The organism is Dyadobacter sp., assembly GCF_017744695.1.
Classification (GTDB): domain Bacteria; phylum Bacteroidota; class Bacteroidia; order Cytophagales; family Spirosomataceae; genus Dyadobacter.
The window spans coordinates 57,672-109,175 of the sequence record NZ_JAGIAS010000013.1 but is presented as its reverse complement, the minus strand read 5'-3'; the positions used below and the strand labels follow the sequence as shown (position 1 = coordinate 109,175).

Genomic DNA, 51,504 nt, shown 5'->3' with positions numbered 1-51,504 from the left:
TCGGAACATTGAGTTTTTCCTTTACCGGCTTACTCAACTATATGCTTAATCCAAGGTGCTCCACAACATTTGGTCTTGATCCTCTTCCCAGTGGTATGCCACCCGGTCGAGCGCAACCCCGGCCCGAACAGAGAAATAAAGCGGGGCTGCCTAAGTCGGGGGCGCCTAGTCGGGAGCGCCTAGCCCGGATCCGCCGATGATACCGCGCCACCTCGGCTTGGACTGGCGTCCCCGATCAAACCTGGTAAAGTGGGCCGAGCCATGTAGGCGGGGTGCCCAGCCTACGCCGCCACAATTATTCAAATCAACAAAAGCATCCTCAGAAGGGATGTTTTTTGTATTTACGGGGTGTACTATCTTTATACTGTGTTGCCAACCAAAATCATCAGCTCATTTAGGAAAACAATGAAAAAGTCAACCTGAATGATGGGCTTTTGACGTTTATAACGCCTGTCAAGATTGTTTATGTTAAGCTATTTTAACTGACCGGTGGGTAGGTGTCAGGAAAACCGACCAAATTTTATCTATATTAAACTTTGACATAACACAACAATCCCGTTTCATCCATGTCCCAGCTCAGAAAAGAAGATATCAAACAGGAGGTATTCGATCTTTATGACGATTATGCGCATAACCGTATCGATCGCCGCAATTTTGTGCAGAGTTTGTCGGCCTATGCCGTAGGCGGTGTCACGGTTGCTTCGCTGATGAGTTTCCTGATGCCCGATTACAAGGGACAAATTCAAGTTCAGGTAGGCGATCCGCGCTTGCAATCGGATTATGTGAATTATGATTCACCTAAGGGCGGAAAGACGATCAAGGCTTTGTTGTCCAAACCTGCGGATGCCAGGGGAAAACTGGGAGGGATTGTGGTGGTACATGAAAACCGGGGATTGAACCCGCACATTGAAGACGTCGCGCGCAGGGCTGCGTTGGCTGGGTTTATTTCGATTGCGCCGGATGCACTCTCGCCTTTGGGAGGGTATCCCGGGAACGACGATGCTGGTCGTGAATTGCAAAGCAAACGCGACCGGAATGAAATGCAGGAAGATTTTATTGCAGCTTATGAGTATCTGAAAAATCACAAGGACTGTAATGGAAAAGTAGGTGTGGTGGGATTCTGTTTCGGAGGTGGCATTGCCAACATGATGGCTGTGCGAATTCCCGACCTCGCGGCCTCGGTGCCTTTTTACGGTGGCCAACCGGCTATTGAGGATGTTCCCAAAATCAAAGCGCCGCTGTTGTTGCATTATGCAGCATTGGATACGCGTGTGAACGAAGGCTGGCCTGCGTATGAGAAGGCATTGAAGGAAAACCATAAGGAATATACGGCATTCATTTATCCTGGAGTAAATCACGGTTTTCATAACGACACGACTCCCCGTTTCGACAAGGCAGCAGCTGAACTTGCCTGGAAGCGCACGATCGACTTTTTTAAGGAGAAGTTAGCATGATACAGGCAGCGGTTTGGTAGGCACTTCGGTCTGTGATGATAGAGGAAACTATTTATCATTAGCAAAAAGATGTCATGAAAGGCCATTTACGAACATTTTTAGCGCTTTGCTTTCTGGTAGGTCTGAATGCATGTTCCTTACAGGATCATGTCGTCCCTAAGAAAATAAAGCTTAGTACACCCGCATTCGAGTACACCGACGACTTTAAAATGCGGTTCAAAGTACAGGTCGATTCGCTGGGCGATCTGCCGGTCACAGAATATGGTATTTTGCATCTGAGTTTTTTCCGGGCGGAAAATGATACGGACTACACGCCGCGGATCGAGCATGGTGCCAGGATGCAGTTTGATCAGCCGATTACTTTGGGTATTAATAATTTCGTCTACACCGGAAATGCTTTCCAAGGCAAGTATTTCTTTTTTTATCGTGCATATGCATTACTTTCTGACGGATCGGTTGCATATGGAGATATTAAGAGCTTCACGTTCGAACGATAGCATCTTCAAAAGTAAATTGCCCTGTGAAACTGTTTTATGGTTTCACTGGGCAATTGCATTATGGTCTTTGTCTGTTGAGATAATCGGTGTGGTATTGCCGTAACTTCTGATCGAGCTGGTAACCTGTGCGGTAGCGCTCGCCAATCCTGAACCCGCGGGTGTAGCTGTATTCCCAGCGGAACTCATCGGTGGTCCGGAACCTGATTCTCTTACCCTGAGCGATCTTACCAGGTGGAATAGGGACCGCAAAATTGAAACCAGCGGTTGTTCCGTTTTGGGTTTTCATGAGATACAAACCAATTTCGGCATTTGTAAACTGGCGTATAAGATCAAACCGGGCTCCTTCATCGCCGGCAAGATATCTTCCTCCTGACAATTTCAATGTCACATCCGGTCTGGAAAGCCGGTAAGCGGCATCGGCAATGAGTAGCAGGTTGCTCATCTTTTCGTAGTAGATCCCGCTTCTGGTATAGTAGTAAAGTCCGGTAAGACCACCTTCCAGTCCGAATGACCATGGGCCAGAGAGATCGTGATGGCGGTATTGGATATTTGCGCCGTATTGATCATTGTAAAAATAACCTGCCGACGCGCTGACAAAATGCTTACCGAATGCCAGGAATTGATTTAGGAAAATGGGGGCCGGACGGATGATCTTCGGGCGGTTGTCCATGTCGTTGGTAATCGGGAACAGTACACCGGCATTCAAGGCTAATCCTTTCCAAAGGTAAAACTGGGTTTGGAGTAAAAGGCTGGTGTTACTTTGCAGTGTTTTTTCCCGATAGCCGAAATTGGCTGCAAATACCGGTTGAAGCCAGAAATCCAGCTTGTATTTAGGAAGCAAAAAGCCTGGGCGGGGCATTTCGTCTTTGGCAAGTTGGCGGTAACTGATCCGCTTATCCATTTTATAAGCCCCAATGGGCATGCCCTGGAACATCGGTACAAATTCCCTGCTGCCCGAGTCTGGTAATGCGTGTTCTATTTCGAGCATCCCAATGTACGGATTACGATAAAGACGCTGCTCGTAGGTTACTTTTCCTGACGTCGAATCGACGGCCAGATTTTCAAAATTGTTGAGTAATCTTTCTTTTTCAGAAAGCGGTGTCGGTTTGGCCGGCTTGGCGTGAGCCGCCGCCTGATATGCGCGTAACCTCCTGGGGAGCGGAAGCATGTTCACCGCATAGGAAGTCCCAAAAGTGATTTGGTCGAAGTTCAGTACACCGGCCTGAACAGTCCAGCGTTTGAAAAGGGTGGCGTAAAGACCCGCATTGAAGTGCTGGCTATCCCACTCGGCCATGAAACCTGCTTTGTTGTCGAACCGCAGGTTGAAACCTCCGAACGGTCCCGACAGGTAACGGTAGGCGAGATCTTTTTTCTTGATGATCTCGAGACTTTCGAAAATGTTGTAGTTGCTTTTTTCCGATTCGTCGCGCTGAACGGAAATAGGGCTGCCGAATCCTGCCGTAACGTCTGCATAAAACCCGTTACCGAGGCGGAGCGTTTTACTCGCTACGAGCGCATTGGTGGATAAGGAGTTGTCGATCCCGAACGGAGCGGAAACGATCACTGCAACGGCGGGGCGTTTAGCTGTTTCTTTAAAAAGGACGTACTTGATGTCGAGCTGGCGGTCGCCAATGCCTTTCTGTCCCCGTTTTATCTCGTGATTGATCCGCAGCAGGTTTACGTTGATCTCCAACCTGGGCAGCAATGTCACATTGGCGAAATAGATTCCCTCCGAATTTTTGCGGTTGAACCTGAACCCGTAGCGGATCGGATTGAAATGATAGCCAAACTGAAAAGTCGCGTCGTCGGTTTGCCGGGCTGATGGAATGTAGATCAGTCCTGGCTTACCCGAAATATTCGTTTGTGCGTGTACCTGAAAGCCCATACATAGAGCAAGCAGAAAGGGAAACAATACATTCCCCCTTCTGCCTCTAACAAATTGAATCATCCGCCGTATCGTTATTTACCGCCGCCCTGGTTGTGGCAGTTTTCGATCATTTTATTTCTCAACTCGATCGCCTTGGCAAGAGCATCGTTGTAGTTAGCTTCTACGCGGGCAGTGTTTGAGTTTTTGGTTTCCTCTGCACGTGCTTTCGCTTTTTCCGCGATTTCAGTACAAGTAGCAGTTTTTGCTGCTTCCAGCTGGTTCACTTTGTCCAGATAATCGAGTAACTGGACATTGATGAGTGCTTTGAGGTATTCGTACTGGCCAGGGCGCAGGAATGGTTTTACTTTTTCCAATGCTGCCAGTGCGTCGTTTGCAACCTTAATGCCAGCCTGGCGAAGTGCTTCGAAATACGCAGCGTTGTTTTCGCCTGTGCATTTTTCAAGGTTCTTCTGGATGCGTTCCAGGTCTTTGGCATAGTTGTCATTGATCTTTCCCAGATCTTTCGCTTTGCTGTCATCCAGGCGCTCCTTGGTTTTTTCGAACTTCTCGTTCGCACGGGCGATACAGTCGTCAGTGTTACCTGCCTCGATTGCCGGGCTGGTAGTAGAACCTTCGGTTACTGAGCCGGTTCTTTTACCGTCAAGAAGCCCTTCTACCTTGGCCGCTGTGATCAACGACAGGTAGCTTTGGAGTTTCGCGTCGGTGGATGCCTTGCTCAGGATAGCACGAACCTGCTCAGAATTGAGTACTGATTTGGAGGCCTGTGCCGGTGAAACTTCATTCAGTGCCTTGATATCAGCCTGCGAAAGTGAAGCGGATACTTCTTCGGCTGCTTTTGAAACGCTTGCAGGAATGTTGCTGGCCGTAACTGTTCCAAGCGACTTGTTTAATTCCTGTGTTTTAGCCGAGGCTTCCACTTTTCCGGGCACAAGTTTGATGTCCGGTGTTTCTTCAAGTGTGGTAGGGGCCATTTCCAGCTTGTCCAATTGGCTGGAAAGCTCGGTATTGGCTGGTTCGAGTGAATCCGCTTCTTTGTCCTTACATTCAAAAAGGAAGAATGTGAGGAACATCAGAACGGTGAGTAATCTCAGAGTACGTGTTTTCATACGAGTTAGATTTAGTGAAAAAGGATATTCGGCGGATTATTAAATTGGTTCAATAAGTACAATACCTTCCCGGGTCAGCGGGCCTGTCGAGGCCTGACCAAACGTCGGCTGATTACCGGGTGTAAACAGTCTGGTATCCCAATCGCACAATAATGCCGGGCATTGCCTTACAAGGCAAGCTGCATGAGCGAACGGATACTCCTATATGTTCCCTGTCAGGCCATTTTACAACCCATTTGGTTATAAAGCATGATCAGGACTACACGTGCCTTTGCCACATTCCCAAAGGAATTTTCGCAATTATCAGTAAGAGGAAGTTGGCGGGACTTTCCCGAAACGGAAGTCCGTGAAATTGAATACTTAAAATACAGGGTAGGATTGTGAAATTGCCCCGGATAGAGGCACCCCGGATGGGGTGGTACATTGCCTCGTGGCGAATGCCGTTGGTAAGGATTTTCCATCATGTCTTTTAACGTTGAGTGAGTTACTATCCAGACAGAGCTTCCATTCAAATTGGAATTCCACTAGCAATATGTAGACGTTATTTTACTTGGTGTTTCTCACATGTAAAATAAAATCTACAACAAGTTTAAAGGATAAGATTTCAATTTCAAAATAAAAATATCTCTACAACTTTGTAAGTGATTGATATTGAGATGAATAAATTTTATCAAAAATGAATATTCAAAATTGTTCTTTTAAAAGTAACATGCCTCTCGGAGGGAAATATGTCGTTTTTTCTGGAATAGCCGACTGGCATGGAGCTAGTCTTCGGCTAGGTAGTCACGAATGTGAAGATTCGTTGGTAATAGTTGATGTGTACGATATTATAGTTGGTTGTTTTCAGTTTTTTCGAAATGAGTGACTATATTATTGCGGCTGAATGCTTTTTTATGAGTGTCTAACTATCCTGAACCTCTCATGAAACTTTTCAAATCGCTCCGGCTACGTAAAGTGCGTATCCGGTTTCCCGCCGCGTGGCTGCTCATTCCCCTTTTGTCCGGGATATCTTATTGTCAATCTGTCGACCTGCTGATCAAAGGTGGTCATGTAATCGATCCTAAAAATCGCGTTGACGGCGTAATGGATGTAGCTATTACCGGAGGTAAGGTTGTCCAGGTAGCGACTGCCATCCCTTCTTCCAATGCTAAAAAGGTGATAGAAGCCGGAGGGATGTACGTGGCGCCGGGCTTTATCGACATGCATGTGCACGTTTTCAATGGTGTAACGCCGGAGGCTTACATCGCCAACGCCGCCACAAGCGTCGCACCCGATGGTTTTACATTTCGTACGGGTGTCAACGGTGGTAGACGCAGGATCGTCCGGGTGGCGCAATTTCAAGTTGTTCAAGGCACAAACCATCGATCGTGCACAAACCCGTGTTTTGGCTTTTCTGAACATCGTCGGCACAGGTATGGCGAGTCGGTATGAAGAGCAGGACCTAAGTGACATGAACCCGCAAATGGTGGCCAATATGATCAAGAGGCTGTATCCGGGTATCATTGTAGGTATCAAATCTGCACATTACTGGGGCGATTACAGCCAGGTACAACGCGCCGTTGAGGCCGGGAAACTCGCCGAAGTACCGGTAATGGTCGATTTCGGGGAGCATCGGCCACCATTGTCGATCGAAAAACTTTTCCGGGAGTACCTGAGGCCCGGCGATATTTTCACGCATACGTACGCGCACGGGCCCAACGACCGCGAAACGGTTGTGGATGAGCAAGGAAAAGTGAAGCCTTTCGTACTTGAAATGCAGAAAAAAGGCCTGGTGTTCGATGTAGGCCATGGCGGAGGTGCATTTGCATGGCGACAGGCGATCCCCTCCATTAAGCAGGGGTTTCTGGCTAATGTGATCAGCACCGACTTGCATACCGACAGTATGAATGGTGGCATGAAAGGCCTTGACAATGTCATTTCGAAGTTTCTCAATATGGGCGTGCCATTATCCGAAGCGATATTGCGGGTTACCTGGAACCCCGCACAGGTGATCAAACGCCCGGAATTGGGGAGTTTGAGCGTCGGTTCGGAAGCCGACGTCACAGTTTTTAGCGTACGTAGGGGAGACTTTGGGTTCATCGATGCCCGCAGACTGAAAATGAAAGGGGATAAGAAGCTCGAAGCCGAACTGACGCTTCGTGCGGGCAAGGTTGTGTGGGATTTAAATGGCATTGCCTCCGCCCCTTGGGAGTCTGAAATACAAGGCAAGTAAGCGGTATGAAAAGGATAATCTCCAAAGTCCGTAATGCGAGCGGGATTGGATTCTGCCTCGCGTGGATGCTATCGCAAGGGGTTTTTGCGCAAACTTATGAGCTCGTAATCAAGGGTGCGCAGGTAATCGATCCCGCCAATTCGAGAAATGGCAAAATGGACGTAGCGATCAATCAGGGTAAAATCGCGAAGGTTGCTCCTGCTATTACTGAAACAGCTGCACAGGTGATTCATGCAGAAGGGTTCTACCTCAGTCCGGGTTTTATCGACCCGCACACGCACGTCTTTGTGGGCACGGCGGCCGGACAATTTGCCGACGGCATCAACAGCGTCTCGCCTGATGACTTCACGTTCCGCTCGGGGGTAACCACGGTCGTGGATGCGGGTACTTCGGGCTGGCGTAGCTTTCCGACATTCAAGAAACAGGTGATCGATCAATCTAAAACGCGTATTCTCGCATTTCTGAATATTTCAGGCCGCGGAATGACCGGTGCGGCGCATGAGCAGGATTTGTCGGACATGGATGCCGATTCTGCCGTCGCGCTCATAAGGCGGCATCCCGACATTATCGCGGGCGTGAAAATCGGGCATTACAATGGCAAAGAATGGACGCCATTTGATAACGCCCTGAATGCGGCCAGGCAGGCCGGTAAGCCGCTTTTTGTAGAATGTCATTTGCCTGAATATTCCCTGGAAGATCAGCTGGCCAGGATGAGGCCGGGCGACATCATTACCCATACCTTCGAGCATATCAAGGAGCGTATGCCGGTAGTCGGTGAAAATGGACAAGTGCGTCCGTTCGTTCTAGAAGCACGGAAAAAGGGAATACTGTTTGATCTCGGTCACGGAGGTGCCGGTTTTTGGTTCGATCAGGCAGTACCGGCGGTGAAGCAAGGTTTTTATCCGAACTCCTTCGGTACCGATTTGCACCGTTTCAGCATGAACTCGGCTATGAAGGATATGGCCAATGTCATGTCGAAATTCATAGCAATGGGCTTTTCTTTGGAACAGGTGGTAGAAATAGCAACCTGGGGCACCGCAAAAGCTATTCGGCACCCCGAACTGGGGAATCTTAGGCAAGAAAATCCCGCCGATATTGTATTGTTCCGGTTACGGGAAGGCGATTTCGGATTTATGGATTCCGCCGGTAACAGCATCCGGGGCAACCGCAAGCTGGAAGTCGAGCTGACGATCCGTCAGGGCAAGGTCGTTTGGGACCTGAATGGCCTGGCTGCAAAGAAACAAGGATTTTAACTGAACCCATCATGCATTTTAGTCTCATCAAATTCAAAAGGCCGGGTACGTACCTCAGTCTTATATTCATTACACTTGCTTTGACAGGCGCTACTTATTTGCAAGAGGATAAGCTTCCTCCCGGCGATCCCGACAATGGCGGGCTCACAACGCCCGACGGTTTCGAGACGCTCGTCGTTGCGGACAGTACTGGCCTGGCCCGGCATATTGCGGTGAACGGCAATGGCGATATTTATATTAAACTCCGCTATTTTGGTAAAGGCCAGGGCGGCGGAACGGTAGCGCTCAGGGATACGAATGGCGATGGGAAGGCCGATATTATACGCAACTTTGGCAATTATCAGGACCATAGCAGCCTGGCCAATGGTATCACCATACGAAATGGCTACCTCTATTACAGTTCCTCCCTCGCGGTTTATCGGAGCAAACTCATTCCGGGGCAACTTCTGCCCGATGAAAAAACCGAGCTGATCCTTCAGGACGATCACGAGCATGGAGCTCATTGGCATATCACTAAACCGATGGCTTTTGACGATCGGGGTAATATGTACGTACCGTTCGGTGCACCTTCGGATGCCTGCCAGGATATGGTGAATTCGCCCGGCGGGAAACCGGGGAGTCCCGGTATAAACCCGTGTCCGGATCTTGAAAAGCATGGTGGAATATGGAAGTTCAGTGCCGACAAGCTGAACCAGACCCAGGCCGACGGTTCGCTGTATGCCACCGGCTTACGAAGCATTGTAGGCATGCGCTGGAACCCATCCGATAAAAGCCTTTACGCAGTCGTTCATGGCCGCGACAACCTTCACCGCCTGTTCCCCGAGTTGTTCACTGCCTGGCAGAGTGCGGTGCTTCCTGCCGAAGAGTTTGTAAAAGTAACCCAGGGAACCAACGTGGGCTGGCCGTACTATTATTACGACCAGATGAAAGGCAAAAAAATGCTCAATCCGGAATATGGCGGTGATGGTAAAAAGGAGGGAGAGGGGGCAAAATATCAAAAACCGCTTATTGGGTTTCCGGGGCATTGGGCACCCAACGATGTACTCTTCTACCAGGGGAGCCAGTTTCCTGAGCGGTATAAAAACGGGGCATTTATTGCCTTTCACGGGTCCACCAATCGGGCTCCTTATCCTCAGGCGGGTTATTTTGTGTGTTTCGTGCCATTTCGCAATGGTAAGCCTTCGGGCGATTGGGAGGTGTTCGCGGACGGCTTCGCGGGAGTTGACCCTATTATCAATGTGAGCGATGCGAAATTCAGGCCTATGGGACTCGCCGAGGGGCCGGAAGGGTCGCTTTATATCACTGATTCGCGCAAGGGTAAGGTGTGGCGTATCATGTTTAAATGGGATAAAAAGAGCTTTGGCACGAACCAGCTTGCATCGATGGCGCAACATAAGCAACTCGCGCACATCCGCACACCCGACGAAATAGCCGACAACCTCGATATCAAAACCAAGGAGCTTGGTCAGCGCATTTACAACACCTATTGTACGCCATGCCACCAGCGCAACGGGCTGGGCGACGGCAGCCGGTTTCCGCCACTCGCCGGGTCGGAATGGGTGACGGGTAATAAGAAGCGACTGATAGAAGTGGTTGCCAAAGGGCTGGAAGGCCCTATTCAGGTGGCAGGAAAACCTTATAATGATCTCATGCCAAAGCATGATTTCCTTAAAGCCGAGGAAATGGCCCAGGTGTTGACCTATATCCGGAAGAACTTCGGAAATGATGCTGACGCGATTTCTGTGAGCGATGTGCAGCGGGTAATGGGGCATTAGTGAATGCAAAACGCCCGCCGAAATACTCCGGCGGGCGTTTTGCAAAGGCTTCAACAGACTATGGCAGCAGCACTTTCTTGGTGATAGCGCTGGCGTTGCTGCGTTGCAGGGACAGAATGTACAGCCCCGAAGAAATGCCACCCTTAGGCTTCAAGGTAAACTCGTTGCCGTTTTGACTGAGTGAGAACCGTATGGCTTTGCCCGACAAATCGAAAAGGCCCACATTCGATGCGCTTTCATTTTTAAGCAGAAATTTGATTTCCCGCCCCGGAGCGGGATTGCCCAGCAGTTCGAATGCAATACTATTGGCACCGTTATCGATGGAAATCATCCGTGAAAACTCAAACTTGCCGTTTGCATCGACCATTTTGAGGCGGTAGTAGTTATTTCCTGCCAAAGGTTTGCTGTCCAGGAATTTGTATTGCTGGGTTGCCGACGAATTACCCTTGGCCGCTACACGGCCAAGTTGAACGAATTCTTTCGCGTCTGCACTTCTCTCAATGTTGAAATGGCTGCTACCGCTTTCCTCGGTGGTTGTCCAGGAAAGGCTGACGGCATTGTCCAGCAGCGTTCCGTTGAAGCGTGCCAATGTAACGGGTAGTGTGATGGTACAGCCATTTTGCAGCTCGGCTACGATCGCATTCGGTAGGCTCGGGCCGGTGAGTACCACCCATATTGTGCGCTTATCTTCCAGAAATGCATAGGGATAAGCTTCGTCCTTGCTTTGAATAGGTTGTGAGGATGAAAGGTTAGTCGGGCCGCTTGTATAGAAAGCCTGATCGCCGGCGCCAAAAGTGGTCAATCCGTTTGTCAGTACACCGTCGTCGAGGTATAGCGTATACGAAACCTGGAATGCGGTCGGGTTGGTGGAAATGATATTCAAATCATAGGTGCGTGGGCCTTCGGGCTCATTGCAGTTGATTTTGCCAGTGATGACAGGGTCATTGATTTGCAAATTGAAGCCTTCTACAAAACAGTGGACCGGAGGGTTTGCACTGGATGCCTGGCTCGACCATACATCTCCTTTCAAAATGGGAAGGTCCTCGCATGCACCTGGGACCGGGAACTGGATATTATCGATTGTAATGCGTGATAATCCTCCTCCCAGATCTTCTTCCATAATGGTCAGTCCGGTATATAAAGGTATAACTGAGCCGTCGGCGCTGTAAGTTGATAATAATGATACTGCGCCGTCCGTATCGATGGCCAGCGTTGCAAGCACACTGCCCAGGTCAGCGGCTTTCGGTGCTTTTTTATAATCGATATCAGGGTAGTCGGCGGGTTTCCATAAATGCACGTAGGTGAACTTATTACCATTGTTTTTGTCGATCGTAAACGAAAGGTTGACGTTCACATTGCAATTCCCGCTGCTGGGAGAAACACTGTTTAATTCAATTGCCGGCTCGACCAACGCGCACTGCGCGAGGGACTTGGCGGGGATGGAAATTGCCACGAGGACAATACACATCCACAGGTAAAGAGTTTTCATGATAGAGGACGTTTAGTGACTAAATAATCATAGATCAATATACCTCCAATATCTTGAAATAGTTACAATATTGTAGATTTGATAAAGCATTTTTTACTAAACGATCAGTAGGTATACGTTTTTGTAAAAGTAATACTTATTGTAGTAAATATAGTTGTTTTCTGTGCTAGAATAAATGGCCATATGTGCGTCTATTTATTTTTATTTAATTGATTAATAGTTATTTATAAATTAATCAAACTATTTTGCTGCATGAATTGATCTCAATGAGACTGCTTTCGGATATATGGCTGATATAGATGGATTAAATATTTTTGAGGTATGAGGTTTGTTGTAAAAGTGCAATTTTGTTAAGTAGATATATCTTGGCAGGGTTCAACTTTGAGCATGCGTTTCACGCCCAGCCTAATGAAATAATACTTTCTATTTTCCCCTATTAACAAGCAATTATTTTGCCGGCGACATATCCGTTTCTGCCATTTGCTCATTCTTTTTGCGATCCCTGCTTTCATCGTCCCTTTTTAGCGGCGTGTTCGGCCATCCGACCAGAACTCCTCTCCATCTACTTTAAAACAGCACACGATGAAAGTACTTTTGATTTGCACAATCCTTGTAGTCCAGGTCATGCTCGTCTTCGCGCAGGCTCCTGAGCAGTTCAGTTTTCAAGGGGTAGCGCGAAAGGCGGATGGGAAGGTCGACAGACATCTTTTTCCAAATAGGAAACGGGGCTTCGAGTATCGACAGGAGTAGCGGACTCACACTGCTGCGCAGTGGAAATTTTGGAATAGGAAACAATGTGCTGAGTCCTGAATATCTGCTGGACGTTGGAGGTCGCATTCGCATCAAGCATAACGGCTCGACATCCGGCATACATTTCAACAACTCCCAAAATGTCGCTGATGGCTTTATGGGCATGAAAACGGATGCGCAAATTGGCTTTTACATTAACAATGCATGGCGTTTCTGGATTGATAATGTCGGGAACGGCACATTGGGAGGAACGTTGACACAGTCCTCCGACCGCCGCCTCAAACGCGACTTCTCGCCACTTGCACCCAGTCTCAAAAAGTTGACGCGCTTGAGTGGCTATCGTTACTACTGGAAAGACAAAAACCGCGATCAATCACTGCAAACGGGGTTGATTGCCCAGGATGTGGAGGCGCTGTTTCCGGAGCTGGTCAAAACGGATGAAAAGGGTTTTAAATCGCTTAATTATACGGGGTTGATACCGCACCTGATTGAGTCGGTAAAGGAGTTGGCGAAGCAAAATGCGAAGCTGGAAGCGGAGAATGCAGCATTCAGGACGGATAACCAGGCTATTCATCAAAAGCTGGCAATGCTCGCAGCGAGACTTGACGAGTTAGCATCACCACGCGCAGAAACAATTGCAAAATAGAGGTCTAAAGATAGGTTTATAGCGGCATTTATTTTAGATGCCGCTATTTTGTTTTACAAAGACCTGAAAACGACCGAAATCGCCTCTTCCGTAAGCCCCATCGTCATTCGTGCCTGGTCCTTGAAGTTAAACACATGCCCATCCCGGCGTACCTCATCAATGAGCGAAAAATCGATCGTTTGGATCAGCCAGCCTTCTTCCTGCGGGGTTTTGGTGGCGATAATACCTTCTTCGGGCATATCCTTGTCGGGTGTGGTGTAGCATGCCACAAAGCCGTAGTTGAGATCCACAGCCGGCGACCATAATGCTTCTCCCACGGTTTGGGACACCACCGTGAACGCCTGGTTTTCGAGCGCGCGGGCGCGGGCACCTACATGTACGCGCGTGGCGCCTCGGATAGTTTCCGTGCAGCTTGGTGCGAGGATCAGGTTGGCGCCCGCTTCGCAGAGTTTCCGCGCGCCAATCGGGAATTCGACGTCGTAACAGATCTGAATGCCGAATTTGCCCCACGGTGCCTCAAAGACAGTGAGCTGCTTCGGAGCGCTGTCGATGCCCCACTGTTCGTTTTCGAAACGGGTCATGAAAAATTTGTCCTGGTAACCTGCCAGCCCATTAGCGGAGAACACGAAGGCCCGGTTGAGTTTCTTGTCCCTCTCGATCACAGGAATGCTGGGAGCGACAATGATCACGCGGTACTTACGGGCCAGTGCCTCGAAAGTCGCGCAGAAATCGGCTCGCAAGTCATTCAAATCATGTATCTGACGTCGGATATCGTTCCGTACTTCATCCCCGAAAATGCTCACCAGCTCCATTGCTCCGTATTCCGGGAAAAGCAATAGCTCCGCTCCCCGAATGGCGGCTTCGGACACCCATTTTTCAGTGTGCCGCTGCCATGAGGCGAAATCCGAATGTTCGGTAATAGGATATTGCGCCGAAGCGATGGTTACCTCTTGCATTATCGTCTAACTGTTGAGTGGTTTGGTCCAGAAAATCATCGTTTTCGGCGTGGAGGTAGTTTCTCCCAAATCGGGCCATTCCATGGTACTTTGTAATGCGGGTTCTTTGTGGTAACCGCGTTTGAGCCAGAATGCGTCGTTGGGACGATAGTTTGACGGTTTAAGCGGATGGTTGTCGCCCCTGTCGACGGAGCAGAAACAGCAGGTGTCGAAATCGCCCAGTTTGCCTGCGTGCGCCTCGCGCTCGTCGAAAAAGCGGTGGCCCAAACCGTTCCCGCGGTAGGCGGGCAGAAGGATACTTTCACCCAAATAGCAAATAGTACCCACGTCAAAACCGGCATCTTCGAAAGGCTTGCGGACTTCGGCTGTTTCATCTTCCAGTGGAATGCAAGTTGTTGCACCCACCATTTTATCGCCGTCATAGACGGCAAAAAGAAACGAACGCTCCGATTGCAGGTAAGTCTGCAAATAGCCCATTTCATATTCCACACTTCCCTCGTACAAATAGGGATAATCCCTGAAAACAGCGATCCGGAGTTTGGCCAGGTCATCGAAAACTTCTGCAATACCCTGACCGGTTTTCCGCACGAATCTCAATGCGGCGGTCATGGTTTGGAAACAAGCTCGATCCAGAGCGGCAGATTGTAATAAGTAGTTACCCGGCTGATCTTGCCGTCGGTCACTTCCAGGAATGCACCGGCAGGTAATACGTACGATTGTCCGTGTGCTTCGGGCAGCCCTTCTTCTGCCTGCTTGTAAATGCCATTTACGACGAACTCCACTGCCACACGTTTATTTTGCGGCTCGCTGAAAAACACCATGTCGGTCAGTGTTTCTTCGTAGGCTTCGTCCATTTTTTGAAGAAACGCGGTGAACTTTTCCAATCCGATACGCACATCGCCCTGGTTGGCTTCATGTCTTACCTCGGGGTGGAGTAATGCGAGCATGCCTTTCCAGTTTTTCGCATTGAAGGCTTCATAATATTGTTGTACGATTTCCAGTGCAGTCATTTGTATCATATTTGTTCAAAAACTATTCAAGGTAAAGGGCCGAGTGAAACCTGCCCATTGGCATCTTTCCGGTACACGGCGATGCAGCCGGCAGCGAATTCGGGTTCGAAATGCGGTTCCGTTGCCGTCAGATTATTCGGTACTGGTTTGCCGGCGTCGAAAAAGTAAACCGTTGTGGTGCCATACTTGGTATATGGCATCAGGTCGCCGTATTGGCGGATATCCTTCGAATGCGTGTCCTCCACACTCACGGCATATATTCGGACGATCGGCCCGGTGTTGTTCTCGTTCCGGTACATGGCTACTTCCCGAAACCCGCCTTGCAGGTCGGCCACGGTGGGCTGCGATGTAGAGTCATAGACGATGTAGCCGATGATGAGGGCTAATGCGAGCAGCAGGAGGTTCTTTTTATTCTTAAAAAACTTCATAGCAATTAAACAGGATCATTTTGACGGAACATAAAGGCACTTGCTATCACTTTCCAGCGCGAGCCGATAGGTTTTTTCATGATAATCAAATCCCGGTCCTTCGTTCTTCTCGGCGATAATTACGTCGGGCTGAAATGCCGGATCTTCCAGCACCTGCGAGGGATTGCTCACACGCACGTGTGCAAAAGTGCGTCCGGGTTTTCTCAGCAGAAACTGGTAGGCATAGTCGAAGCTGGCTTCGGTAAAAACAAAACCGATTTTTTGCGGATTGAGTGCATTCACCTGTCCCAAAAGTGCTTCGGTTCCGGGCCAGTGGTCACCCCAGAACAGCCGCCCCGGGCTGGCGTAGAGCACGCTTTCCTGTTTGAGGTTCAGGTTGGCAGCATCGATGCGTATGTTCAGGTGCAATGCTGAATTGATAGGCGGAAAAATTTTTTCAAAAAACCATTTCGTGGAAAGAAACGGGTGGGCCGAGCTAAGTAATGCGAAAGGCAACGCGGCCAGCCAAAGCAGAAGAGGCAGCAACCGCGCGGGCCATGTGGACAGAACCGAACCATAGGTGAGTCCCACAACGGGTGCTGCCAGGAGGAAGAATGGAATATGCAGCCGCGAGCCGTAAGTCTGGTAGCTGATAAAAAAGCAAAAGACCAGGACGCTGAGGAATGTCAGCCCGCCATACCACTTGGCGGCTTTGGGTAAGCGGGTAAAAATCAGGAGCGGAATGCTGAAAAGGATCAGCCAGATGCCGAAGAAATTATGTGCAAAGTCCTCATTGAAATTCAGCTTGTTCATTTTGAAAGGCATACCAAGGCGCGGAACATCGAGGGGAATGCCCATAGCAGAGTGGAGGTTTCGAAGCTGATTCAGAAGAAAATCGTTGTACCGGTTCCCGGGAGAGACGAAGCCGAGATGGAGGAAAGTGTGCTTGCTGACCGAAGAAATATAATCCGCCGGACCGACAAAGGTGTTTTGATTCCCCGAACTGATAGTGCCTACGGGTGACGCGAAAATTTCGTAGGTCCGGTACCAATAAGGGACATTGATTGCAAGCGTAAGGAATATCGAAGCGGCCAGGAACGCGGTAATATGTTTCCGGAAAACCTGTTTCCTGAGCATTGAAATGGCTAGATAGGTACCAAACGGAAGCACATAAAAGAGGAATGTCCCTTTTGTCATCATACCGACTGCACAGCACAGTGGAATCAGGTATAGGCTCGCCAAATGATTATTCTGAATATAATCAAAAACGAAAAATGCGGTGGCAACGATAAAAAAAGCCACGACCAGGTCATTCTGGGTCGTCATTGATTCCAGGACGACGATCGGCAGGGTGGCGGCAAAGCACAAACCGATGCGAAGCGTTGCGGGAGAATTTGAAAAAAGCCGGATAATCATCGAAACCAACGCCAGTACACCAGCCAAGCAGCTCCATTGCAAAAGCTGGAAATAACGTTCCGAGCCAGAAAGCAGGAAGGTATGCAGGTGAACATACTCGGAGAATGGACTGAACGAGATCGAACGCTCAATGTGCGAGGCATAATGCGCCACATTCCCTTGCTGTATCCAATAGCCCAGCCTGCTCAGGTGGTAGCTGAGAGAATCCTGGTTGTTTGGAATGGCGACGATGGCAACTACGAGTGTAACCGAGGCAAGGACAGCCAGCATCGCGACCGTGGGAGCGCCGAGTTCTCTGCAAAAGTTTCGGGTACCATTCAGCCAATGCTTCCCGACAGTCGGAAAAGTCATGCCGTGAATGTTTTTCAGTCGGAGCCACGTTACTGCAAGGGCGATATTGAAAACGACCCAGCTGCCGGTAATCGCAATGCGGTTGATCAGGTTGAACACTCCAAGTGCCTCCGTACTGATGGCAATGAAAAGAAATATAAGAATGGCGGCGGAAATCAGCGAGCGTCGAAACGACTGTCCGGCGTTCCGGTACAATGCCAGATAGCAATTCGCTGTGGCCAGCGCCATCGCCGTCGGGATCAAAAAGATCATAGTTAAGGAAGTCCTGTTCGGCAAATATGAGCTGCAAACTAACTATTTCGTTGCAAAGAACCGCATTAACTCGCCATGCCCGAACGGGTGTGGGATGGAAAAAGCAAATGCATTTGTTCAATAAGTGCCTGAACTGAGGATACTTTGACGCGACGGTCCTGGTAGATTATTTCGCTTTCAAACCCATTTTCCACTTCGAATACCCTGATAAGGCAGGGTGCATCGCGGTACGTACTGACCCCCAGCCCTTCCCTTTGCAGCGCCCGTTTCGCCCAGAATAGCGGTTTTTCTGCACCTTCAATATAAACCTGCGCATTTTCTACGGGCTGGTGGATGATAAATGTGCCGGTAGTACGGTCGAATGAAAAGCCGTTGCGGGCAAATGTGGCTTCGAATGCACCACTTAATACAAGGTCTTCGGGTAGGCCTGCCAGGATTTTGCCGTCAGGGTGCATCAGCCAGAGTTCGTCGGCCGTTTGCAATGCGAGGTCCAACTCGTGCGTGCTGAGCAGGATTGCCTTGTATGTGTCGCGCGCAAGCGTATGCAGGAGACGCATCATTTCCACGCGATTAGGGAGGTCGAGATGGGCCGTGGGTTCATCGAGCAGAATGAGCGGCGTGTCTTGTGAGAGCGCGCGGGCGAGCATCACCTTTTGCCTTTCGCCATCGCTGAGCTGGTGCATGTGGCGGTCAAGCAGCGTAGTAATGCCGGTTTGTTCAATGCTTTGGGCTATCTGGAAATGGTCAGCCTTGGTCAGCGTACCCAGCCAGCCGGTGTAGGGCGTGCGGCCCAATGCAACTACCTCGCGGGCTGTGAGGTTACCTGCGTCGACACGGTCGGTTAATACCAGGCTAAGTTTTTGGGCCAGTTCTGCTGGTTTCAACGTGTGGAGCGGGCTGCCGTCGATCGTAATATCGCCGGTCAGCGCTGGTTGAAGGCCGCTCAGTGTACGCATCAATGTGGATTTGCCCGCGCCGTTGGAACCCAGCAAACACACGAGGCTGCCCGGCCGCAGCTGCAAGTCGAGATTGGCCGCTACCGTTCGTTCTATACCGGACGATCGGTAACCGATCGCCAGCGAGCGGGTTTCGACAATGGCTTTCTGATTTTTCATGAAAATGACGAACGTAGGTTATTGCGCCGGACTATGATCCAGATCACCACCGGAGCACCAAGCAGGGACGTCACGACGTTGATCGGGATGACGGTTTGCGAGCCGGGAAGCTGGGCGATGATATCGCAAAGCAGCAGCAGCACGGTCCCGGTGAGGCAGGTCGCCGGAATAAGTACGCGGTGGTTGGACGTCCCCAGCAGCGAACGGGTAATATGCGGAATGGCGATACCCACAAAGCCGATAGGCCCGCAAAAGGCCGTTACGCTGCCGGTAAGGAGGCTCGTGCTGAGCATGATCAGCAGGCGTGTCCGCCCTACCGTAAGCCCCATACTTCTCGCGTAATTTTCACCCAATAACAATGCATTGAGCGATTTGGATGAAGCAAATGCAAGTAACAAGCCTCCCGCGACCACTCCGGAGAGTACATATAAATGATAGCCGGTGACGCCACCCAGTGACCCGAACGTCCACATGATGTATTCCTGTAACTGCTCGGGCTGGCTGAAATATTGCCAGATACTGATAATCGAAAGCGTGATGGTGCCGATCATGACACCAACGATGAGCAGGATCACGTTGTCGCGGATACGCCCGGCGATCAGGAGAATCAATGCTAAAACACCCGCCGAGCCCAGCGAAGCCATACCGATGATGAGCCAGCTGCCGGAGATGCCCAATTGGCTGATCGCGTACATGCTGGCGCTGCCCCCGCCTGCAAGCATGACAGCAGCCACGCCCAGGCCTGCACCTGCGGTAATGCCCAGTTCCGAGGGCCCGGCCAGCGGATTACGGAAGAGCGTCTGCATTTGCAGCCCGCTGACCGACAATCCACAGCCGGCAAGAATAGCAGTGATGGATTTGGGTAAACGTATTTTTTCAATGATAAATAGCCAGGCCCTGTTTTCGGATTCGCCGGTGGTCACGATCCGGAATACTTCCTTGAATGGGATTGCCACCGAACCGAGCATGATGTCAAGGCAGAACAGGGCGATTGCGAGAATCCCTAAAAAAAGTAATGTCCAGCTTCTGTTTGGCGTGTGCTGCGTCATTCGGGAAGCTGTTTGTAGTAGACAAGCTGATGATCCGGAAGCAGTTCGGGGTGAAAAATGCGGATCATATCAGCCAGAACGGTATGCGGATTCAGGCTACCCGATTCGAAAAAATCGTTTGAGCCTCGTGCGTTTACGAGGCGGTTATAACTGTACAGCCTGCCTGTTCGAACTGCTTTGAAGTCAGCATAGCGAGCATCCTGGGCTATGATGCTTTTCCGGGTGTCGCGACTGTCGAACCCGACGTTTAACCAGTAATCCGCTACCAGGGCAAATGGATATACGGCTTCGAAGCTGAGGGGAAGACTCCCCGTCGCAGGCGAAGCACCCCAGTGATAATCGGCACCGGCATCTTTGAAGAAGCGCGCCATGTAACTATTGCCACTGGGTAGAAACCAGGCGTCTTTAGTATTCAGGCCTGAAAGTACTGTGGGCTTCTTGGTCGCTTTTTGGGCAAGGGCCGAGAGCCGCTGATATTCGGTCTCAATTTGTGCGAATTTTTTATTGACCAGTTCCTCCTTATCCAGCAAAGCGGCCATGAGTTTCACCCATTCTGCGCGGGCGAGCGGCGTCTGCTCCACCCACTCCGAGTTAATCAGTACCGGTATTCCCGCTTCCTTTAGCGTACGGTAGTGATCCATTTTTCCGCCGGGGTTACCAATGGTCATGACCAGGCCAGGCTGCATTTCGATGATCTTTTCATCATTCAGCCCCTGGTCGCGGCCTACTTCTGCTATTTTTCCGGCCTTGATCATGCCGATAACTTTCGGAGAATACACGTATTGCAAACTGCCGAGGGCGGTTAGGACATTCTCCGCATCCAGAAAACCCAGTAACCCTACATGCATCGAAGACATGCCGGCCAGGCTTTTTACCGGTATTTCAATCCGCTGGGCACGTGGGTAACCCGCAGGCATGGCGGCGTTCTTTTTTTGAAGAATGTATTGTAATGTATCGCTCTGCCCGCCGAAAGGATTGATGATGCTGACCAATTTAAAGTCTTTGAAATAATAGATTTTAAATCCGCGGGCATGATGAATCTCAGTTTTGACAAACGGGGTGATTGAATCGGAAGGGGCCTGCTGTTCTCTTCGTTTATCGCCAGATGAGGTACAGCCATGAATAACTAAGGCTAGTAGAATGAGCAGTTGGAGAATTTTGGACATTCTTTGCATTGAGTGGATGAGTCGTTCAAAATTACTCATACCCGTGGGTATTCGGAAGATTGATTGGTTCAAATATAGTTTAGCATTCGCCTGACACCGCTCATTCCTTTTTGCATTGTATTTACTGAGAGGGTCCCGTGGTACCAGCCTGCCAAACGAGCACATTCAGGAAAGGTAACATCCAAGTTCTGAATAAATTTTATAAGCTTTTAGGGTGCGGCGGGAAAAGTTAGCGTTCAATTGCATTTGCAGCTGTTCAGATGGCGCGTTTGGCATACTTTTGATAAATTCCGGAATATGCCGAAACAGCCTCTGCTACAATTTACCGGAAAAAGTATCTACTGCGCCATTGCCGACGTCCATATCGATCCGTGGATGCCAGTGGGCAGGGCGATCATCACGCACGCGCATAGCGATCACGCGCGATGGGGCAGCAGGCATTATCTCGCTCACAAGGACAGTGAGCCTATTTTGCGACTGCGGCTAGGGCAGGATATCAATCTCCAAACCGTGCAATACGGAGAGAAATTCATGATCAACGGGGTGAAGTTTTCCCTGCATCCGGCCGGTCATATCATTGGTTCGGCTCAGGTGAGGGTCGAATACCAGGGCGAAGTGTGGGTGGCCAGCGGTGACTACAAGCTGGAAGACGACCATTTCGCAACGCCGTTCGAGCCTGTCAAATGCCACATATTCATTACCGAATCGACATTTGGGTTACCTATTTATAAATGGCAGCCGCAGCAAGAAGTAATGTCGGAAATCGACGATTGGTGGGCGCAGAACCGTGCGGAGGATAAGGCCAGCGTGTTGATGGGCTATTCGCTGGGGAAAATGCAGCGTATTTTGAAAAATATCCGGTTGCAAGACACCGTGATTTACGCGCACGGGGCCATTCACACCGTGAATGAACGGTTGCGCGAGGCGGGTTTTGATCTGCCGGAACTCACATTGGTTACCAAAGAGACAGACAGGAAACTGTTCAAGGGTTCGCTGGTGCTGGCTCCGCCTTCTGCGGACGGAACTACGTGGATCAGGAAGTTTGCCCCTTATTCAGTGGGATATTGTTCGGGCTGGATGGCTTTGAGAGGTGCCAAAAACCGCCGTGCGGTGGACCAGGGTTTTGTATTGAGCGACCATGTCGATTGGCCCGATCTGAACCGGGCTGTAAAGGAAACCGGTGCCGAAAAAGTATATGTTACGCATGGTTATACCAGCATTTACGCACGTTGGCTCAATGAAAACGGCATTGAAGCGGCCGAGGTGAATACGATGTACGGCAATGAGGACGAAAATGAAGAAGAGGAGGTCGTGCAGGATGTTTCGGCCGGCCAGAATGTATATGAGGAGCACAAACAGGAGCTCGATGGAGAGATGAGTGCCGATAAAAAAAGTACCGGGTTATGAAACAGTTTGCCGACCTTTTCATGAACCTCGACCGTACGAATAAAACGAATGCGAAGGTCGATTTGCTGAAAAACTACTTTCTGACTGCTCCGGAAGACGACAAGTTGTGGGCATTGACATTGTTCACGGGACGCAGGCCGTCATTCAAGGTCAATCGAACGCAGGTAAAAGAATGGGCGGCAGAACAAGCCGGTATTCCGATGTGGCTTTTTCAGGAGAGTTACCATTCTGTGGGGGATTTGGGGGAGACGATTTCGCTGCTTCTGCCCAGGACAAGCCCTGGCGGCTCTGAGAAGTCGCTCTCGGAGTGGTTCCATTATCTGGGAATGCTGCCCGGCATGGCCGACGAACAAAAGCGATACCATATTACCCACGCCTGGACGCAGCTTTCACAGCATGAGACGTTCGTATTCAATAAGCTGCTCATGGGCAGTTTCCGAATCGGCGTTTCGCAGACTTTGGTGGTCCGGGCATTGGCAGAAGCGACCGAAACCGATTCCAATGTGATCGCTCATCGGGTAATGGGTCAATGGAACCCACTGGATACTACTTTCGAGCAGTTAATCCTTGACAAAGGAGAAAACGACAATGCGTCCCGTCCGTACCCGTTTTTCCTAGCTTACCCGATTGAAGGCGACGTAGCGGATCTCGGCGAGGCCGATGACTGGTTTGCCGAGTGGAAATGGGATGGTATACGTTCCCAGATCATTTATCGGAATAAAGAACTGTTCATCTGGACAAGAGGCGAGGAGCTATCCACTGAAAAGTTTCCCGAACTCCATTTCTTAAGTGAGGCTCTTCCCAACGGTACCGTGCTCGACGGCGAAATTGTAACTTATGCCGATGGCCGGCCCATGCCATTCAATGTATTACAGACCCGCATTGGCCGTAAAAATTTATCCAAAAAGGTGCTTGAAGAAGCACCGGTGGCATTTTTAGCCTATGATATGCTCGAAGCGAACGGCGTGGATATTCGTGGGCTCACACAGGAGCAGCGCCGGGCGCAATTAGAGTTGTTGCATGCGAATATGCCGGAGCAAAGCTATTTCAACCTGTCGCCGTTGATTGATTTCGAAGATTGGCAGGCCCTGCGCGATCTTCACCCACAGTCTCGTGAGCACATTGCGGAGGGCTTCATGGTCAAGCGGAAAGCGAGCACATATCAGGTTGGTCGGAAAAAAGGCGACTGGTGGAAATGGAAAGTCGATCCGCTCAGTGTCGATGCCGTACTTATTTACGCTCAGAAAGGCTCCGGCCGTCGCGCCGAACTTTTTACTGACTATACCTTCGCTGTCTGGGGGGATGATGGTAAGCTGGTGCCGTTCGCCAAAGCTTATTCCGGCCTGACAGATGCGGAAATCGGGCAGGTGGATTACTTTATCAAACGTAATGTCCTGGAAAAATTTGGCCCCGTCCGAACCGTTAAACCCGAGCTGGTTTTTGAAATCGGGTTTGAAGGGATTAACGAATCCACACGCCATAAATCGGGGATTGCCGTGCGATTTCCCCGGATTTTGCGATGGCGGAAGGATAAGAAGGCTGAGGAAGCGGATAGTTTGGCGGGCTTGCGGGAGATATTAAGTAATTACAGATGACCGGCTGATCATAAAGTAATTATCAAACGGCCCGAGGTGTTTAACGGCAATTTGTTTCAGCATTTTGTTGTTATTTTGGTAAAGATTTAACTCGCAGCTATGAATACCAATCTGGAGAGAATCACGATAGACGAGGCAATATGCAATGGTAAGCCGGTAATCCGCGGTTTGCGAATCACCGTGAAAACGATATTGGAATATCTCGCGGCAGGCGAAAGCGTAGAAAATATACTTGCTGCTTATCCATTTTTGGAGGAAGCCGATATTAAAGCCTGTATCGAATTTGCTGCCAAGACGGCTGACGGCGAACACTTTTCTCTAACTGCTGCCTGATGGGGGCCGGCCGGTATTTGATCGACGTTAATCTTCCTAAATATTTCAGTTTTTTTCATTCTCCCGAATTTGAATTTGTCATCGACATTAATGCGAAATGGCCTGATCGGGATATATGGGATTATGCACGAGAGCACGGGCTTGTCATTGTCACTAAAGATTCTGATTTCTACCATCGTTGCCTGCTCGATAAGCAGCCGGTAAAGGTGATCCATTTGAAATTGGGGAATTTGCTACTTAAAGACCTACACACTTTTTTCCACAATAACTGGGAGCAGATCACAGCACATCTTCGAGGAGCAAGGATGGTCATTGCTACTGCCGACGGTCTCGAAGTTTTTCCCTATTGACCTCGTTCGTAAATTGGTACAGAAATTGTTGAATTAGTTTTTTATCAATCCCAGATAAACACCCTTGGCCAAATCCCGTGGACATACCATTGTTGAGCAGTGGTTTAAAGATAAAAAATGGAAATGGGCGGCTTTCCAGAAAGAGGCCGCTGCGGCTTATCTGGCAGGGAAAAGTGGCCTGGTGAATGCGCCGACGGGCAGTGGGAAGACCTACTCGCTCTGGCTGCCGATCCTGATCAGGCATATTAATTCGCTTCCGAAAAAGCCCCTCAAAACTAAAAAAGGGCTGCAAGTGCTTTGGATTACGCCGCTTCGGGCGCTTTCGAAAGACCTCTTCCGGAATATGGAAATGGCGGCACTCGAAATGAACCTCACGTGGCGTGTGGGCATACGTACGGGCGACACGGGTACGCGCGAGCGCAATGAGCAGAAGCGGCAAATGCCCGATGCGCTCATTATCACGCCAGAGAGTTTGCATATGCTTTTCACGCAAAAAAATGCATCCGAATTCTTCCAAAACCTGCATACGGTAGTCGTGGACGAGTGGCACGAGCTCATGGGCAGCAAGCGCGGCACACAGACAGAGCTCGCATTGGCGCGGCTCCGGACCATCAACCCGGATTTGCAAACCTGGGGAATCTCAGCGACGATCGGCAACCTGGATGAGGCGAAGCAGGTGCTTCTGGGGATGCGTTTCCCGGAGGAAAACTCGGTGATTGTCCGGGTGAATACCGAAAAGAAGATCCTGGTGGAAAGTATCATACCCGAAAGGGTGGAGACATTGCCGTGGTCGGGGTATATGGGGATCAGGCTGGTAGATAAGGTGGTGGAAGTGGTGAATCAGAGCCGTACGACGCTGCTTTTTACCAATACGCGATCGGGAACCGAGATCTGGTACCGTACGATCATCGAGAAATATCCTGAATTCGCAGGCATTATGGCGCTGCACCACGCATCTCTCGACCGCGAGATCCGTGATTGGGTGGAGGAAGCGCTGCACGAAGAGCGGTTGAAACTCGTCATATGCACGGCCAGCCTTGATTTGGGTGTCGATTTCCGGCCTGTGGATACGGTTATCCAGGTCGGAAGCCCGAAAAGTATTGCACGGTTCGTTCAGCGCGCGGGCAGGAGCGGGCACCAGCCGGGTGTCGATAGCAAAATCTATTTTTGTCCTACCAATGCATTGGAGCTGATCGAAGCCGTATCGCTGCGGGAGGGAGTGATCAAGAATATGATCGAGGACCGGCCGCCGGTTGCTCATGCGTTTGATGTGTTGTCCCAATGGATGATCACGCTGGCAGTGGGTGAGGGCTTCGACGAAGCACAGCTTTTTGAAGAGGTACGTCATGCATATGGTTATCAATACCTCAATCGGGAAGAGTGGGAGTGGCTTTTAGGATACATTACCACGGGCAGCTCTTCGCTTACGGTCTATGACGAATACAAGAAAGTAGAACGCGTGAATGGACGCTATGTGGTGACGAGCCGGCGTATTGCGCACCGGCATTTGCTGAGCATGGGGACAATCGTTTCGGAAGTTTCACTGAAAGTGAAGTTGCAGAGCGGTAAATACCTGGGAGCCGTGGAGGAATCATTTGTGACCTGGATGAAGGCAGGCGACGTGTTCTTCTTCGCGGGCATGAGCGTGGAATTTGTACGAATCCATGAAATGACCGTGACCGTGAAAAAGGCCGAGGGCAAAAAAGGTTACCTCGTCCGCTGGGCTGGTGGGCGGATGCCGCTGTCTTCCCAGCTTTCCGCATTCATCCGCGAACGTCTCGCCGACGCGATCGAAAATCCGCATAAAGAAGTGGAACTGGCCAAAATGCAGCCACTTCTCGAATTGCAGGAAAAGCGCTCGATCATTCCCAAAACCGACGAGCTGCTGATCGAGCAATGCGAAACCCGCGAGGGGTATCATATCTTTATATTCCCGTTCGAGGGGCGGCTGGTGCATGAAGGAATGTCGATTTTGCTTGCCTACCGCATTAGCCAGCTGCGGCCGATCACGTTTTCGGTCGCGATGAACGATTACGGTTTTGAGTTGTTAAGTGATCAGTATGTCGATCTGGCCGAAATCCTGGGCGAAACGGATCTTTTCTCGACCAAACATCTTGTCGACGATATTTACCAGAGCGTGAATGCGACGGAAATGGCGAAGCGGAAGTTTCGGGAAATTGCGGCTATTGCCGGTTTGATGTTTCAGGGCTATCCGGGCAAATATGTCAAAACGAGGCAGTTGCAGGCGTCCAGTTCATTGCTTTTCAATGTGATGAGCAAGTACGAAGACAATAACCTGTTAATCAAGCAGGCATACCAGGAAGTACTGACCTATCAACTCGAAGAAGTACGCATGCGAGAGGCGCTTGCGCGGATCGAACACCAGAAAATAGTCATACAAAACACCGACAGACCGACGCCATTCTCGTTCCCGATCATGGTCGACCGGCTTCGGGAGCAATTAACTTCGGAAAAACTGGACGACAGGATCCAGCGAATGATCAAACAGTACGGTAATGCAGATTGAGATCAGAGGCAACCATTTTCTATTATTGACGCAAAGGGCGATTTTCTGGGAAGAAACGCAAACATTACTGATCGGAGACCTGCATTTAGGCAAAGTTACGCATTTCAGAAAGGAAGGCATCGCCATTCCACAAACTGCTGCTGCGAACAACTTCCAGCGGCTCAATGAGCTCGTACAGCAAACTGGCGCTACACGTATCATTTTCCTCGGCGACCTTTTCCACAGCGAATACAATTCCGAATGGGAAACCTTCCGCGAATGGCGCGCCGGGCACCACTACATTGAAATGATCATCGTCATGGGCAACCACGACATCCTGCCTGTAAGCCTGTTGCTGGAATGCGATTTACAAGTGTATATGGATGATTACGAGGAAGATATATTTATTTTTACGCATCACCCCAAAGTAGATTTCGATACCTCCAAATTCGTTTTCGCAGGCCACGTGCACCCGGTTTTCACCTCCTACGGCAAGGGGCGGCAGAGTGTCCGCCTTCCTTGTTTTGTGATAGACAAATACCAGGCTATTCTCCCAAGCTTCGGCGTGTTCACCGGCGGCTATCAAATGGGGCTCGCCGACAATCGTAGGATTTACATAACGACGGAAACGCGGGTTTTTTCTGTTTGTTAAGGATTGATTGATAGCATGTTATGTTAAAACCGGAAAAATATGGAATCAGATTCCATATTTTTCCGGTTTTACTTATTTTTGATGTATGATAGCAAGACTTGCAGCGTCAAAAATCGGGCAGCTCGCTGCCACATTTAAATCAGTGGCTGTTACCGGGCCTCGTCAATCCGGCAAAACTACCCTGGCGAAATCGCTATTTCCAGGGAAAGCTTACCTATCCCTGGAAAATCCGGACGTTCGGCGCTTTGCGCTGGAAGATCCACGCGGCTTTCTATCGAGGTATCAATCCGGTGCGATTTTTGATGAGGTGCAGAGAGCGCCGGAATTGTTTTCCTATTTACAGGAAGTATTGGACGAATCGCCCGAATCCGGACGCTTCATACTGACAGGTTCCAATAATTTCCTGTTGCAGCAAAATATCTCGCAAACCCTGGCCGGCCGTGTCGCCATTCTTAACCTGCTGCCGTTCAGTACGGAAGAGCTTTATGACAAGGGGAATAATGTGCCGGATGAAAATCAGATTATATTTAAAGGTCTGTATCCTCCTATTTATGAACCCGGAATCCCGCCGGAAGACTGGTTTCCTGACTATCTGCGTACTTACATTGACCGGGACGTGCGGCAAATCAAAAACATTACCGACCTCATCGTTTTCGAAAGGTTTATCAGGTTGCTTGCTGGCCGGAACGGTCAGGAACTAAACCTGACCTCACTCGCCGTCGATACAGGTGTGGATACAAAAACTGTACAGTCGTGGATTGGCGTTCTGGAAAGCAGTTTTATTATTTATCTCCTGCGCCCGCACTACAAGAATTTTAATAAGACCCTCATTAAGCGGCCCAAGGTCTACTTTTATGATACAGGACTGGTTTGTTCCTTACTTGGTATCTCTCAGGCCGAACAACTGCCGTTTCATCCGTTAAGAGGCGCTTTATTTGAATCATTGGTAGTAACCGAGCTTGTGAAGCAACGGACCAATGCAGGTAAGCCCGTCAACCTTTACTATTGGCGGGATAAGACCGGACATGAAGTTGATATTGTTATTGATAACGGCCTCTCCCTGATCCCGGTTGAGATTAAAGCCGGCAAAACCGTTAACAATGAGTTTTTTGGCAATATCATCTACTGGAACAAACTGAGCGGCGCGACAACGGGTTACATTGCCTACGCGGGAAACCAAATCGAGGAGCGCTCGAATGGGATCACCGTTTTGAATTGGTTTGAGTTATTGAAACGGGGTGTTTAGTATCGTGTTTGTATAAAGGCGGCCCCATCCGGAGCCTCCTGAATATCTATCGTTACCATCACCTATAATTTTCACCCAACTGCGAGATCTGGTTTATTACCCGATTTTGGTTGACGATATGCATCCGCATTTCGAGACTCATATGCTCCATATTTTCAGTGCATAAAAGACTTTCCGTCATGAAGGTCAACGAGTTGATTATTTCGCTCGCACTGTCGGTTTGGAAGAATGCTTTAATGATTTCGTGTTCGTTTTGTAGTGCGTTCATAGCTGTAAGTATAGTTTAAATAAGAGATCTTGTAGAGTGTTCTACAAATTCTGTGCAAATAAAAAGCCGGTTAAGGCTCGCGGATGATAATTGTTTCGATTTTGAATTTGCCAAATTCAATCAAAATCTCTCTCATTCGCTTCTCTGAAACACCGCCGCCATGCGTGTAATCACGCCATGCAGAAACAGGCTTCCCCTTTTTTAGGTCCGCTGGTAGATTTGGGTACTCATTTTTTAACCACCAATCGAATGCCTCAGGGATTGAAGAGAACTTCATCGTTGCAAATATATATCTTGTAGATTACTCTACAAAGAATCGATGGCTTTGTAGAAACTGATATTACGAATTTTACAAATATATCAGTTTGGGATTTATCTACTGGGTCACCGCTTGTGCGAAAGATAGTTGTTGGTAAAAAAAAGATTAGAGATCCTCAGCTAAGTGCCGCTTGCGTAGGCTGGGTTTTTACGTTCAAATGCTTACTGATTACCCGGATCAATTCCTCAGCTTTGAAAGGCTTTGTCACAAATCCGCTGAAATTGCAGGCTGCTATTTCAGGTGTTTTTTCCGCGAACGTGTCCGCTGTGAGGGCGATTACCGGAACGTGCCGATGCCTGGGGTAAGAGCTCTGGATTTTTTTCATAGCCGTTACACCATCCATGACAGGCATTTGAATATCCATTAAAATCAGGTCGAAATCGGCGGTTTCGAGGGCATGGAGCACTTCTTTTCCGTTAGCGCAGATGACAAACTCCGCATCCCACTTGTTGAGCAGATGTTTGAGCAGGATCTGATTTGCCAGGATGTCCTCAGCGGCCAGGATGCGGTAGCCTTTCAATGATAATGTGGCAGGAGCGTCGGTTTTTTCTTCCTCATAAGAAGTGCTCCCCTTAACGAAGTTCAGCACCACGGTGAATGTACTACCCTCACCGAGTGTGCTGCTCGCAGAGATAGACCCGTTCATCAGTTCGGTGATTTTTCGGGTAATGCTCAAACCGAGCCCGGTACCCCCGAAATTACGTGCGGCATTATTATTATGGGCTTGTGAGAAACTGTCGAAAATGACATTCAGTTTGTCGGCCGAAATGCCTATTCCCGAGTCGGACACAGCTATTTTGAGATCGATATTGTCGCCGTGGTCGTGGGCGAGCTGCACGGAAACCTTCACAAAACCATCTTCCTCGGTGAATTTGATGGCATTGCCGATCAGGTTAACCATGATCTGATTGAGACGGTACGGGTCGCCCATGACGATTTGAGGTACTTCGCTGCTGCAATCAAATGTAAAGTCGATGGATTTTTCCCGGGCCCGGATTTCAAAAGTTTTCATCAGGTAGCCCAGCTTCTCACGCAAGTCGAACTCAAAGCTTTCAAGCCCGAACTTCCCGGCTTCAATTTTGGAAAAGTCGAGAATGTCATTTAGTATAACCAGCAGATTATCAGCTGAGTATTTGATTGTTTTCAAATGCTGCTGCTCTTCCCCCGTAAAGCCGCTCAAGAGTAGCAGGTCGGTAAATCCAATGATCGCATTCATCGGTGTGCGGATCTCGTGGCTCATGGTCGAAAGGAAGTCCGATTTGATTCGCGTTGCTTCCTCGGCATCCTTTTTAGCCTGGATCAGCTCCCGTTCGGCTATTTTGCGTGCAGTAATGTCGATCGCCGTGCCGAGTACTTCCTGGACGCGCCCTCTTGCATTTCTTTTAAAAGGCACTTCACGCGTGATGATCCAGATCTCCGAGCCATCCTTGTGTTTCAGCCTGAATTCCTTTTCCACCACTTCCGCATCTTTTACCCGGTACCGCATATGATTGTAATGCTCACGGAAAGTATGCTGGTCCTGCTCGTTGATAATCCGCGCCAGGCCTTTTCGTGTGTCGGTCTCCACTTCGCATTCCGAGTAACCCAATATTTTCCAAATCTGTTTGTTATGGAAAATGTTGGTCCATTTCTCGATATCGATTACGTAAATGATATTAGGGGAAAGAAGCGCTACTTTGTTGATAAACTCTTCTTTTTCAGCTAATTCGTGCTCCGCTACCTCCCTGCCTTTTTCCATTTCTAGCATCTGGCTCATGGTATGGAAGGCTTTCGTCAGTTTTTCGGGAGTAACTTCCGATTTGGGAAAATAATCCAGCGCGCCCGCCTTCATCATTTCAACGGCAAGGCGTTCGTCGCCATGGGACGTAAGAATGATCACGGGCAGATGCGGCGCGCGTTCCTTAACGGTTTTCAGCAGCTCCAACCCGTTGGTTTTGGGTAGCTGATAGTCGAGGAAAATACAGCCGGGCGTCCAGGCATCAAGCATCTGAAGCGCCTCTTCGGCGTATTTGCATATTCTAACCTCCCCTATTTCCACTTGCGCCCTGCTGATGGCACGGCTCAGTTTCATAGCGTCGATATCGTCGTCTTCGACAAGGAGGATGGATAGAGGGGGCATAAATGACGGCTAATAGTGATGAGTGAATCCTACTGAGGATATTCGCAGAGTGTCCAATAGCTGTTCAGCGTCGATACAGCCGCAATAAACCGGTCCATCGACAACGGTTTGAGAATATACCCGGCAACGTTCAGGTTAAATGCTTCGATCTTGTCGCTGTCTTCATTGGAAGTGGTCATTACGAAAACAGACAGCGAGCTCAGCGACGGGTCTTGCCTGATCTCTTTCAGAAACTCGATACCGCCCATTTTGGGCATGTTAAGGTCCAGCAATACGATTTTGGGTCTGGGATATTCCAAAGTTTCGGAGCGGAGCAACGCCAATGCTTCAATGCCGTTGGATGCGACAACGAGCTGGTTGGATATATTGTTCTTCTTGAATGCCCGCTTGACATTCATCACATCAACTTCGTCATCTTCTACGAGGAGTATGGTCATCGGGACAGGAGTGGTAAAGGACATTTTTTTTAATTGAATAGTAGTTAAAATGGGTTATCCGACATGGTTAGATGTCTTTTGCTTCGTTTTTGGGCCAGGTAAAAAGGAATGTTGTTCCTTCCCTCATGGCTGTTTCGATCCTTATTTTGCTGTGCTTTTCGTCCAGAATTTTCTTTACAATCGCGAGGCCGACACCGGTACTTTCCACCTCGTCGCGGGCTTGCAGGGTCTGGAAAATTACGAATATCCGCTCGTGGAACTCGGGGCTGATACCCGGGCCGTTATCGCCTACATAAAACTCGAACTGGTTGCCGAGGTCTTTCCAGCCGATGGTGATATGGATTTCCGCTTTATCGTTGTATTTGATCCCGTTTGAAATCAGGTTCTGGAGGATTTGCGTCAATGCAATTTTCTCCGCCTCGATCTCCGTACCCGGGTCGCCTTCGATATGGAATGAAAGTGGTTTTTTGGTACTGAATGATTCACAGAGCTCGTCTACCAGGCTTCTTATCTGGAACTTCTCCTTCACGGTTTTGATCCGTCCCGCGCGTGAATAGGACAAGATACCGTTGATCAGGTTCTCCATCCGGTGCACGCGCCCGCGCAGGAGCCTGAACTGATCTTTGGTTTCGCCTTCGAGCATATCGGCAATATCCTCTTCGATCCATTCCGAAAGGTTGTTGATCGCCCGTAGCGGCGCTTTCAGGTCGTGGCTCACGACGTAGGCAAACTGGTCGAGCTCCGCATTGATACGTTCCAGGTCGTGGGTATAGGATTTTAGCTTCGTTTCGGCCGTTACGCGCGCGGTTACGTCCGAGAGTGTGCCGGTGAAGCCGATGTGCCCGCCATTGGCATAATAGGGGCTTAGTGAAACGCCCAGCCATTTTTCCTGCCCGTCGGCCGTGAAAATGCGCAGGGTTTCTTCCTTTCCCTGGGTTTCATTTTTGAGTATTTCAATCAACTTTTCCCTGGATTCAAGCGGAGCGAGAAAGCCTGCAAAAGGCTGGCCCAGGCTAGCCGCCACGGGGAAGCCTGTGATGCTTTCCCAAGCCTGGTTGAGATAGGTGAAATTGCCTTCATGGTCCAGCTGCACCAGCACCTCCGAAATGCTGCCCACGACTTCTTCCAGCCGTTTGCTGGTGAGGGCGGCTTCTTCCGTTTTTTCCTGTGCAATGCGGCTCAGCTCGCGATTGGCTTTGAAAAGCTCACCCGAGCTTTGTTCCAATATCAGTTCCATCCGCGTCAGATCGTCCTGGTATTCGGTATAGGCCTGATTTACGGCCATCAGAAAGTCTTGAATATCGGGGTGTTCGGCAAGATCAGGAGGGAGTGATTTCCTGATTTGTCGTTTCAAGAGCCGGTGATAATTGGTTTCGGTTAGTTCAAGCGTTTGCATCGGTTATTCGCGGAAAGTGGTAATGGTCATGGTTTGGTTGTGTAGCTCGCACAACGAATCCCGGTTGAATGGCGCCAGTTCACCATAGGAGTAAAACCCTGTCATAACCGGGCCTTCCAGCACTTCGGAGACGGATTCTACCTCTTCTTCCACCATTTGTTTCAATACCAGTTTACGGCCGACGCAGCTGACCAGAATTGCAAATTCGGCATGGCTATCCAGGCCCCGCGCGGCTTCCTGGGCGGCCTCTTCGGCACCGTTGATCAGCCGGTCGTTGTTGGCTTTCATTAATCTCACAAACGAGCCCTCCGGAATGTCTCCCGCGAATGTCAGGCTCTTTTCGTCTTCATTGATCCCCAGGATCGTGCGTACCACCGGTGCGCGGTCCTCATTGTCGCGCATACTCAGCGGAAACAGCAGCCCCGACGCCGGTAGCTCCTTTGCCTTATCACCCAGGAATGATTTATAGAGATCGAGGGCCGGCTCGCCGTCGATTTCGTAAAGAATATTGTCCTTGGATCGCGTTACGCGCCTGTCGAGCCCGAAGCTGTCCCAGCCGCCGCGCGAACCGTATCCGATCGAAAGTTTTTCACCATAAAAGCCGATCGCTGCCACACTTTCCGTTGCGATTTTTCCATCGGGTTCGATAATTATCGTACGGGCAAAATGCGAGCCGTCGCCAGCCAATCCGCCGGTGATCGTAGCGCCGTCTGTCAATCCCTCCGTCATGCCCGTCACCAGGTCGGTACCATTGACTTTCAAACCGTCGGAAACCACAAAAACGTGTTTCAGCCCTTCGGCGGGAAGTTGGGAAACGAGCTGTTTCCCGGCTTCCGAACTGTCGAAATCGATATCATCAAGGCTGATTTTGGAACTTTTGATAGCAACTGCCTCGAAAGCTATGCCTGTAACAATGATACTATGATCCCTTACCGACTCATTGGCGATTTCCCCGGCAGTAGAGCATCCGGAAAACACGGCGCCGGGATATTGCGACGCGAGCTGATACGAAATGCCCGTAGTTTCAAGCAGTTCCCGGTCACCGAAAATAAACAGCAACTGCGGGGAAAACGAGAACGGGATCTCAGCCGGGCTATCTGAATAGACAAATTGTTCAATTTGCATAGATACAGGTGGTTGCGGGGGTTTAATTCGAACATCAATTTACATAAAACTTTTGAGAACGAACTATTTTTACGCTTGACACTGTATTACCGTGATAAATCGGTTTTTGCTACGAAATAGATGGAAATGAAATCCCTTTGATTTTACGGAATAGTTCTACTGCGTAGAGGTCGGTCATGCCCGATACGAAATCGAGGACAGTCTGTATGCGGGAATAGGGGTCTGTTTTCGTAGTGATAAATTGCTTTGGGATCAGATCGACCAGTTTCCGGGTATAATGTGAGTTATTATTGAGATAAGCGGGTACAAATTCTTCGAGCAACCCGCCCATTACTTTATAACCTGCCACTTCGATCTGCACTACCGATGAGTAATTGTAGATTTTTTGCACCGAGATCCGGGCAATTTCCTTCATTGCCGAGCGGTGTGGTTCGGGAATGCGGTCGATCAGGCTCGCATTGAAATCGCCGTTCAGGATCGTTTCCTGCTCATTGACAAACAATTCGGAGCAGGCATTGATCAGCGTGCTGATCGATTTGGCCCTTAGCAGGCCTATTTTGGCATCGTCATCCTCGATATCCGCCAGGCGTGCCGGCATCCGGGGATCGTTGCACAATGCAAGCAGTAACGCCTCCACTTCCTGATAAGAAAGAATTTTAAGCCGGTGGGCATCTTCGAGGTCGATGATATTGTAACAAATATCGTCCGCAGCTTCCACCAGATACACCAGCGGATGCCTTTTGTATATCACCGGCGACTCCGAAACCTGCGACAGGCCAAGCTCCGCGGCGATTTTCTGAAAACCAGCCTGCTCGGATTGAAAGAAGCCGTATTTTTTGGTGTAAATATGGGCTTTTTTGTGCCCGGCGAGCGCTTCGCAGGGATATTTGGCAATGGCGGCCAAAGTGGAGTAGGTCAATGCGAAGCTGCCGTAACCCTTACCTGCATACGGGTGTGTGAGAATGCGGATTGCATTGGCGTTCCCTTCGAAATGCGTCAGGTCGGCCCATTGCGCTTCGCTCACTTCGCTTTGGTATTTCAAACCATCGCCATCCGTGAAGTAGTGCGAAATAGCGGCCTCGCCGGAATGCCCGAATGCGGGATTGCCCAGATCGTGTGCCAGACAGGCGGCCGACACGATATTGCCGATCTCGCTGATTAGCGGCAGATCGTCGTCGATCTGGTGATTTTCGGTTTTCAGGTGATTGTAAAACATCCGTCCGAGCGACTTGCCTACACTCGCCACTTCGAGGCTATGCGTGAGCCGGTTATGGACGAAAATACTTCCGGGAAGAGGGAATACCTGCGTTTTGTTCTGCAAACGGCGGAAGGGCGAGGAAAAGATCAGCCGGTCGTAATCGCGTTGAAACTCCGAGCGGGCCTCGGTTGGATCGGAATTGTATTTGTCTTCGCTGCCCCAGCGTTTTGCCGACAGCAATTGTTCCCACTTCATCATATTGGATCTCGAATAAACGGCAAAACTAATGGCTTTCGGTGAAAATGTGCAGCGAAAGTCCGGCAATGCGGATTTCAGGTAGAAACCGGCGCTGAGCGGACTTTTAACAAAGTCATCAGAAGGGATTTATTTCAAACCGGAACAATATGAAAAAGCTAGTTGGGTGTTTGCTTTTGGCGCTTATCACGAACCTTTTGACCGGCACACAGGCGTCGGCCCAGAAGAATGAAGAGCTTGCCCGCGAAATGCGTGAGGCCGTCACCACTTTCCTGAAAGTTCTCACGCCCGAGCAACGCGAGGAAACCGAACTCCCTTATGCAGATCTGGCCCGTTTCGACTGGAATTTTACGCCGCGCGCCCGCAAAGGCATTACTTTCAAAGCCCTGACACCCGCTCAGCGCAAAGTAGCGATGGCGATGGTGCGCACGGTGCTCAGCCAGGAGGGGTACAGTAAAGCCGAGCAAATCATCGACCTTGAAAACGTACTGCGGGTAGTCGAATCGCGGCCTGCCAACGATACTTACCGCGATCCCGAAAACTATGCATTCCTCGTATTCGGTACGCCGGGTAATGATCCCTGGGGCTGGCGGATGGAGGGGCACCATTTGTCGCTGCATTTTTCGTCGATCGACAACCAGGTTACCTATACACCGAGCTTTTTCGGAAGTAACCCGGGGCAGGTAATGGCCGACGTACCGCAAAAAGGCAAGCGGATTCTGAAAGCCGAGCAGGATATGGCATTCGACCTCCTCCACAGCCTCGACGCCTCCCAACTCGACAAAGCAAACCTTGGCGCCAAAGCTCCCAACGAAATCTTCACATCCAACGCAAGAAAAGCCTCGCTCGCTAAGATGGAAGGCATTGCCATGGGAGAATTGAATGCAGCGCAGAAGGCGGCATTCAAAAAACTGATTATGGCTTATCTGCAACGGTACCACGTCACCCTCAAAAACCAGCAGTGGGCGGAACTTGAAAAGAACGGTCTCGACAAAATCCACTTCGCATGGCTCGGTGATCAGCAACCTGAAATCGGTACAGGCCACGGCCACTACTACCGCATCCACGGTCCCACTTTCCTCATCGAATTTGATAATACGCAGAATGGGGGGAACCATATTCACTCCGTGGTGCGGGACCTGACGAGCGATTTCGGAGAGGATTTGTTGCAGGCGCATTATGAAGCAGGGCATAAGAAGTAAATTTGTGCATGACTCCAACACCACACCGCTACTTCATTATTAACAAGCCGATCAATATGGTTTCGCAGTTCGTCAGCTCGCATGATGTGCGGTTGCTGGGTGCGCTGGATTTTGAGTTTCCTGAAGGGACGCACGCCGTGGGGCGGCTCGATAGCCTTTCCGAGGGGTTATTGATTCTTACTACCAATAAAAAAGTAACCAATCTGCTCTTTCTGGGCGAAGTACCGCATAAACGCAAATATTGGGTGAATGTGGGCCACGTAGTGCCTCCCGAAACGGTGGAGTTGCTGCGCACGGGCATCCCCATTCGCATCAAGGGGGGCGGTTATTACACCACAGCACCCTGCGAGGTGGAAATCATTGACCGGCCTTCCATTTTGAGCAAACATAAAAATGAAACCCAGCCCGACGTTCCCAATACCTGGCTGAGCATTACGCTCACGGAAGGTAAATACCACCAGGTACGAAAGATGGTACGGGAGGCCAATCACCGTTGCCGGCGACTTATCCGTGCGAGTATCGAGGATTTGGAACTGGGCGACTTGCCGCCGGGTGGAGTGAGGGAGATAGAGGAAGAGGAATTCTTCAGATTGCTGAAAATAGAAAACTGGAAGTCAGCGATTTCGTCCGACGATTTTCTGTTGGAGCCGTCCATCGAAAATCCGGCATACTAGCAGCGGGTAGCATTAGTTTTAATCCACATTCACATTAAACTGATCGCGTCATGAACCTCATTGGAAACATTATCTGGCTTATTTTCGGCGGATTTGTCGTTTTTCTCGAATATATGGCCGCCGGGCTCGCACTCTGCCTTACTATTGTCGGCATTCCTTTCGGTATCCAGTGTTTCAAGATTGGTATTATGACGCTCTTCCCATTTGGCCAGCATGTGCGGGAGGTGCCGGGCGATTCTGGTTGTTTATCGACCATTTTCAACATCATCTGGATTTTCCTCGGCGGGATCTGGATCGCGCTGACGCATTTGATTTTCGGCATTTTACTGGCGATCACGATCATCGGCTTGCCATTTGCAAAACAGCATTTCAAGCTCATGAGTCTATCTTTTGCACCTTTTGGTAAGGAAATATATTCATGAAAGCCGTTGTCGTCACCGAACCCGGAGCACCGGAAGTACTACAAATCCGGGATCGTGAAAGACCCCGTCCAGCCGCTTCCGAAGTGCTGATTAAGGTATACGCGGCAGGCGTGAACCGCCCCGATGTGTTCCAGCGAAAGGGGAACTATCCACCCCCGCCTGATGCCCCGCAGGATATTCCCGGATTGGAAGTGGCGGGTATTGTCGAAGAAATTGGCGCAGATGTGACACTGTGGAAGCCTGGCGATCGCGTATGTGCGCTGCTCGCAGGCGGAGGTTATGCGGAATACGCACTCGCGCAAGCGGCACATTGCCTGCGCGTGCCCGCGAGCTTTGACGGGGGCGGCAACCGCTTTGCTGAGGCAGCCTCTCTGCCCGAAACGGTGTTCACCGTTTGGCATAATGTGTTTCAACGAGGGCGGTTGCAGGCAGGTGAGCATTTTCTGGTACATGGCGGTAGCAGCGGCATAGGCATTACTGCCATTCAGCTGGCCAAAGCATTCGGTGCGAAAGTGTTTACGACGGCAGGCTCGGATGATAAATGTGCGGCCTGCAATGCATTGGGCGCGGATATCAGTATTAATTATAAAACTTCCGATTTTGAAGAAGTACTGAAAAGCCTGGGAACGGATGTGATCCTCGACATGGTTGGCGGGGATTACATACCCAAAAACCTGCGGCTACTGCGCGAAGAGGGGCGACTGGTTTTTATCAATACCATGAAAGGCAGTAAAGTGAAGGGCAGCGACGAGGTAGATTTCGGGTTGATTATGCGGAAACGATTGACAGTCACCGGCAGTACGTTACGCAACCGGGACCATGCTTTTAAAGCAGCGTTAACTTCTGATATTCAAAAACATGTATGGCCGGTTTTGGAAAAAGGACTCTTCAGGCCGGTGATCGCGTGCACATTTCCGTTGGCGGAAGCGGCCAAAGCACATGCATTAATGGAAACCAGCGATCATATCGGCAAGATTATTCTGTTGAATGAATGGTTGTAAGCCGGTCGTTGAGGATTTTTGAAATCTGGTCGGCTTGCGCATAAACCATCAAATGCCCGCCGCCTTCGATGATAATATCCGGTTTTACGATGAGGATTGGGATGAGTTTGTCGGCCGTCCCGTGAATATGAAAAAGGTTTTCGATGCGTTCTTTCCGGTCCCAGCCGCTCATGCGGGTCAGCGCCCATTTCAGGAACTTGCTGTCGGTGTCGTGCAGGATTTGTTTCAGCAGCTTTTTTAGTTCAGGGGTATCTGCTCCGAAATAATGGTAAGTCACCCGGTTGGCTGATTTTAGCAGCGGCGCCGACAACGGCGACATCAGTAAAAACTTGATCATAACCTGGTAAAACTTCGAAAGCGGAACGCCGGTTGACATACTCGAAATGAGCGTAACCTGCTGCGGGCAGGCGATATCCGCAATTTCCGAAGCTATTACCCCGCCGAAGGAAAGCCCCACCAATTGAAAAGGCTGAGAAGTGTCGATTTGCTTGCTCAAACGGGCGGCATAATGCTGCAATGACTCTTTTTTCAAAGGCCTCACCCATTTAATATACTTTACATTCAACCTCGGGTCGAGTTTGAGTTTGGTGAATACGCGCTCGTCGGCGCCTAGTCCACTGATAAAATAGACGTTCATTTTCTTCGCGGCGGCTGTTGCCGTAGAAAAGTCTGTTGCAGCGCTATTTGTAGCGCCGATGGCCTCCGGGCCGGAAAATGAAAGTAGTGCCAATAGAAGACAGGAGTTACGTATATTCGAAAACATGATGGAGTGCTTTCACTTAAATATACGAACTCCTGCAAAAATAGTGCCGCTATTGGGCAAAACTGAACCGCACGCCGCCCATTATCCAGCGACCAGGCATTACGGAGCCCAGGATGTCGCTGTATTGTTTGTCAAAGGCATTGTCGGCCTGGACAAATATGCCCAGCTGGCGTTTCAGGAAAGCGTATTCGACTTTGACGTTGAGTATAAAGTAATTTTTTGAAATAGCCGCTTCGATCGCCGATGCTTCACGCTCCGCCCGTTTTTTGTACAATCCATTTACACTGAGCGAAAAACCGTCGATCTGATAAATGCCTGAGAAATTGGCGAGGAATTTGGCATGCGATGAAAGGTAGAATGACTGAATCTGGCTTTTGTTGTCGCTATTGAGCCAGGTGAGGCCTGCATTGAGGAGCAATTTCTGATGCTCGGAAATAGTGTTCGCCGATTGGATATCGAGCTCGAAACCGGTGGTGTTTACCTCGGCGATGTTCAAAGCAAGGCCGAATGTACCCGTGGGCGAAAGGTTATCCTTGCGCGGCATTTGTGCGTATGGGGTAGTCACATAATCGATCAGGTCTTTTTGGCGGCGCTGGAAAAATGTGCCGGAAACTTTGAGCTGTGCCGCCGGACTGCTGGTGAGGAACCAATCTGCCCCTGCCTCGTAGCTGAAAGAACGTTCAGCTTTCAGGTCGGGATTGCCGACGCTGCCACCTGTGACGAGTTTTTTCGCGTAGTTATTGAAGCGTTCCGTAAAATCGGCGTCGCGGATTGTCTTGCCGGCACTCGCGCGCAGCTGCCAGCCGGCTTTTTTGTAGGATAAATTGATTTGAGGGGAAACCTCCGTACCAATGCTTTCGCGCCAGTCCATGCGCACGGAAGGTGTTACTGTAAAATCTTCTCCAATATTCTGCACCACCGATACAAACGGCGCAAGCTGGTTCAGTGTATGATTGCCGCGATCATTGGATTTGATGTTACGCTGCTGGAAATTGACGCCCGCGATCAGATTGGTGCTGGAAGTAAGCCCTTGCTGCAAAGTAGCGAGCCCTTGCCATAACTTCGATTTGCTGCTGTTGGCAATAGAATGCGGGTTAAAAAGGTAGGTGTCTTGTACGGATTTAAAGCCTCCATCCACTGAAAAAGCTGTTTTGTTCTTCTGATAACCCAATCTCACCTGGTTCCACGACATTTTGACTTTCTCGCTCGCCGTGTCGGATTTCAAAACGGTGTAAAAGTTTTGGGCTGCAAAGTCGCGGTGGTCGTAAGAACTACGGACGGCCAGGTTCCAGTTTGGTGAAATGGCATAACTCAGCGACAGCGAAGCGGTATTGTTGTGAAAATAGCCCTTAATACCGCGCTGCTGTACCCCGGATGCATTGTTGGAAAGAAACCCACCCGAAATGGCCAGTTTGTTGCGCTGCACAAATGCGCCCACATTGGCATTGAACAACCCGTATTCTCCGGCACTGACACCACCGTTTACCTGCGTTTTTTGTACCGAATTATCTTCCGCGTTGTTCAGTCGTGCCGCAAATGTTTTGGAAATCACATGAATAACCCCGCCCACGGCATCGGAGCCATATAATGCCGACGAAGCGCCTTTTAAAACTTCGATCCGCTCGATTTCGGCAGGGGATATTGGAATGTAGCTATTAAAATGTCCTGTATTGGGATCGTTGAGACGAATACCGTCGAGGATCACGAGCACTTGCTGGAAGGTACCGCCGCGCAACACAATGTCGCTCTGCGAACCTTGCGGACCCCGCGCCTGTATTTCGACACCCGGCATGTAGCGGAGCAGGTCGTCGATGCTGTGTACGGGCAGCTGTTGAAAATATTCGCCTTTGATGACGGCTATATTACGGCCAGTCTGCGATGCACGCTTTTCAACGAGGGAAGAGGTAACCGTTACCGGGTCAAGCGATATTTCCTGTGCCAGGGCCAGGGTTGAGATGAGGGGCAGTAAGAGGGTGGTTATATAATGGTGCTTCATAGGTTGTTTGTATCGATTGGTGTTTTTGACCGCCGACGGCTGACCGCCGACCGCCGATTGTCTGAATCCGACCATGGACCATAGACCATGGACGATGGCTTGTGCTAGTTTTACTTTAAGAAATCTTCAATCATGATCCATGGTCTATGGTCCATGGTCGGCCGCAGGCCTCTGGTCGGCTGTCGGCTGTCGGCTGTCGGCTGTCATTTTTCAACACAAAACTATTATCTTGCCGGCCCGTTTATATGCTCCGGTTTAAATCTAATGAGTAGTCCGGTTGAAATACCATTCAAAAATGTGATCCTGCTGGACCGTGCGTCCGGGACACCTGTATATCTGCAAATTGCGCACCAGATGATCAACGCCATTCAGCGTGGCGTGCTCGTTACGGGTGTACAACTCCCTGGCACACGAGCACTTGCGGAAATGCTTGAGGTGCACCGCAAAACCGTCGTAGCCGCCTACAACGAACTCGACGCGCAAGGGTGGATCGAAACGCTGCCTAACCGCGGGACGTTCGTGACCCGGAAAAGTCCGGTGGTGAAGGGTAGGGCATTGTCGGCGAACGTGAGTGATTTGAAGCAGTATCCGCAGCAAACCGGTTTTGCTTTTGAAGAAAGTATGTTGCTCGACCGGCCAGTTTCGCTCTCCCGCGTGGACCTGGAATTTACCGACGGCCTCCCGGATGTGCGTCTCGCGCCTATGGACAAGCTCGCGAAAGCCTATTCCAGTGTTTTAAGAAGAAACAACAACCGGAAATACCTGACCTATTCGCACGTGGAGGGTAACATCTGGTTCCGCGAGCGGCTGGCGACTTATCTGAACAATACCCGCGGCCTGCACATAGGTTCGGAGAATATTATTACAACACGCGGTATTCAGATGGGCATTTACCTCGCGTCGACCTTGTTGCTGAAAAAGGGTGACAATGTGGTGGTGGGAGACCTAAGCTACTATGTTGCGAATATGATCTTTCAGCAGGCCGGCGCTAATATTCTTTCCGTTCCTGTGGACAACCAGGGGATTTCCGTGGAAGCCGTGCGGCAGCTGTGCGAACGGACGCCGATCCGGATGCTGTACATCACGCCACACCACCATTATCCCACGACCGTCACGCTCAGTGCCGAGCGGCGCGTGGAGTTGCTGAATTTGTCGGTCAAATACGGTTTTATCATCCTCGAAGACGACCATGACTACGATTTTCACTATAACAGCAGTCCGGTACTCCCCCTGGCGAGCGCTGACGGGGCCGGGATGGTCGTTTATGTGGGCTCGTTCTGCAAGGCATTGGCGCCGGGGTTGCGGTCCGGCTATGTGGTCGCGCCGCAGAACCTGATCAGGGAATTGGGGAAAATGCGGCGGATTATCGACAGGCAGGGGGATCTGATGATGGAACAGGCACTAGCGGAACTGCTCGATGAGGGCGAAATTCAGCGTCATATCAAAAAAGCCCAGAAGGTTTACCATCAGCGTCGCGATTTGTTTACCGAACTGTTGGAAAGTGATTTCAAACCTTACCTGACGTTCAAAGCCCCGCCGGGTGGCTTGGCGATCTGGACGGAATGGCGGCGCGACATTAACCTCATGCGTGTGAGCAAAGAATGCCTGCGCGAAAACCTGCATTTGCCGCAAACGCTGCTTTTTCAGACCGGACGTCTCAGTGCCATGCGACTCGGGTTTGGCAGCCTGGATGAGAAGGAGTTGGGCGAAGCTACTTCTATTCTAAAAGCGGCGCTGGAAAAAAACAGCTAATACAATCGCGGTTGGAATGCTGATTTATTCAATTAATTTGGGATAAATTCCTATTTCGTGCATTTCAACCTGACTTCCGCATGAACAAACGTACTTTCATTAAACTTTCATCCGCATTAATGACGGCTCCTTTACTTTCCCCGCTGAGCGGGTGGGCCAATGGCGACAAGCTTCGCAACTGGGCAGGCAACCTTGAATACAGCACCGAAAAGCTCGATTTAGGCAAAAATTTGCAGCAGGTGCAAGCGCTTGTCCAAAAATACCCCAAGCTGAAAGTCCTCGGTACACGGCATTGCTTCAACGACATTGCGGATACGAAAGACCAGTTTATTACGGTTGTCGGCGCGGAAGAGCATATTGATTTGAATACCAAAAATAAAACCGTCACTGTCAACGGCGGGTTGAAATACGGCCAACTGGCGCCTTACCTGCACCAAAAGGGTTTTGCATTGCATAACCTGGCCTCGCTCCCGCACATTTCCGTCGCGGGTGCCTGTGCGACGGCCACGCATGGGTCGGGCGAAAAGAATGGAAACCTCGCGACCTCCGTGGCAGCGATGGAAATCGTGACTGCGGACGGCGAGGTAGTGAAGTTGAGCAGGGAGAAGGATGGGGAGAAATTCAATGCGGCGGTGGTGCATTTGGGGGCGTTGGGGGTGGTGACGAAAGTGACATTGGATGTACAGCCGACGTTTATGATGGGTCAATATGTGTATGAAAACCTGCCATTGAGCCAACTCAAAACGCACTTCGATGAAATTGAGTCGAGCGGATACAGTGTGAGTTTGTTTACAAACTGGGCGACGGATGATATCACGGAGGTGTGGGTTAAATTTAAAACCAACAGTGCCAAACCTTTAAAAGCGTTACCCGACAAGGAATTTTTCGGAGCGAAACTGGCTACCAAAAACCTGCACCCGATCCCGGAGCTTTCGGCCGAGAATTGTACCGAGCAAATGGGCGTGCCGGGGCCGTGGTACGAGCGTATGCCGCATTTCAAAATGGGTTTTACGCCCAGCAGCGGCAAGGAATTGCAAACCGAATATTTTGTACCCCGCAAGAATGCCGTGGATGCGATCCTGGCCATTTCCAAAATGGGCAGCCAAATCAGCCCGCATTTGTTTACATCGGAAGTAAGGACTATTGCAGCCGATAACCTTTGGCTAAGCCCATGTTACAAACAGGACTCGGTGGCGATCCACTTCACCTGGAAGCAGGACTGGCCGTCAGTGAGCAAGTTACTGCCAGTGATCGAGAAGGAACTGGCGCCGTTCAATCCTCGGCCGCATTGGGGTAAGCTGTTTACCGTTTCGCCCGGTTTGCTGGAAAAGCGGTACGAGAAACTGCCGGAGTTCAGGGAGCTGGCCGCGCAAATGGACCCGAAAGGAAAATTCCGCAATGCGTTTTTAAGTTTGAATGTTTTTAAAGCATGAATGGCGCGAAGCTTCTGCTTCGTGCCTACTATTCGCAGGCCTCTGGCCGGCCAGGTGAGCGACTTCGCGCAAATCGCTTTTCCGACCGGCCAGAGGCCTGCGAATTATGTAGATGAAGCCGGAGCTTCATTCCATCCCGACGGAATTAAATAGCTATTTCGAGCGTTTACTTTAACGTGACTCATCTTCCATAAGTAAACAAATACTTCTGATGGCTACCAAAACGAAGGCACTACCACCGGTAAGCGTGGACCTCACCGCCGACAAGATTACGGAGTTATACATGCATTACTGCCTGGAAAATCACAAGAAGCCGGAATCGGTTTACCTGTTTTCCAAAGAGCACGGTTTTGCGGAAAAGGATTTTTACAAGTTCTTCACTTCGATCGATTCGCTTGAAAGGCGGGTGTTTGTAAGTTTTCATGACCTGGCCGTAAACCTGATCAACCAGAGCGGGGAGATTGACGGGGTCGGTTTCCGGGATAAATTGTTGGCTTACTACTTTACGCTTGTTGAAATTCTGACTGCCAACCGCAGCTATGTAGTTTTTGCATTGAAAGAAGAAAAGAACAAGCTGAACGGTATCCTGAAGCTGAAAGAGTTTCGTGGCAGTTTTAAGGAATACATCCACGAAATCAGCGACGGTTACCTGAAAGCGAAAAGTGACCGCATTCGCAAGGCACAGCAGGATGCGCTGGAAGAAGGCGCGTGGATCCAACTGCTGCTCACATTGAAATTCTGGATTGACGATGAATCCGTAGGTTTTGAGAAAACAGACCTGTTCATCGAAAAGTCGATCCGGGCTACATTCGACCTGATCGATACGACTCCACTTGAGAGCGTGATCGACTTCGGGAAGTTTCTGATTAAAGAAAAATTGAAGTAGGAATGGAGACAATTGATAGCATACCTACTTCCAAAATACGACGTGCCACCCGGCTCATTTCAACAGGGGTCAAGATTGGGGGGAATTATCTGAAGTATTACGGCGAAAAGATCACCAGCCCGGAAACGGCACGGGACAACCTCAACAACAACAATGCGGAGGATATTTATGATAGCCTTAAAAGTTTGAAAGGTAGTGCATTGAAGCTCGCTCAGATGTTGAGCATGGAGAAAAACTTCCTGCCACAAGCTTATGTCGAGAAGTTCTCGCTCTCGCAATTTTCGGTACCGCCGCTTTCGGCGCCATTGGTAGTGAGGACATTCCGTAAATATTTTGGAAAGTCACCGTTGGAATTGTTTGATACATTCAACCCCAATGCAATCAATGCAGCGAGCATTGGTCAGGTGCATAAGGCCGTGCATGAAGGGAGGGAGCTGGCGGTGAAAATCCAGTATCCCGGTGTGGCGGAAAGTATTTCGTCGGATCTGGCGCTGGTGAGGCCAATTGCGATGAAGATGTTCAATATTCAGGCGAAGGATTCGGATAAGTATTTCAAGGAGGTCGAAACGAAGCTGACCGAGGAAACCAATTACATTCTTGAAATAGCCAATAGTACTGAAATTGCCGAGGCTTGCGAGCATATCCCTAATCTGCGCTTCCCGAAGTATTATCCCGAATTTTCGAGCGAGCGCGTGATCACGATGGATTGGATGGACGGCCAGCATTGGTCGGAGTTTTGCAAGACAAATCCCGACCAGGACACGGCTAACAAGATCGGGCAGGCATTGTGGGATTTTTATATGTTCCAGGTGCATCAGCTCCGCAAAGTCCATGCGGACCCGCATCCGGGTAATTTCCTGATTGATGAAAACGACAACCTGATCGCTATTGATTTTGGGTGTATCAAGGAAATTCCCGTGGATTTCTACATTCCGTATTTCGAGCTCGCCGAGCCTGAGAACCTCAATAGTCCGGCGATTTTCCACGCCAAGCTGGTCGAGTTGGAAATCCTGACAGCAAAGGACACCGAGGCGGAAACCATCTATTTTTCCAATCTTTTCAGAGAAATACTCGCATTGCTCACACAGCCGTTTCAGGCCGAGACATTCGATTTTTCAGATGAAGCGTTTTTCCTGAAACTTGCTGCACTGGGGGAGAAATATGCCAATGACAAGGAGCTGCGGAAAATGAATATGAACCGGGGCTCCAAACATTTTATTTATATCAACCGCACATTCTTCGGGCTGTTCAGCCTGTTGCATGACCTCAAAGCGGTGGTGGATACCCAACAATTTGTAAGCTGACACCAATTATAACCGGTCGTGGAATTTTCACGGCTGGTTTTCCTCTTCCGGTGCGTCGGCCGCCGGACCACCGGGCGCCGGATCGCCGGCCGCACTTTTTTTCAGATTCACGAAACGGAACAGATTGTTGTTAGCCTGCTCGGGCGTTTGGTCGCCAAGCAGGATTCCCCATGGTTCAAGTCCGGGTACCCGGTCAAAAATGACTTTCATCATCGCAATCACGGGAATTGAAAGGAACATGCCTGATAATCCTGCAAGCGCGCCGCCTACGAGCACGCCCACGATAGATACCAGCGCATTGATCCGCACTTTAGAGCCGACAATGAATGGTACCAGGAAATTGTTGTCGATCACCTGCACAGCGATGAATACGCCGACCACCCCCAATAGCACATCGATTTCGGGATGGCTGATGAACGTCACCATCACTGCAAGGGCGGTTGCGACGAGCCCGCCGATGTAGGGGACCAAATTGAGAATCGCAGCCATTACACCGAGCAAAATTGCATATTGTACATTCAGAATCAGTAGTCCTGCCGAGTTGAGGACTGCCACGGCCGTTGTTTCCAGCAAGAGGCCCACCATATAACTCTGGATAATCGACTTGATCTGTCCCAGTATTTCCAGTACACGCTGTTTTTGCTCTTCTGCAAACAGTACTACTGTAAAATGGATCAGCATTGCGCGGTAGTAAAGCAATAAGAAGGTGTAAATAGGAATGAGGATCAGCGTGCCGAGCGGACCTGTCACTACACCGAGCGTTTCCGGCCCCTGGAATGTTTCGAGCGTCTTGCTTTGGGCATTTTTTAAATATTCGGCTTGCTGGCGGTAGCTCAGACTGTACTCGCGGCGAATCCACCGGCGCGCATCGCGGTAAAAGAGGTCGATATTCCTTTTGAGCTTTGGCCATTCGTCGGAGAAATCGGCCAGCTGCATGGAAATGAGTACTGTAACCGCCGAAACGAGCAGGATCGCAATGGTCAGTGCCAGTGTGATGGAAAGCAATTTTGGAATCCCGATGCGGATAAACAGCCGCTCCAGCGGCCGGAGGAGCACGGCCAGCAACCCGGCCAGTGCCAGCGGCACGATAATATCCTGCCCAAGATAAATCGCGAGCATAATGATCCCGATCGCGAGGAGGGTTAGGGAAAGTTTCTGATAAAAGGGTTGATGGGTAGGGGTGTTCACGTTGCGTTTGATGCTATTGACACGCTTAAATTAATCCTTTCCCCAGACAAACGCTCCGGGATTCCTCGGGAAATTCTCCGAAATGGGGAATATCGTCATACCCTAGCTTTCGGTATAATGCAATCGCGTCCGGCTGGCCTTTACCGGTTTCGAGGATCATGGTTCCGTAGCCCAGTTCTTTCCCCCATCTTTCAAGCTCGTCGACCATGATGGAGGCGATGCCTTTCCCGCGGAATTCTGGTTTGACAAACATTCGTTTAAGTTCAATGCGGTGCGCGTCGAATTGCTTGAAGCAGCCGCAGGCGATGGCCGTGTCATTTTCATAGGCCAATATAACCGTCGGCAGGCCGGTAATGCGGTTGTATTCTTCGTAATCTTCCTTATTGGTGTTGTAAATGCGGCAAAGCTCGTCGTCGAGGTCGCTGGTGAGATTCTGGAAATCGGGACTGTCGCTGGTGGTGCGGATGTATTCGGGCATTGGTTGGTGATTTTCGCGAAGGTACATTTTGCCCCCGAGAAGCAGACGAGGGGTTATCTTGCAACGACAATCCTCGATATTTTAGTTTCACCGTTGCTTTTAACTATTTCGACGATGTAAATACCCGCTACAAAATCAGTTAGGTCAATCCGGTCGGTTCGTCTGTCGGTTGAACGATAGATTTGCCTTCCCTGTGTGTCTCTGATTACTATGCCCTGTATTTTATTCCAATCATCGACTTTGACGTTTAGAAAGTCTTTCGCAGGATTTGGGAAGACAAATTGAGGCTGAAACTCGAATCTCAAATTACATATGGTACTGTAAGTGGCTGACCCATCTAAATCAATCATGTGAAGGCGGTAGAGGTTTTGGCCGTTCTGCGGATTGGCGTCGGTGAATGAATAGTCTGTCCGGATCTTTGAAGTACCTTTTGCCGGAACATTGGCAAGCGTTTGCCAATGTTTACCATTTTCACTGCGCTGCACATCGAAATGGCTTGCATTCATTTCTTCTGTTGTTGTCCAGGTCAGAATTGCCAGTCCTTCCTCCTTCCTGGCGCGAAATTCTTTCAATGTTACCGGGAAATTTACCTGTACAGGAATTGCGGCCAAGGCGTTGTCATTTGTTGTATAGTTGCCATCTGTTTGGGGGCCTTGTGATCCCAGGGTAGCTGTTATTATTCCTGTGCCGATTCCGTTACCTTCGACCTGAATTAGAAAAGAAGTACAGGAGGTGTTAGGCAAGACGGTGTTTGCCAGGAGACGAACAGAGTGATTTCCAGGATCATTACTGGAACTTTGTACAGTGAAGCCGATGAGGGGCGAGCCATCTGTGTTTGTTATGCCTTTTAGCATAAGATTATCCGGGAAGCTGATTTGCGGCCTTGGTTTGTCACTTGGAGCAGTAGTGCTTGCGGTGTGACAATTGCATATTTTGACTTCCAGCGTACCTTTTGTCTTGTCCAGAATGAATGCCTGCTGCGGGTTGAGGTTTATGTCGAGGTCTTGTGTGAAGCCGTAATGCACACAGAGCACCATAAGCAAAGCCTGTACAATAACTTTCATTTGATAAATATGATAAGGTTTTACAGATAGCGCCACCTTGTAGGTGGGATTGTCTAATTTGTCGATACAGCCGTTACAACTGCATTGTTATAGCCATTTTTTTCGCCACCGGAGTTGACTACGATAACAGCAGTCAAATTTTGCGTAATGCCTGCTGGCTTGTCTGCCTTTCTTTTGATTTTGAAACCAATAACCGATACGCTGTTTGCCAGAAGGGCCACGTTTGAGCTGACCGTGATAAAATTGTCGTCTTCAGAAAAACTCCAGTTCCCATTCATATTGTTAACGCCTCCGAATACGTTGGAGACTCCGCTGCTGGTTGGGTAGCTTATGTCAAATGCTCCGATCTTGCTAACCCGGAAGGAGACATTCCCATTAGTGCCAAAGCCTGCTGTTTCGTGAAGATTGATAATAAAGTCCCTCTCCGCCCCTTCATTAAAACTTAACCCGTCAATGTCCAGCGTAGTAGTTAATTCTGCGGCAGCGCAGGGAGTGGTAACATTAATGTAAGACGTTGAGACATTGGTATTGTAGCAGCCATAGGTGAGGTCGTGGGCAAAGACATAGTAGGTGCCGGTGGTTACCGCAGTGGGGTTGTCTATCTTACCAGTGGTATGGTCAGAGCTGGTAAACCATTCAATAACGGTATTCGGTGGCAAGCTCAGCGGTTGGGGAAGAAAGCTTGTCAGGTCGGCCGTTTGCATGGGGCAGGCAATATTGGCATTGGATCCCGAAAGGGCGATCTGGCTTGAAGGATTGTTCGGATTGTTGCAACAGATTGTAGCAGCCGTGACTGAAAATGCGGAACTTAGCAAGGCCTTATTGGTGGAATAGCAGTTCCCGCTAGGGTTGAAATAAAATGCATAATAAGTACCAATTGCCGCCTGCGCGGGATTGGGAAGCATAGGGCCTGCATGCTGGTCGTTGTTGAACCACCGAATTTCATGAGGCGATTGCGCCTGCTGGCCTGTTAAGTCGAAAGAGCTTTGGTCAGTACAATTAATAGCCGCAGAATTACTTTTAAGCGCGGCTTGTGTTTCGACGCTGGTGAATGAAAATGCGGCCGCTGATATTTCTGTATTGTAACATTCATAAGGAATATTTTCGCCTTTGTAAAAAGCATAGTACTGTTGCCCGGGAGGCAATGGGCTTGCCTGGGAAGCCTGTTGTGTTGTTAATGTGCCCCAGGTTACATTCGGATTTGTCTTCCATATTACTTGTGCGCCAGCCGGAATGGGAAGTTGTACATTTTCATAAAGATTCTCCGTTGCGCATGCGAATGGCGTGACGTCCGAATCCCTTATGAATTTGACTTGTCCACCGGGGATTTTGCATGTGAACGG

43 protein-coding genes and 1 pseudogene (1 of these 44 cut by a window edge) are annotated in these 51,504 nt (G+C 49.8%); 21 read left to right on the top strand and 23 right to left on the bottom strand.

Going from position 1 to position 51,504, the window contains the following annotated elements; genetic code table 11:
- Window positions 1–566 precede the first annotated feature (566 nt).
- On the top strand, window positions 567–1,454 hold the full coding sequence (locus J7619_RS31935; protein WP_291208905.1) for a dienelactone hydrolase family protein: 888 nt from the start codon (window positions 567–569) through the stop codon (window positions 1,452–1,454).
- 74 nt (window positions 1,455–1,528) lie between these two features.
- A complete protein-coding gene (locus tag J7619_RS31930; RefSeq protein ID WP_291208903.1) occupies window positions 1,529–1,951 on the top strand; it encodes a hypothetical protein in 423 nt (140 codons plus the stop codon).
- A 58-nt stretch (window positions 1,952–2,009) separates the two neighbouring features.
- Here the strand turns inward: J7619_RS31930 and J7619_RS31925 are convergent, their stop codons facing one another.
- On the bottom strand, window positions 2,010–3,836 hold the full coding sequence (locus J7619_RS31925) for a YjbH domain-containing protein (RefSeq protein ID WP_291208901.1): 1,827 nt from the start codon (window positions 3,834–3,836) through the stop codon (window positions 2,010–2,012).
- Window positions 3,837–3,910: 74 nt separating this feature from the next.
- Window positions 3,911–4,945 (bottom strand): hypothetical protein, encoded by a 1,035-nt coding sequence (locus J7619_RS31920; RefSeq protein ID WP_291208899.1) that lies wholly within the window; start codon window positions 4,943–4,945, stop codon window positions 3,911–3,913.
- A 921-nt stretch (window positions 4,946–5,866) separates the two neighbouring features.
- On the opposite strand from J7619_RS31920, the pseudogene J7619_RS32345 reads away from it, so the two are divergent.
- The 3 genes and pseudogenes from J7619_RS32345 to J7619_RS31900 all read left to right on the top strand — a co-directional run bounded on the left by J7619_RS32345 (window position 5,867) and on the right by J7619_RS31900 (window position 10,185).
- A pseudogene (locus J7619_RS32345) lies at window positions 5,867–7,157 on the top strand (amidohydrolase/deacetylase family metallohydrolase).
- 5 nt (window positions 7,158–7,162) lie between these two features.
- A complete protein-coding gene (locus J7619_RS31905) occupies window positions 7,163–8,410 on the top strand; it encodes an amidohydrolase/deacetylase family metallohydrolase (protein ID WP_291208890.1) in 1,248 nt (415 codons plus the stop codon).
- 11 nt (window positions 8,411–8,421) lie between these two features.
- Window positions 8,422–10,185 carry a c-type cytochrome gene (locus J7619_RS31900; RefSeq protein ID WP_291208887.1) on the top strand — a complete coding sequence of 588 codons (1,764 nt, stop codon included), beginning with the start codon at window positions 8,422–8,424 and terminating at the stop codon, window positions 10,183–10,185.
- 58 nt (window positions 10,186–10,243) lie between these two features.
- Here the strand turns inward: J7619_RS31900 and J7619_RS31895 are convergent, their stop codons facing one another.
- Entirely contained in the window at window positions 10,244–11,674 is a 1,431-nt protein-coding gene (locus J7619_RS31895; RefSeq protein ID WP_291208884.1) for a T9SS type A sorting domain-containing protein, read from the bottom strand.
- Window positions 11,675–12,359: 685 nt separating this feature from the next.
- Here J7619_RS31895 and J7619_RS31890 point away from each other — a divergent pair.
- On the top strand, window positions 12,360–13,070 hold the full coding sequence (locus J7619_RS31890) for a tail fiber domain-containing protein (RefSeq protein WP_291208881.1): 711 nt from the start codon (window positions 12,360–12,362) through the stop codon (window positions 13,068–13,070).
- Between the two features lie 53 nt (window positions 13,071–13,123).
- Here the strand turns inward: J7619_RS31890 and J7619_RS31885 are convergent, their stop codons facing one another.
- From J7619_RS31885 to J7619_RS31850, 8 genes are all read right to left on the bottom strand, one after another.
- A complete protein-coding gene (locus J7619_RS31885) occupies window positions 13,124–14,026 on the bottom strand; it encodes a carbon-nitrogen hydrolase family protein (protein WP_291208879.1) in 903 nt (300 codons plus the stop codon).
- 6 nt (window positions 14,027–14,032) lie between these two features.
- Window positions 14,033–14,635 carry a GNAT family N-acetyltransferase gene (locus J7619_RS31880; RefSeq protein WP_291208877.1) on the bottom strand — a complete coding sequence of 201 codons (603 nt, stop codon included), beginning with the start codon at window positions 14,633–14,635 and terminating at the stop codon, window positions 14,033–14,035.
- Window positions 14,632–15,036, bottom strand: a complete 405-nt coding sequence (locus J7619_RS31875; RefSeq protein ID WP_291034839.1) for a ketosteroid isomerase-related protein — start codon at window positions 15,034–15,036, stop codon at window positions 14,632–14,634. The genes J7619_RS31880 and J7619_RS31875 overlap by 4 nt, the downstream gene beginning before the upstream one ends.
- Window positions 15,037–15,062: 26 nt before the next feature.
- Entirely contained in the window at window positions 15,063–15,464 is a 402-nt protein-coding gene (locus tag J7619_RS31870) for a hypothetical protein (protein ID WP_291208874.1), read from the bottom strand.
- 15 nt (window positions 15,465–15,479) lie between these two features.
- Complete coding sequence (locus tag J7619_RS31865; protein WP_291208871.1) at window positions 15,480–17,462, bottom strand: glycosyltransferase family 39 protein; 1,983 nt, start codon at window positions 17,460–17,462, stop codon at window positions 15,480–15,482.
- A gap of 65 nt (window positions 17,463–17,527) precedes the next feature.
- Complete coding sequence (locus J7619_RS31860; RefSeq protein ID WP_291208869.1) at window positions 17,528–18,577, bottom strand: ABC transporter ATP-binding protein; 1,050 nt, start codon at window positions 18,575–18,577, stop codon at window positions 17,528–17,530.
- Window positions 18,574–19,626, bottom strand: coding sequence for an iron ABC transporter permease (locus J7619_RS31855; protein WP_291208867.1), 1,053 nt, complete (start codon window positions 19,624–19,626; stop codon window positions 18,574–18,576). The genes J7619_RS31860 and J7619_RS31855 overlap by 4 nt, the downstream gene beginning before the upstream one ends.
- Window positions 19,623–20,792 (bottom strand): ABC transporter substrate-binding protein, encoded by a 1,170-nt coding sequence (locus tag J7619_RS31850; RefSeq protein WP_291208864.1) that lies wholly within the window; start codon window positions 20,790–20,792, stop codon window positions 19,623–19,625. Before J7619_RS31850 ends, J7619_RS31855 begins: the two co-directional genes overlap by 4 nt.
- A 297-nt stretch (window positions 20,793–21,089) precedes the next feature.
- Between J7619_RS31850 and J7619_RS31845 the strand changes: the two genes are divergently transcribed.
- From J7619_RS31845 to J7619_RS31815, 7 genes are all read left to right on the top strand, one after another.
- Entirely contained in the window at window positions 21,090–22,199 is a 1,110-nt protein-coding gene (locus J7619_RS31845) for a ligase-associated DNA damage response exonuclease (RefSeq protein WP_291208861.1), read from the top strand.
- Complete coding sequence (locus J7619_RS31840) at window positions 22,196–23,794, top strand: ATP-dependent DNA ligase (protein ID WP_291208858.1); 1,599 nt, start codon at window positions 22,196–22,198, stop codon at window positions 23,792–23,794. The genes J7619_RS31845 and J7619_RS31840 overlap by 4 nt, the downstream gene beginning before the upstream one ends.
- Before the next feature lie 99 nt (window positions 23,795–23,893).
- A complete protein-coding gene (locus tag J7619_RS31835; protein ID WP_291208856.1) occupies window positions 23,894–24,127 on the top strand; it encodes a DUF433 domain-containing protein in 234 nt (77 codons plus the stop codon).
- Window positions 24,127–24,477 (top strand): DUF5615 family PIN-like protein, encoded by a 351-nt coding sequence (locus J7619_RS31830; protein ID WP_291208853.1) that lies wholly within the window; start codon window positions 24,127–24,129, stop codon window positions 24,475–24,477. The genes J7619_RS31835 and J7619_RS31830 overlap by 1 nt, the downstream gene beginning before the upstream one ends.
- 64 nt (window positions 24,478–24,541) lie before the next feature.
- Complete coding sequence (locus J7619_RS31825) at window positions 24,542–27,004, top strand: ligase-associated DNA damage response DEXH box helicase (protein ID WP_291208850.1); 2,463 nt, start codon at window positions 24,542–24,544, stop codon at window positions 27,002–27,004.
- Complete coding sequence (gene pdeM / locus J7619_RS31820) at window positions 26,994–27,635, top strand: ligase-associated DNA damage response endonuclease PdeM (protein WP_291208848.1); 642 nt, start codon at window positions 26,994–26,996, stop codon at window positions 27,633–27,635. The genes J7619_RS31825 and pdeM overlap by 11 nt, the downstream gene beginning before the upstream one ends.
- Window positions 27,636–27,720: 85 nt before the next feature.
- Window positions 27,721–28,881, top strand: coding sequence for an ATP-binding protein (locus J7619_RS31815; protein ID WP_291208845.1), 1,161 nt, complete (start codon window positions 27,721–27,723; stop codon window positions 28,879–28,881).
- A gap of 338 nt (window positions 28,882–29,219) precedes the next feature.
- On the opposite strand, the gene J7619_RS31810 is transcribed toward J7619_RS31815, so the two are convergent.
- The 6 genes from J7619_RS31810 to J7619_RS31785 form a co-directional block, all read right to left on the bottom strand.
- A complete protein-coding gene (locus tag J7619_RS31810; RefSeq protein WP_291208842.1) occupies window positions 29,220–29,426 on the bottom strand; it encodes a hypothetical protein in 207 nt (68 codons plus the stop codon).
- Between the two features lie 157 nt (window positions 29,427–29,583).
- The gene (locus J7619_RS31805) at window positions 29,584–31,587 is read right to left on the bottom strand and encodes a response regulator (protein ID WP_291208840.1); all 2,004 of its coding nucleotides are present in this window, start codon (window positions 31,585–31,587) and stop codon (window positions 29,584–29,586) included.
- A gap of 29 nt (window positions 31,588–31,616) precedes the next feature.
- Window positions 31,617–32,048 carry a response regulator gene (locus J7619_RS31800; protein ID WP_291208837.1) on the bottom strand — a complete coding sequence of 144 codons (432 nt, stop codon included), beginning with the start codon at window positions 32,046–32,048 and terminating at the stop codon, window positions 31,617–31,619.
- Window positions 32,049–32,091: 43 nt separating this feature from the next.
- The gene (locus J7619_RS31795; RefSeq protein WP_291208834.1) at window positions 32,092–33,420 is read right to left on the bottom strand and encodes an ATP-binding protein; all 1,329 of its coding nucleotides are present in this window, start codon (window positions 33,418–33,420) and stop codon (window positions 32,092–32,094) included.
- 3 nt (window positions 33,421–33,423) lie between these two features.
- Complete coding sequence (locus tag J7619_RS31790) at window positions 33,424–34,545, bottom strand: FIST signal transduction protein (RefSeq protein ID WP_291208831.1); 1,122 nt, start codon at window positions 34,543–34,545, stop codon at window positions 33,424–33,426.
- 109 nt (window positions 34,546–34,654) lie between these two features.
- Window positions 34,655–36,001 (bottom strand): deoxyguanosinetriphosphate triphosphohydrolase, encoded by a 1,347-nt coding sequence (locus tag J7619_RS31785; RefSeq protein ID WP_291208829.1) that lies wholly within the window; start codon window positions 35,999–36,001, stop codon window positions 34,655–34,657.
- 146 nt (window positions 36,002–36,147) lie between these two features.
- Here J7619_RS31785 and J7619_RS31780 point away from each other — a divergent pair, with 146 nt between their 5' ends.
- The 4 genes from J7619_RS31780 to J7619_RS31765 are packed head-to-tail and all read left to right on the top strand — an operon-like array spanning window position 36,148 to window position 39,297.
- Window positions 36,148–37,200: a DUF3500 domain-containing protein gene (locus J7619_RS31780; protein ID WP_291208826.1), complete on the top strand. Its 1,053-nt coding sequence runs from the start codon at window positions 36,148–36,150 to the stop codon at window positions 37,198–37,200.
- Between the two features lie 8 nt (window positions 37,201–37,208).
- On the top strand, window positions 37,209–37,874 hold the full coding sequence (locus J7619_RS31775) for a pseudouridine synthase (protein WP_291208824.1): 666 nt from the start codon (window positions 37,209–37,211) through the stop codon (window positions 37,872–37,874).
- Window positions 37,875–37,924: 50 nt separating this feature from the next.
- Window positions 37,925–38,296 carry a YccF domain-containing protein gene (locus J7619_RS31770; RefSeq protein WP_291208821.1) on the top strand — a complete coding sequence of 124 codons (372 nt, stop codon included), beginning with the start codon at window positions 37,925–37,927 and terminating at the stop codon, window positions 38,294–38,296.
- Window positions 38,293–39,297 carry an NAD(P)H-quinone oxidoreductase gene (locus J7619_RS31765; RefSeq protein WP_291208818.1) on the top strand — a complete coding sequence of 335 codons (1,005 nt, stop codon included), beginning with the start codon at window positions 38,293–38,295 and terminating at the stop codon, window positions 39,295–39,297. The genes J7619_RS31770 and J7619_RS31765 overlap by 4 nt, the downstream gene beginning before the upstream one ends.
- Here J7619_RS31765 and J7619_RS31760 read toward each other — a convergent pair.
- Both J7619_RS31760 and J7619_RS31755 read right to left on the bottom strand, forming a co-directional pair.
- Window positions 39,272–40,027 carry an alpha/beta fold hydrolase gene (locus tag J7619_RS31760; protein WP_291208815.1) on the bottom strand — a complete coding sequence of 252 codons (756 nt, stop codon included), beginning with the start codon at window positions 40,025–40,027 and terminating at the stop codon, window positions 39,272–39,274. The genes J7619_RS31765 and J7619_RS31760 overlap by 26 nt on opposite strands.
- A gap of 82 nt (window positions 40,028–40,109) precedes the next feature.
- The gene (locus tag J7619_RS31755; RefSeq protein WP_291208812.1) at window positions 40,110–42,056 is read right to left on the bottom strand and encodes a TonB-dependent siderophore receptor; all 1,947 of its coding nucleotides are present in this window, start codon (window positions 42,054–42,056) and stop codon (window positions 40,110–40,112) included.
- Between the two features lie 264 nt (window positions 42,057–42,320).
- Here J7619_RS31755 and J7619_RS31750 point away from each other — a divergent pair, with 264 nt between their 5' ends.
- From J7619_RS31750 to J7619_RS31735, 4 genes are all read left to right on the top strand, one after another.
- Entirely contained in the window at window positions 42,321–43,808 is a 1,488-nt protein-coding gene (locus J7619_RS31750; protein WP_291208809.1) for a PLP-dependent aminotransferase family protein, read from the top strand.
- 80 nt (window positions 43,809–43,888) lie between these two features.
- Window positions 43,889–45,241 (top strand): D-arabinono-1,4-lactone oxidase, encoded by a 1,353-nt coding sequence (locus J7619_RS31745; protein ID WP_291208805.1) that lies wholly within the window; start codon window positions 43,889–43,891, stop codon window positions 45,239–45,241.
- A 211-nt stretch (window positions 45,242–45,452) separates the two neighbouring features.
- The gene (locus J7619_RS31740; protein WP_291208802.1) at window positions 45,453–46,127 is read left to right on the top strand and encodes a TetR family transcriptional regulator C-terminal domain-containing protein; all 675 of its coding nucleotides are present in this window, start codon (window positions 45,453–45,455) and stop codon (window positions 46,125–46,127) included.
- A 2-nt stretch (window positions 46,128–46,129) separates the two neighbouring features.
- The gene (locus tag J7619_RS31735) at window positions 46,130–47,431 is read left to right on the top strand and encodes an AarF/ABC1/UbiB kinase family protein (protein WP_291208799.1); all 1,302 of its coding nucleotides are present in this window, start codon (window positions 46,130–46,132) and stop codon (window positions 47,429–47,431) included.
- A 27-nt stretch (window positions 47,432–47,458) separates the two neighbouring features.
- Here J7619_RS31735 and J7619_RS31730 read toward each other — a convergent pair whose 3' ends face one another.
- The 4 genes in view from J7619_RS31730 to J7619_RS31715 are tightly spaced (at most 53 nt apart) and all read right to left on the bottom strand, a layout consistent with a single transcriptional unit that may run on beyond the window.
- Window positions 47,459–48,619, bottom strand: coding sequence for an AI-2E family transporter (locus tag J7619_RS31730; RefSeq protein ID WP_291208797.1), 1,161 nt, complete (start codon window positions 48,617–48,619; stop codon window positions 47,459–47,461).
- 25 nt (window positions 48,620–48,644) lie between these two features.
- The gene (locus tag J7619_RS31725; RefSeq protein WP_291208795.1) at window positions 48,645–49,097 is read right to left on the bottom strand and encodes a GNAT family N-acetyltransferase; all 453 of its coding nucleotides are present in this window, start codon (window positions 49,095–49,097) and stop codon (window positions 48,645–48,647) included.
- A gap of 53 nt (window positions 49,098–49,150) precedes the next feature.
- The gene (locus tag J7619_RS31720; protein ID WP_291208792.1) at window positions 49,151–50,161 is read right to left on the bottom strand and encodes a T9SS type A sorting domain-containing protein; all 1,011 of its coding nucleotides are present in this window, start codon (window positions 50,159–50,161) and stop codon (window positions 49,151–49,153) included.
- Window positions 50,162–50,214: 53 nt separating this feature from the next.
- On the bottom strand, window positions 50,215–51,504 hold the 3' portion of the coding sequence (locus tag J7619_RS31715) for a hypothetical protein (RefSeq protein WP_291208790.1). Its footprint extends 579 nt past the window's final position; only the last 1,290 of its 1,869 coding nucleotides appear in the window; the start codon falls outside the window, past its right edge; its stop codon occupies window positions 50,215–50,217.

Excerpts from the sequence above, each read along its gene's own strand:
- J7619_RS31935 (WP_291208905.1), top strand. The coding sequence starts at position 567 with ATGTCCCAGCTCAGAAAAGAAGATATCAAACAGGAGGTATTCGATCTT.
- J7619_RS31930 (WP_291208903.1), top strand. The coding sequence starts at position 1,529 with ATGAAAGGCCATTTACGAACATTTTTAGCGCTTTGCTTTCTGGTAGGT.
- J7619_RS31925 (WP_291208901.1), bottom strand. The coding sequence starts at position 3,836 with ATGGGCTTTCAGGTACACGCACAAACGAATATTTCGGGTAAGCCAGGA.
- J7619_RS31920 (WP_291208899.1), bottom strand. The coding sequence starts at position 4,945 with ATGAAAACACGTACTCTGAGATTACTCACCGTTCTGATGTTCCTCACA.
- J7619_RS31905 (WP_291208890.1), top strand. The coding sequence starts at position 7,163 with ATGAAAAGGATAATCTCCAAAGTCCGTAATGCGAGCGGGATTGGATTC.
- J7619_RS31900 (WP_291208887.1), top strand. The coding sequence starts at position 8,422 with ATGCATTTTAGTCTCATCAAATTCAAAAGGCCGGGTACGTACCTCAGT.
- J7619_RS31895 (WP_291208884.1), bottom strand. The coding sequence starts at position 11,674 with ATGAAAACTCTTTACCTGTGGATGTGTATTGTCCTCGTGGCAATTTCC.
- J7619_RS31890 (WP_291208881.1), top strand. The coding sequence starts at position 12,360 with ATGGGAAGGTCGACAGACATCTTTTTCCAAATAGGAAACGGGGCTTCG.
- J7619_RS31885 (WP_291208879.1), bottom strand. The coding sequence starts at position 14,026 with ATGCAAGAGGTAACCATCGCTTCGGCGCAATATCCTATTACCGAACAT.
- J7619_RS31880 (WP_291208877.1), bottom strand. The coding sequence starts at position 14,635 with ATGACCGCCGCATTGAGATTCGTGCGGAAAACCGGTCAGGGTATTGCA.
- J7619_RS31875 (WP_291034839.1), bottom strand. The coding sequence starts at position 15,036 with ATGACTGCACTGGAAATCGTACAACAATATTATGAAGCCTTCAATGCG.
- J7619_RS31870 (WP_291208874.1), bottom strand. The coding sequence starts at position 15,464 with ATGAAGTTTTTTAAGAATAAAAAGAACCTCCTGCTGCTCGCATTAGCC.
- J7619_RS31865 (WP_291208871.1), bottom strand. The coding sequence starts at position 17,462 with ATGATCTTTTTGATCCCGACGGCGATGGCGCTGGCCACAGCGAATTGC.
- J7619_RS31860 (WP_291208869.1), bottom strand. The coding sequence starts at position 18,577 with ATGAAAAATCAGAAAGCCATTGTCGAAACCCGCTCGCTGGCGATCGGT.
- J7619_RS31855 (WP_291208867.1), bottom strand. The coding sequence starts at position 19,626 with ATGACGCAGCACACGCCAAACAGAAGCTGGACATTACTTTTTTTAGGG.
- J7619_RS31850 (WP_291208864.1), bottom strand. The coding sequence starts at position 20,792 with ATGTCCAAAATTCTCCAACTGCTCATTCTACTAGCCTTAGTTATTCAT.
- J7619_RS31845 (WP_291208861.1), top strand. The coding sequence starts at position 21,090 with ATGCCGAAACAGCCTCTGCTACAATTTACCGGAAAAAGTATCTACTGC.
- J7619_RS31840 (WP_291208858.1), top strand. The coding sequence starts at position 22,196 with ATGAAACAGTTTGCCGACCTTTTCATGAACCTCGACCGTACGAATAAA.
- J7619_RS31835 (WP_291208856.1), top strand. The coding sequence starts at position 23,894 with ATGAATACCAATCTGGAGAGAATCACGATAGACGAGGCAATATGCAAT.
- J7619_RS31830 (WP_291208853.1), top strand. The coding sequence starts at position 24,127 with ATGGGGGCCGGCCGGTATTTGATCGACGTTAATCTTCCTAAATATTTC.
- pdeM (WP_291208848.1), top strand. The coding sequence starts at position 26,994 with ATGCAGATTGAGATCAGAGGCAACCATTTTCTATTATTGACGCAAAGG.
- J7619_RS31815 (WP_291208845.1), top strand. The coding sequence starts at position 27,721 with ATGATAGCAAGACTTGCAGCGTCAAAAATCGGGCAGCTCGCTGCCACA.
- J7619_RS31810 (WP_291208842.1), bottom strand. The coding sequence starts at position 29,426 with ATGAAGTTCTCTTCAATCCCTGAGGCATTCGATTGGTGGTTAAAAAAT.
- J7619_RS31805 (WP_291208840.1), bottom strand. The coding sequence starts at position 31,587 with ATGCCCCCTCTATCCATCCTCCTTGTCGAAGACGACGATATCGACGCT.
- J7619_RS31800 (WP_291208837.1), bottom strand. The coding sequence starts at position 32,048 with ATGTCCTTTACCACTCCTGTCCCGATGACCATACTCCTCGTAGAAGAT.
- J7619_RS31795 (WP_291208834.1), bottom strand. The coding sequence starts at position 33,420 with ATGCAAACGCTTGAACTAACCGAAACCAATTATCACCGGCTCTTGAAA.
- J7619_RS31790 (WP_291208831.1), bottom strand. The coding sequence starts at position 34,545 with ATGCAAATTGAACAATTTGTCTATTCAGATAGCCCGGCTGAGATCCCG.
- J7619_RS31785 (WP_291208829.1), bottom strand. The coding sequence starts at position 36,001 with ATGATGAAGTGGGAACAATTGCTGTCGGCAAAACGCTGGGGCAGCGAA.
- J7619_RS31780 (WP_291208826.1), top strand. The coding sequence starts at position 36,148 with ATGAAAAAGCTAGTTGGGTGTTTGCTTTTGGCGCTTATCACGAACCTT.
- J7619_RS31775 (WP_291208824.1), top strand. The coding sequence starts at position 37,209 with ATGACTCCAACACCACACCGCTACTTCATTATTAACAAGCCGATCAAT.
- J7619_RS31770 (WP_291208821.1), top strand. The coding sequence starts at position 37,925 with ATGAACCTCATTGGAAACATTATCTGGCTTATTTTCGGCGGATTTGTC.
- J7619_RS31765 (WP_291208818.1), top strand. The coding sequence starts at position 38,293 with ATGAAAGCCGTTGTCGTCACCGAACCCGGAGCACCGGAAGTACTACAA.
- J7619_RS31755 (WP_291208812.1), bottom strand. The coding sequence starts at position 42,056 with ATGAAGCACCATTATATAACCACCCTCTTACTGCCCCTCATCTCAACC.
- J7619_RS31750 (WP_291208809.1), top strand. The coding sequence starts at position 42,321 with ATGAGTAGTCCGGTTGAAATACCATTCAAAAATGTGATCCTGCTGGAC.
- J7619_RS31745 (WP_291208805.1), top strand. The coding sequence starts at position 43,889 with ATGAACAAACGTACTTTCATTAAACTTTCATCCGCATTAATGACGGCT.
- J7619_RS31740 (WP_291208802.1), top strand. The coding sequence starts at position 45,453 with ATGGCTACCAAAACGAAGGCACTACCACCGGTAAGCGTGGACCTCACC.
- J7619_RS31735 (WP_291208799.1), top strand. The coding sequence starts at position 46,130 with ATGGAGACAATTGATAGCATACCTACTTCCAAAATACGACGTGCCACC.
- J7619_RS31725 (WP_291208795.1), bottom strand. The coding sequence starts at position 49,097 with ATGCCCGAATACATCCGCACCACCAGCGACAGTCCCGATTTCCAGAAT.
- J7619_RS31720 (WP_291208792.1), bottom strand. The coding sequence starts at position 50,161 with ATGAAAGTTATTGTACAGGCTTTGCTTATGGTGCTCTGTGTGCATTAC.